Origin of the sequence: Paraburkholderia nemoris, from assembly GCF_905221015.1 — a bacterium.
GTDB lineage: Bacteria > Pseudomonadota > Gammaproteobacteria > Burkholderiales > Burkholderiaceae > Paraburkholderia > Paraburkholderia nemoris.
On sequence record NZ_CAJNBO010000041.1, the window covers coordinates 1 to 50,754 of the forward strand.

The following is a 50,754-nucleotide window of genomic DNA, read 5'->3' on the forward strand; positions in this document are numbered from 1 at the left end:
GACTCCACGCCGATGATAGTGCGGATTCCCGTGTGAAAGTAGGTAATCGTCAGGCTCCCCAGCAAGACCAGAAACCCCACCCCGAAAAGGTGGGGTTTCTGCGTTTACGGCACGAAAACAGGCCGCGGAAAACATCCCCGCCGTCAGACGCCTGTCCGGTGCGGATCCTGTGCTTCCGGTGGCGCTCCTTCCCGATCCGTAGCACGTTCGCGTAATCCGTTGGCCCTTGTCCATCTCCGCGGCATGCATGGCGTGGGCTCTCTGCTCTTCTCATCCCTCCCAGAGCACGTGAAATCGCCCCCTGTTTGCTTAGCGGTAGTGCCAAAAGTAGCTCTCCTGCAGGCGAAAAATCTGCAGCAAAAACAGCTTCACCTCTTTTTTATTCCCTTCCTGCGCGCGCTTCGTCGCATCGCCTTGCCTTAACATCCGCCACAGAATACTGTATAAATATACAGTGAAAACTCGTCACCCAATGCACGCCCGATGCCGGGCAGGGTGGAGTATTCCCTATTGAACGAGCGTGTCTATGGCAGTAGCGATTCATCTGGCGACGACAGCGTTGTCGTCGCAATTGCGGCGTCAGGTGTGGCAGGGCAATGAGCTTGCTGAGGCGGACTCGCGGGTGATTTCCAGCGGCTATGCTGCGTTGGATCAACTGCTGCCTGGGCAGGGCTGGTCGGCCGGCGGCCTGACAGAGTTATTGATTGAGCACGAAGGAGTCGGCGAACTGCGCCTGCTGGCCAGCGCGCTTCGGCATCTTACGGCAGCCGAACGGCACGTCATGCTTGTGGCGCCTCCTTACCAGCCCTGTGCTTCGGCATTGAGGGCTTGGGGTATCGATGTCGAGCGCGTCTTATGGGTGCGTTCGAGTGAAGACCAGTCTCTGTGGGCTGCTGCTCAGGCGTTGAAGCAGGATGGCATCGGCGCTGTGCTGGTATGGCTACCGAATGCGCGCGCCGATAAGGTTCGGCGTCTGCAGGTGGCGGCTCAAGAATCGGGATCGCTGGCATTTTTGATCCGGCCTGTCGAGGCAGCCACGCAATCTTCGCCGGCGCCATTACGAATGATCTGCGAGCCGCTCTTGCCGGCCAATGCGCAGACGATCAACCGTCGTGAATGGTTGCAGGAGATTGGTATTTCGATCGACATCTTCAAGCGTCGCGGCCCGCCGCTAGCGGAGCCTCTGCGTCTCATTTTGCCGTTACAAAACGTCTTGTTGCCGGAAAGCGGAGTCGGTAGCAATCAAGGACGAGAGATCAAACATGTTGTGGATCGCAGTCACATTGCCACTCTTGTCGCTGGAAGCGGTGAAGCCTCTCGAGCCGCTTCCGGATGGTTCGCCCGCGAAGCCGAACCGGTGTGAGTCCGGCGAGACAAGCCAACCTCCGGGTGCCGACAGCGTCACCGAGGCGCGCTGCTATGCGCTGGCCGATCACGCACACATCGTGATGCCGGATTTCGACGCATTGCGTGCCGGGGTGCACGTGGGTCAATCGCGCTCGTACGCATTGGCCTTGGCGCCCGGTCTCAAGATGCTTGCCGCAGACACAGCCCGCGAAACTCAGGCGTTCGAAGCGATGGCGCTCGCTTTGCTGGTGTACACCCCGAAGGTGTCGCTCGGGCACGCGCACACCTTGTTGCTGGAAGTCGGCTCCGGCTTGCGGTTGTTTGGCGGCTTGCGTGCGTTATTGTCGCGGGTGTCCGCGACGGTGGCCGAATTCGGCTATACGGCGCGCATCGCGTGTGCGCCGACAGCCTGGGGCGCGTGGTTGTTGGCTCAGGCGCACGCCGATCGGCAGGGGCATCGTTGGCATGTGATAAAGGAGACGTCGCTTGCCCGGGTCCTCGACCGCTTATCCGTGTCGTTGTTGCCGGTTTCGCAGGCGGATCGTGATGCGTTTACGCATGTCGGTTGCGCGACGCTGGCCGATTTGCGGCAATTGCCAAGGTCGGGTGTCGTGAGGCGTTTCGGCAGTGGCATTCTGGATCTGCTGGCGCAAGCATATGGTGCGCGTCCGGATCCGCGCGAATCGTTCCGCGCGCCGGCATCGTTTCATGCGCAGTTGGAGTTGCCGTCGCGGGTCGATAGTGCCGATGCATTACTGTTCGCCGCGCGTCGGCTGATTGTGCAACTGGCCGGATGGTTGAGCGCGCATCATGCAGCGCTCAGTGGTTATACGTTGTTGCTCGAACATGAATTGGCATCCCGTCATGCGCCGAAAACGTCGAGTCTGAAGGTCGCTTGGGCCATACCGTCGCGCGATGCCGAGCATCTGATATGGCTGTTGCGTGAGAAGTTGAATCAGACGGTTCTGGTGGCGCCCGTGATCGAGTTGAAGCTGGTCGCGGATCAGATCGGCGAGTATGCAGGGCGGTCGGACACTTTGTTTCCAATGCCCGAATCAGACGGCGATTCGATCGCACGTCTGCTCGAACGCTTGAGCGCGCGTTTGGGGCCGGAGAACGTGCTGCAGATGTCGGTGCAGGACGATCATCGGCCCGAGCGGGCAATGCGCGTCGAAGCCTACCAGGCGCAAGCGTTTTCGCGCAAGAAGCGTTCGTCTGCGAAGACCAAGACAAAAATTAAAGCGGATAAAACCTGGCTGACAGATGAGTTGCAGCACGCTGCATTGGAGAGCGTGCGTGCAGACGACGATGCGGCGAGACGAGCAGAACAGGCAGAACGCACGGCACACCCAGAGCACATATCCCCACAGCCTGAAAAAGCGAGCGACGCTAAAAGCAGCCGCCTATTCGTAACACAACCGGCCGATGCTCAGGCCTCACTCGATCTGCCCGACAGTGCATTGCCATCGCAGCCTCGCCCCGTCTGGATGCTCGACAAACCGCTGCGCCTGATGATGCGTGACCAGCGGCCGATCTACCGTCGGCCACTGAAAATGCTCACGCGTACCGAACGGATTGAAGCAGGGTGGTGGGACGGTAACCTCGTCGAGAGGGATTACTACGTTGCGGCAGACGATCGTGGCCATATGTTCTGGGTGTACCGGGAACGTCTTGGCGGCGAGTGGTATCTGCAGGGTTTATTCGGCTGAGCATCATGGAAAACTCTCAGCCCTCATTCTTGTTAGAGCAGACGCTTGCGGCCCAATTGCCGCCGTATGCGGAACTGCATTGCCTGACTAATTTCTCGTTTCTGCGCGGCGCTTCGCACCCGCATGAACTGGTCGAGCAGGCGATGTCGTGCGGCTATAGCGCGCTCGCGATCACCGATGAATGCTCACTGGCGGGTGTCGTACGCGCACACACTGCGGTGAGAGAAATCAGGCAGGAGCGGGACCGCCAGCAGAAGGAGCGCGAAGCCAAGGCGAAAGCCGCGCAGGCAGGAACGTCTTTAGAAGAAGCAGCAGAGCCGGCGGCCGCGAAGCCAGCGTGCTCAGAACAAGAAGCCACCCAACAAGAACCCGCAGAGCCAGAAGCCATTAACCAGGAGACGCAAAAACCAATCCCCCACCTCATCATCGGCAGCGAACTCAATCTGACCGACGATGCAGGCGAACCATTCTGCACATTGGTTGCACTCGCAACCAACCGCAATGGCTACGGCAACCTCTCCGAACTGATCACGCTGGCCCGTTCGCGTGCGGACAAAGGCAGCTATCGCCTCAATCCATCCGACTTCACCGACTCGCTACCGCATCTCGAGCATCTCGAAGCCTTGCCCGATTGCCTCCTGATCCTCGTGCCGCAGCGCACGGCGACGTTCTCGCACACATTGCGTTGTGCGCACTGGCTGGCCTCGTTCGCGCCGCAACGCTCATGGATCGCACTCGAACTTTGGCAAACCGGCAGCGACGATCTTCAGATCGACGCATTGCGAATGATTTCAAAAGCGAGTGATTTGCCTTTGGTAGCAGCAGGGGGTGTCCTGATGCATGTTCGATCGCGCAAGCCGTTACAGGACACCCTGACCGCGATCGGCCTCGTCACACCGCTATCGGCGTGCGGTCATGCGCTCGAGGCCAATGCCGAACGGCATATGCGCACTCGCGTGCGGCTCGGCAAACTGTATCCACACGACACGCTGGAAGAAACGCTGCGTATCGCTGCGCTGTGTCATTTCTCGCTCGACGAACTCAAATACGAGTATCCGGAAGAACTGGTGCCCGCTGGTGAATCGCCATCAAGCTATTTGCGCAAACTGGTCATGGCCGGTGCGATGGAGCGCTGGCCGGACGGCATGGATTTGAAGCGAATTGAGCAGATCGAAAAAGAGCTGCAACTGATCGCCGACTTGAAATACGAAAAATACTTCCTGACGGTGCAGGATATCGTGAGCTTCGCGCGCTCCAGAAACATACTGTGCCAAGGCCGTGGTTCGGCGGCCAATTCGATCGTGTGCTACTGCCTGCATGTGACGGAAATCGATCCGGTGCGTATGAACATGCTGATCGAACGGTTCATCTCGCGTGCGCGTAATGAGCCGCCTGATATTGACATCGATTTCGAGCATCAGCGCCGGGAAGAGGTGATTCAATATATTTATGGGAAGTACGGCCGTCATCGCGCTGCGCTCACTGCAACACTGATCACCTATCACGTCCGCAGTGCGCTGAAAGACGTCGGCAAGGCGTTGGGACTCGAAGCGTCGCTGATCGAGCGGATCAGTAAATCGCAGCAATGGTGGGACGGCACGGATGCGGTCGCCAAATATCTGGCCGAAGCGGGCTTCGCTGCCAACTCGCACATCACGCGGAATCTGATTCGCCTCACCAAAGAGTTGCGCAACTTTCCGCGTCATCTGTCGCAACACGTCGGCGGCTTTGTGATCGCGAAAGACAAGTTGTCGCGACTTGTGCCGATTGAGAACGCGACGATGAAAGACCGCAGCGTGATCGAGTGGGACAAGGACGATATCGATGCGCTCGGGCTGTTGAAAGTCGACGTGCTGGCGCTCGGCATGTTGTCGGCGATTCGTCGCGCGCTGGAATTCGTCGCTTTGCGGCGCGGCTTGCCGAAATTCAGGATGCAGGATATTCCGCGCGAGGATCGGGCCGTCTACGAAATGTGCGGTCATGCCGATACGATCGGCGTATTCCAGATCGAATCGCGTGCGCAGCAAAGTATGTTGCCGCGCTTGAAGCCAACCGAATACTACGATCTCGTGATCGAAGTCGCGATTGTGCGGCCCGGGCCGATCCAGGGCGGCATGGTGCATCCGTATCTGCGCCGCAAGCAGGGTCTGGAGGCTGTGGACTACGCTAAAGATGAGTTACGCCCCGTGCTCGAGCGCACGCTCGGCGTACCGATTTTCCAGGAGCAGGTGATGCACCTCGCGATGGTTGCGGCGAAATACACTGGTGAGCAGGCCGATCAGTTGCGACGAGCGATGGCCGCGTGGCGGCGCACTGGCAATCTGGCGAAGTATCAGCAGGATCTGACTGACCGCATGTCGGCGCGCGGCTACGAAAAAGAGTTCATCGAGCGCATCTGCAAACAGATCGAAGGCTTCGGCGAATATGGCTTTCCTGAAAGCCACGCGGCAAGTTTTGCCTTGCTCGTCTATCTCAGCGCGTGGTTGAAACGTTATGAACCGGCCGCTTTTCTGGCGGGGTTACTGAACAGCCAGCCGTTGGGGTTTTATTCGCCGTCGCAACTCGTGCAGGATGCCAGGCGTCACGGCGTCCAGGTATTACCGCCTGACGTGACCTTGAGCGATTGGGAATCGGCCTTCGAAAGGCGCAGTCATGAAGGACAGCGGATTTCATCGAGCGAGACCTGTTTGCGTCGTCAGCAGGGCGCATTGTCCGCACAGCAATTCCGTGATCTGTCGTTGCGGCGCTTCACATTGGCCCGGACGATCCGGCGTGCGGCAAAACAGCTGACCGCCCGCGTATTTCAGTCGTCGAAAACCTATGGTGCACGCGGTCCGGCAGTACGCATCGGCATGCATTTGATCAAAGGTCTTTCACAGGTAGCTGCCGAGCGCATCATGGCGGCTCGCAGCGACGCGCAGTTTACCGACGTCGACGATCTGGCGCGTCGCGCGGCATTGACGCGGCGCGATCTCGAAGCGCTGGCCGCGGCGAACGCGCTGGTCAGCATTGCGGGCCATCGGCGCGAAGCGTGGTGGCAGGTGACCGCGCAGCACACGGTACCCAAGCTGCTGCGCGATGCGCCGATCGCCGAAGCGCCGTTGACATTGCCACAGGCGACCGAAAGTCGCGAGATCGTCGACGACTACGCGAGCATCGGCCTCACGCTCAATCGTCATCCGCTCGCGCTATTGCGCGAGCGTCTTGCCAGGCAGCGTTTTCGCACGGCGGCAGAACTTGCCGCGTGCGGACACGGCACGCTGGCGCGCGCCTGCGGCATCGTCACCGTGCGGCAGCGGCCGGGCACGGCAAACGGCACCGTGTTCGTTTCCATCGAAGACGAAACCGGTTCGGTCAATGTGATCGTCTGGCCAGCGCTGGTGGAAAAGCAGCGCAAGGTGCTGCTGGGTTCATCGTTGCTGGCGGTGTATGGCGTCTTGCAGCGTGACGACGGCGTTTCCACCGGCGGTGACAGCGCCGGCAACGTGGCGGACGTTAGTAAAGCAGGCAACGCGAAACGGAAACAGAAGGGCGAGGTGATCCATCTCGTCGCGCATCGACTTGAAGATCACAGCGACTGGCTCGGCGAACTGGCTACGGCGAGCCGAGATTTTCATTGAGGCGGACCTGTTGTGGTTAAGCCTGAAGGCCCGACGCCAGGCTGGCGTGTCGCCGGCCGTAGAAACGCGAGCAGTACCTGCCGTGGTTAAGCTCGTTGCCGGGCGCTACGCCGCCGTCTCGCCTCGCCATGGAAAGGTGGTCAGCACTTGCCGGATCGCAACGTCGAACGGCGTGCGGCGGCCAATGCCGAGTGCCTCGAGCCGGTCCGACGAAAGGTGGCAGTTATGCGGACGCGGCGTCGCGTCGGTGGGCGTATGTTGTGGTGTCAATTGCGCATCGAGTTGCAGCGCTTCGGCCAGCCGCACGGCGATTTCATACTTGTTCATCGGCTCATCCCCCGACCATTGCACGATGCCGCGGATCGCATCACCACGCGCATGCCGTTCGAGCATCTGCCGGATCACGAACGCGACGTCCGGCGTAAACGTCGGATAGCGAATCGCCCACGCATCCATGACCGCAGCCTTACCCTCGCGTGAAGCCGACGCGGCAATCGCCGGCACGAGACTCGTCACCGCCGATTCTGCCCAATCGACGATTGGCCCATAGAGCAGCGGCAAACGCAGCACGCAGCCGAGATCGGTGGATTCCGTCAGCGCGCGCTCGCCTTCGAGTTTGCTGCGTCCATAGGCATTGAGCGGCGCGGGCGCGGCATCGTGCTGATAGGGCGGGTGGGTGCCGTCGAACACGTAATCTGTTGAGATCGAGAGCGTCCAGGTGCCGCGCCGCTTTGCCGCCGCGGCCAGGGTGCGCACCGCATCGACGTTCAATGCGCGGGCGAGCGCCGGATCGTGCTCGCACACATCAGGCCGACGCTCCGCCGCGGCAATCACGAGCGCGTCCGGTGCTTCGCGCTCGACAAATTGCTCGACCGCCCGCGCATCGCGAATATCCAGCGCGACCGTGTTCGGCCCCGGCCGGCTGAACGCCGTGGCGACAACTTGCCAATCAGCCTGCTGCGCCAGTTCGTCGACGAGAGCCCGGCCGAGCAGTCCGGAAGCACCAATGACGGCAACTTTGAACATGACGGTCGCTCGCTTAGCGGGCTGGGCCGCTGGTCACGCCGGTCACCGTGTAACCGGCCTCGTCGATTGCGGCTTTGAGCGTGTCGACCGGTTGTGCCGATTCGACCGCCACGCGGCCGGATGCCAGATCGACCTGGACCTGCGCGGCGCCGTCATGTTCACGGATCGCGTTCGTGACCGCAGCCACGCAATGCTGGCAGCTCATGCCTTCTACCTGGAATTCGATCGTCATCGGGATTGCCTCGAAAAAATGAATATTGCGATGCTTGAATTATGCCTGCCGATGCGCAATTGAGTGGCTGACCTTCCCACTATGGGAAGGTGTACGATCGACGCACACACTGGGGAAACAGTCATGAACATCGGTGAAGCGGCCCGCGCGTCGGGCGTCACGGCGAAGATGATTCGCTACTACGAAAGCGTGGGCTTGCTGGCGGCGAAGGCGCGCACGAGCGCCGGCTATCGCGTATACGGGCCGCAAGAGGTTCATTCGCTGCGTTTTATCCGGCAGGCGCGCCGTCTTGGTTTTCTGGTTGAAGACATCCGCCGCTTGCTGGCGCTGTGGCACGACCGGTCGCGCGCCAGTGCTGAAGTGAAGGCGATTGCGTTGGAGCACGTTGCGGAGCTCGATCGCCGTATCAACGAACTGACAGACATGCGCGACACATTGGCGCATCTGGCGGACCATTGCCACGGCGACGAGCGCCCGGATTGCCCGATTATCGAGCGGCTCGCCGATACCGATCTGGTGTCGGGGAAGGGTTGTCATCCGATTTGAACGCGCGGAGTGCAACCTGTCGAGGACGTTATCGCAACCAAGTCTCGAAAAACACCATAATGGTGCAATATAATATGGGGTAGCATCAGTCGATGCGAAAAGGTCGTCTTGAATTTAGATAAATCAACGACTTACGTGCACCACAGGCGTGCACCATTCCAAAACGGAATGCACGTCATGCGGGCATTTCACTGGCAAGGTTGCACCATAGGGCTATAATCCGGGTTAACCCTTTTACGGGAAGTCCCTGATGCCAAACTCACCGGGGATTCAATCTGATCCTTGGAGAACATCATGTTTGCATACGTACTTGAAAAGCTGAGCACCTGGTTTGAAACTGCAGAACGTAGCCGTCGTGAAGCCTATCTGGCATCGTCGTCGGATATCGTTCAGCTCGAACAACGCATCCGCTCGCTCGAAACCAACGGCTACTCGCTGTAAGTTTCAACTGCATCAAGTTTGACCCGGCAGCGCTCGTGCGCGGCCATTGCAGTAAAGCGTTGAGCCCCGTATAGACGGGGCTTTGTCACATCTGGACCACGAAAATCCACAGCAACTGGCGCTTCATAGCGATTCATGGCTAATAACGACTAGCCTGAAGGATGCCGCCGCGGTAAGGTAAAGCGTTTTCTGCGCAATCCGGCATTCTCAAACTCAACCGGTCCGCCCATGCGTCCTGTCCGCTTGCTCAAATCCGTCCTGGTCATGACCGCCGCAGCTTCGCTGACAACGGTTTTTGCCGTATCGGCGACGTTTGCTGCGTCGAGCACAACAGCCCGCAAGCCCGTGATACTCGACTCGCAGAGCGGTATCAGCGACGGCCAGAGCGGTACCGTGCTGCAGACCGCGCCGCTCTCGCGGCAGCCGATCGTAGGGGCGCAGCCAATCGCAACGCCCACGGAGCTGGCGCCCAATTCGTCGATACCGTTCGTTGTCGCGCCTTACATCCCGGTGCCTGTCGGCGGCAGCACGCCGTCGACAAAACCGCAACCGCAAACTCGTCCTGTACCTCGTTCGCAATAAGCTGCAATAAGCCGCAATAAGCGCCTCCGCAGCGATATCTCCTGGTAGTTCCGTTCCATCCATTCGTTGACGCTTTGAGCGGCGGGCCCTCTGTCGTGCTGCCGCATGTGCACGCGTGTCTTCAGCTAATGCACGAGACACTGCATACGCCATTCGGGTTTCGATGCATGGCGTGCGCGGCACCGTCCGACGACAATCGTTGCGCGCTCTCTCGCCAACGATGTGGACCATGCATCATGCGCAGCGCCATTGCATCGAATGAAAACAGAATAAGGAGACATCACATGCCTACTCACTGGATGCGGCGTGCCGCCAGCACCTGCGCCACGTTGCTCGCGCTGAGCGTACCCGCGGCTCTACCCGGTGCCGCGCTCGCCAAAGACACACCGGAAAAACCCACGTTGACGATGGCCGTTGGCGGTTTGCCGGGCCTTTACTATTTGCCGGTACTCGCCGCCCAGCAGTTGGGCTACTTCAAGGACGAAGGGCTCGACGTCACGCTCGAAGATTTCGCGGGCGGGTCGAAGGCGTTGGAAGCGGTCGTGGGGGGCAGCGCCGACGTGGGAGCCGGCGCATTCGAGCACACGCTGTTCATGCAGGCAAAGGGGCAACACTACCGCGCGTTCGTGCTGATGGGCCGCGCGCCGCAGATAGTTGTCGCGGTGCTGAAGTCGAAGGCGGACCAGATCAAGACATTGGCGGACTTCAAGGGGGCCAAAGTCGGCGTGAGCGCGCCGGGTTCGTCGACGGATCTGGTGCTTACCGTGGCTTTGCGCAAGGCAGGCGTGCAGCGCAATGAGATTTCGGCGATTGGCGTGGGCAGCGGTGCTACGGTACTGGCCGCGGTGAGCGGCGGTCAACTCGACGCGCTGTCCAATGTGGATCCGATGATGACCAAGTTGGCGCGTAGCGGCGCGATCAAAGTGCTGGTCGATACACGTACTGTGCAGGGCACGCAGGAGGTATTCGGCGGGACGATGCCGGCGGCGACGCTCTATGCATCGGAGACTTTCATCCAGAAGTATCCGAAGACGACACAGGCGCTCGCCAACGCGATTGTGCGCGCGGACCACTGGTTGCAGACCGCGAGCGACGCCGACTTGCTGAAGATGGTGCCGCCGGCCTATTTGCTCAACGATTCTGCGCTTTACGTGGAGGCATTCCACAACGTGCGCGACGCGTATTCGCCGGATGGCTTGATGCCCGCGGATGGTCCGGCGACTTCATTGCGTGCTTTGTCGTCGTTCGACAACCGCCTCGATCCGAAAAAGATCGATCTGAACGCGACCTATACCAACGATTTCGCCCGCAAGGCAGCCGCGCAACTCAAGTAAGCGATCCGGCGGCCGCCGATTTGCCCGGCCGCGCGCGTGTCATACCGCTGGGTAAGGCACCCACGTGCGGCCCGGAGCGTGTTCAATCCCCGCGATATTCGACCTTGAACTGCGCAGCCTTGTCTTCGCCGAGCGCTTCGACCAACCAGGGCATTTGGTCTTTCAGCGTTTTTGCCAGCGTATACGGCGGATTCAGGATGAACATGCCACTGCCGAACAACCCGAAGCCGTCTGTCGGCGGATTGCTGACGGTCAGGCTCACATGCAGCCAGTTACGCTCCTGCAGCTTCTTCAACTGATCTGGGAAGCGCTGCGATTCAAGGCGTCTTACCTGCGGATACCAGACCGCGTAGGTGCCGGTCGGAAAGCGCTTCAGGCTTTCTTCGACGCAGCGCAGCGTGCGCGTGTAGTCGCGCTTATCTTCGTACGACGGATCGAGCAGCACCAGCGCTCGGCGCGGCGCCGGCGGCAGCAACGCGAGAATGCCGTCGAAGCCGTCGCCCGCATAAAGCATTGCGCGCCGGCCTGCGTCGCGGAAGTTATGGCGCAGCACGTCGATTTCAGTGGTGTGCAGCTCGAACAGGCGCATGCGGTCCTGCTCGCGCATCTGCCGCCATGCGATATACGGCGAGCCCGGGTAGAAGCGCAACTGGCCGTCCGGATTCAGCGCGCTCACTTCGTCGACATACTCCGCGAAGACCGACGGCAGGTCGTTACGCTCCCACAGTTTGGCGATGCCGGTCTGGAACTCGCCGGTTTTCGTCGCGTAGCCTTCCTTCAGCGAATAGACGCCGGCGCCCGCGTGCGTGTCGATATACCAGTAGGCTTTGTCCTTCTGGCCGAGGTAGCGCAGTAGCTGCAACACGACGGCGTGTTTCAGAACGTCGGCGTGATTGCCTGCATGAAAGGCGTGGCGGTAGCTGAGCATGATGAGGAGAAACTGAAAGAGGGCGTGCCGGTCCACGGCGGATTCGGCGATGCGAGTGCAATGCGGCCGCACAACCGAAGTGCAGCGCGGTCGCGTATTGTACGCGACGCCGCGTTGCACCCCGCAGTGCGTTGCGCGTGACACAGCCCCGATGGTCCGTGGGCCATGCTCCGCGGACCGGTCCGCGATCCGATCGTGTCTGGACAGGTTCGGATCGGCCGATCAGTCGTAGGCGTCGCCGATGACCGTCTCGATCCGCTCTTTGATCTCCGGCGTGATCCGTTCCGCCACTTCGGCGGATTTCATGTTCTCACCGATCTGTTCGACGCGCGACGCGCCGGTGATCACGGTGCTCACATTCGGATTCTTCAGAATCCATGCAATCGCCAACTGGCCGATCGTGCAACCCAGCTCGTCGGCCACTTCGCCCAGCTTGCCGACCACGTTGTTTTTGCCGGCGTCGGTGACCTGCTTGCGCAGCCAGTCGTAGCCTTGCAGTTGCGCGCGGCTATCGGCAGGCACGCCGTCGCGGTACTTGCCGGTGAGCAGGCCAGAGGCGAGCGGGCTCCAGGTGGTCAGCCCAAGGCCGATATCCTCGTAAAGCCGTTTGTATTCCTGCTCGACGCGCTTGCGGTGGAACAGGTTGTACTGCGGCTGCTCCATGACCGGTTTGTGCAGATGATGCCGTTCAGCAATCTCGTAAGCGGCGCGGATTTCGTCGGCGCTCCATTCGGACGTGCCCCAGTACAGCGCTTTGCCGCGCGTGATCATGTCACTCATGGCCCAGACGGTTTCTTCGACCGGCGTGTTTGGGTCAGGACGATGACAGAACACGAGATCGACATAATCGAGTTGCAGGCGTTTGAGCGACGTGTCGATGGCGTTCAGCAAATATTTGCGGTTCAGCGTGTGGTACTGGTTCGGCGCTTCGTTGAGGCCCCAGAAAAATTTCGTCGAGACCACGTAGCTCACACGCGGCCATGCCAGTTCCTTGAGCGCCTGACCCATGATTTCTTCGGATTGGCCGGCGGCGTACACCTCGGCATTGTCGAAGAAGTTGACTCCCGCATCGCGCGCGGCGGCGAGCGACTCGCGCGCTGCACGATGATCCACCTGATTGCCGTAGGTGACCCATGAGCCGATGGACAGTTCGCTGACTTGCAGGCCCGAACGGCCCAGACGTCGATAATTCATGCATTCCTCCTTGGTAGTGATGCCGCCGGAATCCCGCTGAAACGTCCAGTTTAAAGAGATAAAGCGCGATGTGCAGTTTACGGATGCAGTTCACACGGTTCATGCACAATAGCAGCGTTGGCCGCAGTGCAGCATTCGGCCGAACGGTCTATGCCGTTTGGCTGACTTCACGCCGCCTGCGGTCCGTGGTCTCATTGCTCATCAACTGCATGGAGGTTCTGGATGTCGTCACTGAACACGAATCTGAATGGCAAGGTTGCGGTGGTTACGGGCGCCGCGAGCGGCATCGGCAAGCAGATTGCGCTCACGCTTTCCGCCGCGGGCGCAGCGGTCGCGATCGCCGACCTGAACCAGGACGGCGCGAACGCCGTCGCTGAAGAAATCAAAAAGGGCGGCGCCAAGGCAATCGGCGTGGCAATGGACGTCACGAACGAAGACGCCGTCAACCAGGGCATAGATAAAGTCGCGGCCGAGTTCGGCTCGATCGATATTCTGATTTCCAACGCCGGCATCCAGATCGTCAATCCGATCGAAAACTATTCGTTTTCCGACTGGAAGAAGATGCAGGCCATCCACGTGGACGGCGCCTTCCTCACCACCAAGGCCGCGCTCAAACACATGTACAAAGACGATCGCGGCGGCATCGTGATCTACATGGGCTCGGTCCATTCGCACGAAGCGTCGCCGCTGAAGTCCGCTTACGTGACGGCCAAGCATGCGCTGCTGGGGCTCTCACGCGTACTGGCCAAGGAAGGCGCGAAACACAACGTGCGCTCGCATGTGGTGTGTCCGGGTTTCGTGCGTACGCCGCTGGTCGACAAGCAGATTCCCGAGCAGGCCAAGGAGCTCGGCATCAGCGAAGAAGACGTGATCAAACGCGTGATGCTGGGCGGCACGGTCGACGGCATCTTCACCACGGTGGAAGACGTTGCGCAGACGGTGCTGTTCCTGTCCACGTTCCCGACTGCGGCGCTGACCGGCCAGTCCTTTATTGTGAGCCACGGCTGGTACATGCAATAAGGAGGCGCCCATGGCGCAACGCAATCTCAAGCGGGCACGCGTCGGCGCACCCGGCGGCGGGGAAGGCGAGGGCGCCGGTCCGGCGCCCTCCGCGCATCCCGGCAAGCATCTCCAATTGCCAAACTACGAAACCGTCGCGTTGATGCTGCAAGGCGGCGGCGCGCTGGGCGCCTATCAGGCCGGTGTCTTTCAGGGGCTTTACGAAGCCGGTATCGAGCCGAACTGGCTCGCCGGCATTTCGATCGGCGCGCTGAATACGGCCATCATTGCCGGCAATCCGCCGGAGAAACGCGTCGAACGGCTGCTGCAATTCTGGGAGACGATCTGCCAACCGGCGTTCGGGCCGCCGTTGCCGGCTTTTATCGAGCACGCGCTGTTCAATTCCAGTGAAGCCGTGCGCAAGGCTTTTACGGCGACCCAGGCGATGGGCGCGATCGTGGAAGGGCAAAAGGGTTTCTTCGTGCCGCGTTTCCCGCCGCCGTTGCCCACCGTCTCCGGGCCGCCGCAACTGGCGAGCTACTACGACACCACGCCGCTCAAGGCCACCCTGGAAGCGCTCTGCGATTTCGATCGCATCAATTCCGGTGAGATGCGTGTGTCGGTGGGGGCGGTGAATTGCGGTACCGGCAATTTCGCCTACTTCGATAACAAGCATACGAAACTGAGGCCTGAGCATTTCATGGCGTCAGGTGCGTTGCCGCCGGGTTTCGCGGCGGTCGAAATCGATGGCCAGTACTACTGGGATGGCGGCCTGATGTCGAACACACCGCTCTATGAGGTGATTCAGACCACACCACGTCGCGATACGCTTGCGTTCCAGGTTGATCTCTGGAGCGCGGTGGGGCCGGTGCCGGACAACATCACCGATGTTCAGGGGCGCATGAAGGACATCCAGTACTCAAGCCGCACACGCCTCGTGACCGATATGCTGCAACGTTCGCAGCGTTTCCGGCATGTGCTGCGCGAGGTGCTCGACCGAGTGCCGGCTGACCAGCGCGACGATCCGTGGTGCAAGCTGGCAGATGATCTGTCGTGTTCGAAACGCTACAACGTGATCCATCTCATCTATCGGCAGAAGGAATACGAAGGGCATTTCAAAGACTTCCAGTTCGGCCTTTCTACAATGCGTGAACATTGGAGCAGCGGCCTGGAAGATATCCGCCAGTCGCTCGCGCAACCGGACTGGCTCGACATGCCTGATAACGACGCAGGTTTTGTCACGCACGATATCCATCGGGATTCGCGCTGAAACGGCCGTAGGTGACAGAAGGAGTACCGGCAGCGGGGCTTATCGGCGGGTCACACTCACACGTCCGGTAACAACAGTCGGCCAATAAAAAACGGCGCCCGAAAGGGCGCCGTTTTTACATGCAGCTTAAGCAGCAACAGCCAGGCAAAGCGCGCGCGACTAACGCCCGCGCCCTGAAATACCTTACTTCAACACATGAGCGATCGCGCTAGCCACCACGTCGAGGTTGCGCGTATTCAGCGCAGCCACGCAGATGCGGCCCGTACCGACTGCATAGATGCCGAACTCTTCACGCAGACGATCCACTTGCGGAGCCGTCAGACCCGAGTAAGAGAACATGCCGCGTTGTGCGTTCACGAAGCTGAAATCGCGATCCACGCCGCTGGCCTTCAGACGTTCGACCAGACCGTTGCGCATTGCGCGGATACGGTCACGCATTTCGGCGAGTTCGCTTTCCCACGTGGCGCGCAGTTCAGCCGATGCGAGCACCGCAGCGACCACCGAGCCGCCGTGCGTGGGCGGGTTCGAGTAGTTTGTGCGGATCACGCGCTTCAGTTGCGACAGCACGCGAGCCGATTCTTCCTTGCTTGCCGTGATGATCGACAGGGCGCCGATACGCTCACCGTACAGCGAGAACGACTTCGAGAACGACGACGACACGAACACGTTCAGTTCCGATGCGGCGAACAGACGAACTGCTGCAGCGTCGGATTCGATGTTGTCGCCGAAACCCTGGTAAGCGATGTCGAGGAACGGCACCAGATCGCGCGCCTTGACGACTTCGACGATCTGCTTCCATTGGTCGACCGTCAGGTCGACGCCGGTCGGGTTGTGGCAGCACGCGTGCAGCACGACAACCGTGCCTGCGGCGTAGCTGTTCAGCGCGCTCAGCATGCCTTCGAAGTTCACGCCGTGCGTGTGCGCGTCGTAGTACGGATAGTTCACGACTTCGAAGCCGGCGCTTTCGAACAGCGCGCGGTGGTTTTCCCAGCTCGGATCGCTGATCGCGACCTTGGCGTTCGGGTTCACACGCTTCAGGAAATCGGCGCCGATTTTCAATGCACCCGTGCCGCCCAGTGCTTGCGCCGTCACGACGCGGCCTGCGGCGATCAGCGGCGAGTCGTTGCCGAGCAGCAGTTTCTGCACAGCAGCGTCGTAGGCAGCGATGCCTTCGATCGGCAGATAGCCACGCGGCAGCGCGGCTTCGACGCGAGCCTTTTCCGCGTCGCGCACGGCGCGCAGCAGCGGAATCTTGCCTTCTTCATTGAAGTACACACCAACGCCAAGGTTGACCTTGGTGGTGCGCGCATCGGCGTTGAAGGCTTCGTTCAGGCCCAGAATCGGGTCGCGGGGAGCAAGTTCGACGGCGGAGAACAGAGACATGATGGATGGGCAGCAGTTGTGAAAAGAGGGCGGCTTCAAGCCCGGGCGGCCCGGCCAACGGTGTCTGACGGACAACAACGGACAATTCAGACGGCGGGCGGGCATCGACAGGCGAGCGCAACTTGCCATTGTAGCGAATTCACGGGCGTTTTTCGGGCGACAAAGCCTGCTGGACTGAATTATTTGCTTGAAAAACAGGCACTCCGGCGTCATGTCGTCATAGCGGAATTGCCTGGGGCGAAGCCGGCGAAGGCCGAACAGCGGCCTCGAGCCGACGGGAAATCGTCTCTGCATCGGCCGCCTGGCGTGCATCCGTTCACGCCCGCAATCCCTACGCAGACCCGCTCAGCCCGGGTTCCCGCAACCCGTTAGAATAGTTCTTTGCCCAAGGCCCGGTGCCGCCCCCATGTCCGAACAACATCTGACCGAAGTCGACGAGACGCTTGATGAATCCAAATTCATCACGTTCGAAGGCTCGCCGTTCCAGCTTTACCAGCCGTATCCGCCCGCGGGCGACCAGCCGACGGCAATCGACACGCTCGTCGAAGGCATCGAGGACGGTTTGTCGTTCCAGACGCTGCTCGGCGTGACCGGCTCCGGCAAAACCTTCACGATGGCCAACACCATCGCGCGGCTCGGCCGGCCGGCGATCGTGTTCGCGCCGAACAAGACGCTTGCCGCGCAGCTCTATTCCGAGTTTCGCGAGTTCTTTCCGCGCAATGCGGTCGAGTATTTCGTCTCGTACTACGACTACTACCAGCCGGAAGCGTACGTTCCACAGCGTGACCTGTTCATCGAGAAAGATTCGTCAATCAATGAACACATCGAGCAGATGCGGCTGTCGGCCACCAAGAGCCTGATGGAGCGGCGCGACGTGATCATCGTCGGCACGGTGTCGGCGATTTACGGTATCGGCAACCCGTCCGAATATCACAAGATGATTCTGACGTTGCGTACCGGCGACAAGCTCGGCCAGCGCGACATCATCGCCCGCCTGATCGCGATGCAGTACAACCGCAATGAAGCCGATTTCCAGCGCGGTTCGTTCCGCGTGCGCGGCGACACGATCGATATTTTCCCGGCCGAGCACGCCGAAATGGCGGTGCGCATCGAGTTATTCGACGACGAAGTCGAGACGCTGCAGCTATTCGATCCGCTCACCGGCCGCGTGCGGCAGAAGATTTCGCGCTTTACCGTTTATCCGTCGTCGCACTATGTGACGCCTCGCGACACTGTGGTGCGCGCGGTCGAAACGATCAAGACCGAACTGCGCGACCGGCTCGAGTTCTTCTATAGCAACGGAAAGCTCGTCGAAGCGCAGCGGCTCGAGCAGCGCACTCGCTTCGATCTGGAAATGCTGCAGGAGTTGGGTTTCTGCAAGGGCATCGAGAACTACTCGCGGCACTTCTCGGGCGCCGCGCCCGGCGAGCCGCCGCCGACGCTGGTCGACTATCTGCCGTCCGATGCGCTGATGCTGCTCGACGAGTCGCACGTGCTGATCGGGCAGCTGAACGGCATGTACAACGGCGACCGGGCGCGTAAAGAGAATCTGGTCGACTACGGTTTTCGCTTGCCGTCCGCGCTCGATAATCGCCCGCTCAAGTTCAACGAGTTCGAGCGCAAGATGCGCCAGGTGGTGTTCGTATCGGCCACGCCGGCCGATTACGAAAAGAAAACGGCAGGACAGGTGGCCGAGCAACTGGTGCGTCCTACCGGCCTTGTCGATCCGGAAATCGAGGTGCGTCCGGCGCGTACCCAGGTCGACGACGTGCTGGCCGAGATCAACGAGCGTGTCAAAGTGGGCGACCGTGTGCTGGTCACGGTGCTGACCAAGCGGATGGCCGAGCAGCTGACCGAGTTTCTGGCCGACCACGGCGTCAAGGTGCGCTACCTGCACAGCGACATCGACACGGTGGAGCGGGTGGAAATCATCCGCGATCTGCGGCTGGGCACTTTCGACGTGCTGGTCGGGATCAACCTGCTGCGCGAGGGGCTGGATATTCCGGAAGTCTCGCTGGTCGCGATTCTCGACGCGGACAAGGAAGGCTTCCTGCGCGCTGAGCGCTCGCTGATCCAGACCATCGGCCGGGCGGCGCGTAACGTGAACGGTAAAGCGATTTTGTATGCGGACCGGGTGACCGACTCGATGCGCCGCGCCATCGACGAAACCGAGCGGCGGCGCGCCAAGCAGATCGCCTACAACCTGGAGCACGGCATTACGCCGCGCGGCGTGGTCAAGCGGATTCGCGACATCATCGACGGGGTGTACAACGTCGACGACGCCCGCGCCGAACTGAAGGAACAGCAGACTCGGGCGAAATTCGAGGACATGTCCGAGAAGCAGCTTGCCAAGGAGCTCAAGCGCCTCGAAAAGCAGATGATGGAGCACGCCAAGAATCTCGAGTTCGAAAAGGCCGCACAGACCCGCGACCAGTTGGCGCTGCTGCGGCAGCGCGTGTTTGGCGCGAACGTCGGCGACCACGTGCCCGGCGTCGGATAAATTCCCCCTGCCTGTCGAGCAAGGCGCGGCAATGTGCCGCGCCTTGACTTCCTTGTGCACTACACCCCGCCAACCCCTTCGCCCGCGCTTTCCTTAAAACCACCTTAAGTCCCTGCTGCCGTAAGGCTTTGCGCGCGTCCTCGTTTGTTCTCCCTGCCGATCAATGATAAACTCGACCAATATTGAGAATGGTTCGCATTAACGTTCGTAATGCGATTGCCTGCGGTCCGTCTCCCCTGTCAGTGGGCGTCGGAGCCGCGGCTTGAAACGCACGCGCACCGCACTGTTCCAATGAGTTCGATTCCAGTCTGATAAAAACAAGGAGTTTCAATGCGGATTTCTTCATTTGTGCGCGGTGGCGCAGCAGCGGTGGCCGCAGTAGCGGCGCTTTCCGCAACGGCGGCAGAATACCCGATCGGTAAGCACCAGATTCAGGGCGGCATGGAAATCGGCGCGGTCTATCTGCAGCCGATCACGATGGAACCCGAAGGCATGATGCGCAAGGCGTCGGATTCGGACGTCCACCTCGAAGCCGACATCCACGCGGTCAAGAACAATCCGACCGGTTTCGCCGAAGGCGACTGGATGCCGTATCTGCAAGTTCGCTATGAATTGACCAAAGCCGGTTCGAATCAGACCCAGAAGGGCGACATGATGGCGATGGTCGCCAACGACGGTCCGCATTACGGCGACAACGTCAAGCTGCAGGGCCCCGGCAAATACCATCTGAAGCTGGTGGTTGAAGCACCGATGCAAACCGGTCACATGGCGTTCGGCCGTCACGTCGACAAGGAAACCGGCGTGGGTCCGTGGTTCAAGCCGATCACGCTCGAATACGACTTCACGTACGCGGGCATCGGCAAGAAGGGCGGTTACTGATCACAGCGGATCAACGCGGATTACCGCGAATCATCACGGCTCGCCGCGCCAAACGCGGGGCGAGCCGCATGAATGAATGCAGCAGACGGCGCCAGGCATGAACCCCGGCGCCGCGTTTTCCGGAAAGGCTAATGAGAATTAACCGAAAGATCGCGATCCTCGCCATGACCGTTTTGACGGTGGGGGCCGCGCATGCAGCGGATCTGCCGACCTTCAACCTGGAAATGAACGACGGCAAGCTCAATCCGGCGCGTATCGAAGTGCCGGCAGGGCAGCGCATCAAGATCGCGATACGCAACACCGGCAAGGGCGCGGCCGAATTCGAAAGCGTGCAATTGCGGAAAGAAAAAGTGTTGGCGCCGGGCGGCGATTCGTTCGTCGTCATCGCACCGCTTTCGCCGGGTGAGTACAAGTTCTTCGACGATTTCCATCAGCAGGCGCAGGGTGTGATCGTCGCGAAGTAATAGTCGTGGCTTGGGGTGCGAGCGCATGCCTTGAACAACCGGGTTACGCGTTCGCCAAAGCAGTAGGTAGAGGGGAGAGCTTGGATGGGTCAGATTCTGTTCATCGTGTGGCGGGAAAGCGTCGAGGCCTTGCTGGTCGTCGGCATCCTGTACGCGTGGTTGAAAAATGGCGACGACGATGCGCGCCGCGGTTTGCCGTACCTGTGGGGCGGCGTCGCGGCCGGTGTGATCGCGGCGGTCGCGCTCGGCGCGGCGCTGGTCGGTTTCACCGAAGTGCTCTCCGGTGACGCGCAGGACTATTTCCAGACCGCCATGGTGCTGGTCGCGTGTGTGCTGATCGTGCAGATGGTGCTGTGGATGAAGCAGCACGGCCGGTCGCTCAAGCGCGACATGGAACAGTCGCTGCAAAAGAGCAAGCGCGATTCGAACTGGTGGGGTGTTGCATTGCTCGTCGCGTTGGCCATCGCGCGCGAAGGCAGTGAAACGGTGATTTTCCTGTACGGTCTCGGCTTTGGCCAATCCGGTCACGTGGATGGCAGCCAGATGCTTGCTGTGATCATCGGCCTCGGTCTCGCGTTCCTGACCTTCTATGTGTTGCAACTGGGCGGCAAGTACTTCTCGTGGCGGCTTTTCTTCCGCGTTACTGAAGTCATGCTGCTGTTCCTCGGCGCGGGCCTGTTCCAGACCGGTGTCGACAAGCTGATCGACAAGGAAATCCTGCCGACGATCATCGATCAGATGTGGAACTCGTCAGCCATCCTCGACGATTCGAGTACCTTCGGTTCGCTGGTCGCGACGCTCACCGGCTATCGCGCCCACCCTGCGCTGATGAATCTGGTCGCCTACGCCGTGTACTGGTTGGTTGTCTATCTGCTGGTGCGTCGTGCGAATCGCAAGCCGGCGCAGCAGGCGGCGGGGCGCGCGGCATGAGCACCGTCATGACCCGTCCGGGCCGCCTTGCCGCGGCCGGGCAGTGGATGCAGCGTCACGGTGGTTTGATCCGCGGCATTCAATGGGTTGTGGTGGCGGTGTACGCGTTCCTGATTCTCGTGCCGGCGGTGACACCGCTGCCGGACGACACCGCGCATTTGTGGAACAACCTGACGCTTGCCGCGCAGTTCGTGTTCTGGGGCATCTGGTGGCCGTTCGTGCTGCTGTCGATGGTGATGCTCGGCCGTGTCTGGTGCGGCGTGCTGTGTCCGGAAGGTGCGCTCGCCGAATTCGCCAGCAAATATGGCCGCGGCTGGGCGATTCCGCGCTGGATGCGCTGGGGCGGCTGGCCGTTCGTCGCGTTCGGCATCACCACGATCTACGGGCAGATGGTCAGCGTCTACCAGTATCCGAAAGCGGTGCTGCTGGTACTTGGCGGCTCGACCTTCGCGGCGATGATCATCGGCCTGCTGTACGGACGCGAGAAGCGCGTCTGGTGCAAGTATCTGTGCCCCGTGAACGGGGTTTTTTCGCTACTGGCGCGTCTCGCGCCGTTCCACTACAAAGTCGATGAAGACGCGTGGCGCCACTCGTACAAGAACGGCGAACATGGGCATCGCGTGATTCCGATCAACTGCGCGCCGCTGGTGCCGCTGCGCAATATGAAGGGCGCTTCGGACTGCCATATGTGCGGCCGTTGCAGTGGACATCGCGACGCGATCGCGCTGACGTGGCGCGCGCCGTCGTCGGAAGTCGTGCAGCTCGGCGACAAACAGGCGAACCCGTGGGACACCGCGTTGATCCTGTACGGCCTGCTCGGCATCGCAATCGGCGCATTCCACTGGACGGCTTCGCGCTGGTTCGTGGACCTGAAGATGTTCTTCGCCACATGGCTCGTCGATCACGACATCACCTGGCCGCTCGACACCAACGCGCCGTGGTTCCTGTTCACGCATTACCCCGAGCAGAACGACGTGTTCTCTTGGCTCGACGGCACGATGGTGATCGGCTACATCCTCGCCACGGCGCTGGTGTACGGCACGGTGCTGCTCGTGCTGCTGATGGGCGCGTCGCGCATGCTGGGACGCTTCAGCTTCGTGCGTCTGCATCATTTGACGCAAGGCCTGATTCCGATTGCCGGCGCCGGCGTGTTTCTCGGCTTGTCGGCGACCACGCTGTCGCTGCTGCGTGCAGAGCATCTCTCATTGTGGTGGGCGTCGGATATGCGTATCGCGATTCTGGCGATTGCCAACCTGTGGAGCGCGTGGCTCGCCTGGCTCGTCACACGTCGCTATAGCGAGCGCTTCGTTCAACGCGGTCTCGCGATGGTGTGGTTCGCCGCGGCGCTGGCGGTGGTCGATAGCGCATGGTGGCTCATGTTCTGGGGCTGGGCTTCGAAGTAAGTCTTGAAGAAAGCTTCAATGCGCTGCAGGGACCGGATCGGCGCCCTGTAAAACGAAAGCCGTGGAGATGACTGCATCCCACGGCTTTTTTCATTTTCTGCATGAGCGACACACGTCGTTTCGTGTATTCGCATTGGGTGAGAACCAAAAAAGCGGCCTGGCTGGCTGCGACGACTGGCTTGGTGTCTGCACGAAGGGGTCTAGTTCTCACGTGCAAGCCGTCGTGGCTGGCTAATGCCTAACACCTCTCGAGGAGGTGGTCCCCACAATACCCGGTACGTACTGCTATTCGGTGTTACCTGTTACTTCGTCAGGATCAGCTTGCCTAAGCGCGTTGCACGCAGCTGGTAGGTCTCGCCGTTATGCAGGATGCTGACGTGGCTATGTCCTTGCAGCAGCGCATCGCTGCGCACCACTCGATCCGACTTCTCGCTCGTACCGCTCGCTTGATCCACTGCGGGCTTCGCGGCGCTTGCCGTCGCCGTCGATGCTTTCGGACGGCTGGTCAGCGCGGCCGCCGGGCGGCGCAGGCTGAGAGTGGAAGAGCGGTTCAGATCGGTCATTCGTTTTTGCTGTTGGTCGATTCGATGGATTAATTCTAAATGATAACTATTCCCATTTACAAGAAAGAGAAATTCATCGGATTCGACTTTCGATAGTCGAACGGTGCGGGCAGAGCGCCCGCACACGCATCAATGCAACGAACCGGGTTCCTGCTTGGCCTGCACGTACTGGCGGATCAGCCGCACGGTGTCAATGTCGTTCTCGCGATACGCCGACTTCACGATTTCCTGCGTTTGCACGGCGTCCTGGTCGTCGGACACGGGCAGGGTGGTCGTGTATTCGAAGCGCAGGAACAACTGCAGTTCGTCAGGCTGCTCGATCGTCATGGTCAGCGAGCCGCCGACATAGTCCGCCGTCGGCAGAATGTCGTAACGCACGCTCTGACGATCCTGCAGCGTGACACGGTCGCGCACCGTGGCCTGGCCGTAGTGCAGCTCCCGTTCGAGCGTGTCGCCTTCTCGCGAAAGGATGGTGCAGCTGTCGAGTCCGATCACGAACAGTTGCGGCTGTTCGGCACGCAGCACGAGACCCTCCCACAACTGCTCGCGGGTCATCGAGTCGACAAACGGATTCAACGGATCGTTGATCTGGATAAGGTGTTCGAAATTCAAAACGGCGGCTTCCTATGAAAGCGTTGCATAACGTTCAGCCCGGTTGAGCCAATCACGCCATTGTCGCGCTCTGCGAGCTATCGCGCCAATGTGCCGGCAACGAGGCCCGAATGGCCCGCGCGACTTCAGACGACAGCAAGACCCGAGCGAATCGTGATCGAATGCGTGAGGATCTTGTGAACCGGGCACGCGTTGGCAATTTGCAAGAGCCGTTCCCGCTGCTCGTCGGACAGATCGCCTTCCAGCATGATCTTGCGGTCGATGGTCGAGCCCGCGTCGCCGGTTTCGAGCGACAGCGCCACGCGCACGTCGGCGAGCGGCCAGCCCTTGCGCTGAGCGTACATCTTCAGCGTGATCGACGTACAGGCACCGAGGCTCGACAGCAACAGCGAGACGGGCGTCGGGCCGCGATCGCCGCCACCAAGCGACTCGGGTTCGTCGGCGAGCCACGTGTGCTTGCCGTCGTCGAAAAGGACCTGGAAATTCGTCGAACCGATGTGGGCGGTGACGGTGGACTCTGCCATGCGCGCTCCTGAACAGGGACGGAAATCGCCGCGCGCCACGATCCGTCACGCCTGGACGGTGTGGTGCGCGGCATGAATTGCTATTGTGAACGAATTCACCGGCCTTCGCGCCCATGCGCGGCGGCAGCGCGGGCGGCATGGTGAGCGCCGCGCCACCGCAATCGTGAGCGGCGGCGCGTGCCGGCGTGGCAGATCAATGGGTGATCGCGCCCATGCGCCCGGCCTGGTAATCGGTCACGGCCTGACGGATTTCGTCTTCCGTGTTCATCACGAACGGACCGTAGCGCACCACCGGTTCTTTCAGCGGCACGCCACCCAGCAACAGCACTTCGAGCGGCTCGGCGCCGGCCGTCAGCGTGATCGAGTCGCCGTCGTCTCCAAACACCACCATCTTCTGCGCGTCGATTTCCTGGCGTGCTTCCCCTTCGCCGTAGAAGCCTTTGCCGGACAGGCTGTAAGCAAACACGCGATAGTCGGCCGGCACCGGTTGCTGGATCGTCGCGCCCGGTTGCAGCGAGAAATGCTGATACAGGATCGGGGTGCGCGTTTCGATCGCTGCCTTCACGCCGAGCGCTTCGCCCGCGATCACCTTGACGCGCACCTTGCCGTCCGCGGACGTTGCAACCGGAATGCTGGCCGACGGTATCTCCTGATAGCGCGGCGCGATCATCTTGTCGCGGCGTGGCAGATTCACCCACAGTTGCACGCCATGCACGCGCCCACCGTCGCGCACGAACGACGGGTCCGGCATTTCACTGTGCACGACGCCTGCGCCCGCAGTCATCCATTGCACGTCGCCGGCGCGCAGCGTGCCCGAATGGCCCGCTGAATCCTTGTGGCCGAACTGACCCTCGAGCGCGTATGTGACCGTTTCAAAGCCGCGATGCGGATGATCCGGCGCGCCTTTGGCCTCGCCCGGCGCGTAGTCGATCGGCCCCATTTCGTCGAGCAGCAGGAACGGATCGAAATCCATCAGCAAACGGGTCGGAAACGGTCGGTGGACGATAAAGCCGCCGCCTTCGGTCGTGCGAACGGCGGGAAACGTGCGTTCGATCGTGCGTGTCGCGCTCATCAAAAGTCACCTTAAAAAATGGGGAATAGCGTTATTTTTGAAACATAGAGCTATTATAGGGACCGTTTTCCTAGGCGCCAGCCACCCTCACGCAATGGATTGTTCTATTACTGGAACGATGAGATGAAGATCGATTCACACAATCTGAATGACCTGATGTATTTTTCGCAGGTCGTCGAACATGGCGGTTTTTCCGCCGCAGAACGCGTGCTGGGCATTTCCAAGTCGCGCCTGTCGCGCCGGCTCACCGAGCTGGAGGCGTCGCTAGGCGTACGTTTGTTGCAGCGTTCCACCCGCAAGCTGGCGCTCACGGAAGCCGGCCAGCTCTTCTACCAGCACTGTCAGGCGATGCTGAGCGAGGCTCAGGCGGCGGTCAATGTAGTGCAGCAACTTCGCTCTTCGCCGCGTGGCACGGTGCGCGTGAGCGTGCCGGTGACGATTTCGCAGACCATCCTGTCGCAGATCCTGCCGGAATTCATGCATCGCTACCCGGAAGTACGGGTGGTGATGCGCGTGACGAACCGGGTGGTCGATCTGTTCGAGGATTCGATCGATATCGCGTTGCGTGTGCGCTCCGCGCCGCCGGAAAACGCCAACATCGTCGTGCGGCCGTTGTGGCGCACGCAGCAGATGCTGGTCGGCGCGCCGAGCCTGTTGCAGCAGAATGCGCCGCCGCTATTGCCTGCCGACCTGGGCCGTTTCGAAACGCTCGACGTGCCGACCGGCGATGGACGCCACGTCTACGATCTGATCGCCCCCGACGGCACGCGCCACTCACACGAACACGAGCCGCGCCTCGTCACCGCCGATCTGATGACGATTCGTGAAGCCGTGCTGTCCGGTGTGGGCATCGCGGCATTGCCGGAGATGATGTACGGCAGCGCGCTGCGCGCGGGGCAATTGTCGCCGGTGATGCCGGGCTGGACCCTTCCGACGCCGCAGTTGTACGCGGTATTCGTGTCGCGGCAGGGAATGGTGCCGGCCGTGCGCGCGTTCGTGGATTATCTGGTCGAAATGCTCGATCCGGACGAAGGTAAGCACATTACGGGCGAGTGTCCCACGCGCGCCGAGCAAGACGCTGCGCAGCCCGTTTTTGCGGTTGCGTCATAGCACCTATTACGCATGGCAACATCGCTTTTAGCATTTAAGCGCCGCCTGTCATGAGTACTTTCAATGGCAGTTTGCTTGAATGCGCGCGCTCGCAGGCCTATAGTGAAATCCCTTCGCTAAGGAGTCTCTTATGCGAAAACTCATGGCCTCTATGATAGTGGGCCTGATAGGGCTGACCGCGCTGTCCGTGTCGATCACGGCTGTCGCATGCGGTGACTCGAGCTATCAGTCATCTTCTGATGGTAAATGATCCCGCCGCCCGAAGGCGCCGAGTGCGCACAAAAAAAGGCCTTCATCTGACGATGAAGGCCTTTTACTTTTAGCCCTTGTTTCAAGGGCTTTTGTGTTTTTTCGGCAGGCGCTGCGTAACAAGGGCAGCATTGCTGCGTACAGATCACTCGCGCTTATTTGCCTTTGGGCTGCGTGACGAAGCCGATCTTCGTGAGACCGCCGGCTTGCGCCGCCGACATCACTTCCGCCACTTTCTCGTACGCGACCTTGCGGTCCGCATCCAGATGCAGCTCCGGCTGCGGATTCGCCTGCGCAGCCTCTGCAATCTTCGCGCGCAGCGCCGCGTCGTCGACCTTCTTGTCGTCCCACAAGACGTTGCCGTCAGCATCGACGGAGACCGTGACTTGCGCGGGCTTGGTGTCTTCCTTCTGACTGCTCGCGTGCGGCAGATCAATTTTGACCGCGTGACGAATCACCGGAATCGTCACCATGAAGACGATCAGGAGAACCAACATCACGTCGACGAGCGGCGTCATGTTGATTTCGTTCATCAGGCCGTCGTCATCGTCGCCGGCGAAGGGGCTCATTGCCATCGGTGTGCCTCGTCGATCAGTTGGCGCGCGCGAGGCGCAAACCGTCGCCGCGCTTGGATGACGACAGACGGGCGCCCGTCACGAAGAATGCATGCAGACCGTGTGCGAAGCGGCTCAGCTTGGCGACGATCGCCTTGTTGGCGCGCGTCAGTGCGTTGTAGCCGAGCACGGCCGGGATCGCGACGAACAGGCCAAACGCGGTCATGATCAGTGCCTCACCCACCGGGCCCGCGACCTGATCGATCGACGACTGGCCGCTCGCGCCGATCGCCAGCAGTGCGTGATAGATGCCCCACACCGTGCCGAACAGGCCGACGAACGGCGCCGTGCTGCCGATCGAGGCGAGAATCGCCAGACCGCTTTGCATGCGCGCGACGCTTTCGTCCATCGTGTCCTTCAGGCAGCGCGTCACCCAATCCGACACGTCCATGCGATCGTGCAGATGCGGTTGCGTCTGATGATGATGATCAGCGGCTTCCTGGCCGGACAACGCGAGTGCCAGGAACGGATTGTCCTGCGGCGTCGACGATTCGGCGCCGAGCTTTTTCACGCCGTCAGCGAGATCGTCCGAATGCCAGAACTGCTGCTCGGCATTCTTCGTGAGACGCTTCAGGCGCATCACATTCCAGCCTTTGATGACGATCACGCTCCACGACATCACCGACATGATCAACAGCGCGAGCGCGATACCGCGCGTCACGAAATCCCCTTGCGCCCACACGTGCGCCAATCCGTAGTTTTGCATTGCAATTCCTTGTTTTTAAAATCTGCCTCAATCGTTCAGATTGAAGTTATAAGGCTGGGTGGCCGTGGCCCGAATGGCCTGACCGTTCTCGAGATAGGGCTTGCACGAGCTCGCATGCGCGGCGGCGATGGCGGCGTCGTCCAGACGGCTGAAGCCGCTGCTCTTTTTGAGCGAGATGCTTTCAACCTTCCCCGTCGGTCCGATGACGAACGTCACATAGGCCGTACCGGCTTCGCCGCGGCGCTTCGACAGCGCGGGGTAGTCCGGCGTGATCATGCTGCATTCGATGTGCGAGACGTTCTTCGGCGCCGTGATGTCCATGGTCGGACGGCCGATCGCCGGCGCGGCCTGAGCGGCAGGCGCCGTCGGTGCGGCTGGCGCGGGCGTCGGTTCGGGCGCGGCGACAGGCGTCGGCGACGGAGCCGCGGCGACCGGCAACGGCGTGGGTGTCGGCGTAGGAGTCGGTTTGGGCTGGACCTTCGGCTTGGTGTGAACCGTCGGTGTCGGCTTGGGTGGCGGCGGGGCGATCGATTGCACCGCGACGGGTGCGGCGACCGGCGCCGGCGCCAGCAGCTGCGCGGTCATCACCTTCGCTTCGATCACGGGTTGCAGCGGTTCATGACGCAGCGTCAGGATCACCGCAAGCAAAGCGATGTGAATTGCCGCGACCGCGGCAGTCGCGGTCAGTGCACGGGAATTCATTCGGGGGGACGAAGCCGACGTGGCGCCGGCTGAAATGGTATGCGAGGCCTGCATGTTAGCGTGGCGGCGTGCCGTCGATGCGGCACGTCAGACAAGACATCGTCATGTTCGAAAGATCAGCAGCGAAATGAACAAAGTAGTCACGAAACCAATCAGCAATTCCATCTCGAACTCCTTTTAACGGGTGAGCGGGTAGCTGGCTGGTACGGATACTGGCTTGCTGACGGCAGTGGGATAACGCGTGAAGCAGCGCGTGAAACCGCGCCTGGAAACTGAGCATGAAGCAGTGAGGCAGTGAACACCCAAGGCGCGCCGCGTGGGCCGCGCCCTCAAGCCGCGATTCAGGCGGCCTTGCGTTCGTAGAACGTCAGCGGGATAGCCTGCGAGTGATGATCGAAGCCGCAGCGGCTCGCGCACACGCCGCTTTCCATCATGACGCCGCGCACGGAATCCGCGCACTTGCCACAGCAGGACGCGACGCCGAGTTCGAACTGGAGTTCGTCGAACGAGTCGACGCCATCCGCGATCGAGGCACGGATCTTTCGGTCAGAAACAGACTTGCAGACACAGACAATCATGGCAGGGCGTCATAGCTAACGTTAATGCGAACTATTATCATTTTGATTGGCCCGTTTGGCAAGCGTCCTGCATGATTTTTTGTAACAAAACCAGACTCTTAGAAGGGTTTCGCCTAAGGAGCGGGAGTCCGGGCAAGCGGCGGAGAAGGCGCGAAAACGCCTAAAAAGTGCGCAAAAAGGCCGCGCAGCGGCGCAAAAACGCGGCGACGAGAGGTTTTATGCGGCTTGGGAATCCGACGCTGCCGTGCGGCGCGACGGGATCACGACCTGGTCGACTGCTGCATCGATTTGCAGCAGGGTCGCGGCGAGCTGTTGCTGATGGGTGCCGTCGCTGGTCGAATAAAAGCGGGGCAGAACAGCGCCGGCGCTTTCCGGGGCGGCGCGCAGTCCGTGCTGGTCGAGTACCCGCTCCAGCTGGCGCGCAATGGCCACGCTCGTGTCGATCAGCATCAGCCGGTCGCCGACGATGTCGCGGATCGCCGCATCGAGAAACGGGTAGTGAGTGCAGCCGAGCACCAGAGTGTCGGCGCCGGCATCGAGCATGGGCTGCAGGTAGCTGCGCAGCAGCGCGCGCAGTTCGGCGGAACCGACGTCGCAGCGTTCCACTGCCTGCACGAGCCCGTGGCCCGGCTGGCAAAGAAAACGGCAATCGGCGGCGTAGCGCTCCAATAGCCCCTGAAAGCGGGCGCTGCGCAAGGTCACTTGGGTGGCGAGCACGCCGGCGACGCGTGTTTTCGACTGCAGCGCGGCCGGTTTGATGCCGGGCTCGACTCCCACCAGCGGAATCGCCAGTTTTTCGCGGACCAGCGCGATCGATTGCGCGGTCGCCGTGTTGCATGCGACCACCAGCGCCTTCGCGCCCTGGCTGGCGAGCCATTGTCCGATTGCGAGGGTACGGTCGGCGATGAAGTCGTCGTCGCGTTCGCCGTAGGGGGCGTAGAGCGAGTCGGCGACATAGATGAGCGCTTCGCCGGGCAGTTGCGCCCGGACCGCTCGTAGCACCGACAAACCGCCCAGACCCGAGTCGAATATGCCGACCGGCGCTCGCGAACCGCCACCTGAGGCGGCAATCCTGGCGCTTGAGGACGGCGATTCTGCGGTCATAGGCGATGTGGACACGCGCGGCACAGCGGTCACGGCAAACTCACGAAAACGGGGAAGTGCGCAAGTATACCGCTCGCGCGGGCCGTTCCAACGTGGTCCGATCAGGACTCGATCGAACCCATTGCGGTTTGCTGGTAGTTCTGGATGCCGACCTTGTCGATCAGGTCCAGTTGCGTTTCAAGCCAGTCAATGTGTTCTTCGGTGTCGTCGAGAATCTTCACGAAGATTTCGCGCGAGATGAAATCACGAACGGATTCGCAATACGCGATGGCTTCTTTGCAGGTGCTTTGCGAAATCTGTTCGAGCTTCAGATCGCACTCGAGGATTTCTTTGGTTTCTTCGCCGATCAGCAGCTTGTGCAGGTCTTGCAGGTTCGGCAGGCCGTCGAGCATGAAAATGCGTTCGATCAACCAGTCGGCGTGCTTCATTTCGCCGATCGATTCGTCGTATTCATGCTTGCCGAGCTTCTCGAGTCCCCAGTGCTTGTACATCCGCGCGTGCAGGAAGTACTGATTGATGGCGGTGAGCTCGTTCTTGAGCTGGGAGTTCAGATACTCGATAACTTTCTTGTCGCCTTGCATGGGGTTTCCTTATTAGAGACTTGAATTTCCCAGAACAATAAACGCCGAAGGACAAAAAGCCAAGGCAAAAACACAGTTTTTTGCCTTGATTTGCAAGGTTTTGTGCGTGATGCGTACCGTTCTCATTTCATCATAAAAAAAGCCGGGGTTCGAGGCCCCGGCTTCCATTTTTTCAGCTGTTACCGCCGATCAAACGCTGATCAGACCGTCGCGACCGGAATCTTGCCGATCTTGGCTTGCCATTCCTTCGGGCCGGTCTGGTGCACCGAGGTGCCGTTCGAATCGACAGCAACTGTTACCGGCATATCCTGCACGTCGAACTCGTAGATCGCTTCCATGCCGAGGTCTTCGAACGCGAGAACCTTCGCGCTGCGAATTGCTTTCGACACGAGGTAAGCGGCGCCGCCCACAGCCATCAGATACGCGGCCTTGTGCTTCTTGATCGCCTCGATCGCAACCGGGCCACGCTCGGCTTTGCCGATCATCGAAATAAGACCGGTTTGCGACAACATCGTCTCGGTGAACTTGTCCATCCGCGTGGCGGTGGTCGGGCCTGCCGGGCCGACTGCTTCGTCACGCACCGGATCGACCGGACCGACGTAATAGATCACGCGATTCGTGAAGTCGACCGGCAGCTTTTCGCCCTTCGCGAGCATGTCGGCGATACGCTTATGTGCCGCGTCGCGGCCCGTCAACATCTTGCCCGACAGCAGCAGCGTTTGGCCCGGCTTCCACGAAGCCACTTCTTCCGGCGTCAGCGTGTTCAGATCGACGCGCTGGCTCTTTTCCGTGTCCGGTTCCCACTGGACTTTCGGCCATGCGTCGAGCGACGGCGCTTCGAGCTTCGCCACGCCCGAACCATCCAGCGTGAAGTGCGCGTGACGGGTCGCTGCGCAGTTCGGGATGATCGCGATCGGCTTGCTCGCAGCGTGCGTCGGTGCTGCCATGATCTTTACGTCGAGAACCGTGGCCAGACCGCCGAGACCTTGTGCACCGATACCGAGCGCGTTGACCTTCTCGTGCAGTTCGACGCGCAGTTCTTCGATCCAGTCCTGCGGGCCGCGTGCGATCACGTCCTGAATGTCGATCGGATCCATCAGCGATTCCTTCGCCATCACCATTGCTTTCTCAGCGGTGCCGCCGATGCCGATGCCGAGCATGCCCGGCGGGCACCAGCCTGCACCCATGGTCGGCACGGTCTTCAGAATCCAGTCGACGATCGAATCCGACGGGTTCAGCATCGCGAACTTCGACTTGTTTTCCGAGCCGCCGCCCTTCGCTGCAACCTGCACGTCGACCTTGTCGCCCGGCACGATCTCGTAGTGGATCACGGCCGGCGTGTTGTCTTTCGTGTTCTTGCGCGCGCCTTCCGGCGGGCTCACGATCGATGCGCGCAGCACGTTGTCCGGGTTCAGATAACCGCGGCGCACGCCTTCGTTGATCATCTCGGTGACGCCCATCGTCGCACCGTCCCAACGCACGTCCATGCCGACCTTCACGAACACCGTGACGATGCCGGTGTCCTGGCAGATCGGGCGTTTGCCTTCGGCGCACATGCGGCTGTTGGTGAGAATCTGCGCGATCGCATCCTTCGCGGCGGGGCTCTCTTCGAGCTCGTAAGCGCGGCCCAAGGCCTGGATGTAATCGAGCGGGTGGTAATAGCTGATGTACTGAAGCGAATCAGCAATGCTCTGAATCAGATCTTCCTGTTTGATGACGGTCATGATGGCTAGCTCAGTGGGGACAATGGCGCTTGTTATCAGACTCGCAGGGCAGTGCGGTCAGTCGTGCGCCTTCAGGGGAGTGGAATCGTGTGAACTCACGACGTGCAGCGCCGTGTGTTCCTGAAAATGTTTCGGATGCGTATGCGTGGTCAGGCGGTCAACCAGCGCCATCACCACCGCCGAGAGGAGGAACGCGACGTGGATGATGACCTGCCACATGATGGTGTGCGTCGAATTCTGGTCGGGGCTGATGAAGGTCTTCAACAGATGGATCGACGAGATGCTGATCAGCGCCATCGACAATTTGACCTTCAGCACGCCGGCGTTCACGTGGTCGAGCCATTCCGGTTCGTCCGGATGACCCTCGACGCCGAGGCGCGACACGAAGGTTTCATACCCGCCGATGATCACCATGATCAGCAGGTTCGAGATCATCACCACGTCGATCAGGCCGAGCACCACCAGCATGATGTTGGTTTCGTCGAGCGTCATGGACGCGCTGACCAGATGCCAGACTTCTTTCAGGAACAGGACGACGTACACGCCTTGCGCGATGATCAGGCCGAGGTAGAGCGGCACTTGCAGCCAGCGGCTCATGAAGATGAGGGCGGGGAGCGGGCGCAGCGGGCGGCGCTGACGGGCTGAGTCGGGGCGCGGAGCGGACATAGGCAAGAATCAGATGAAACGCAGGTGACGGAACACGGACCAAATGCGCTGACCCGAAGCGCAAACAAACGCGCGGATCATGCACGCAAACGAGGCGCAGACGGCGCGGTACGCAGCCAGGGAAGGCCGGAAAAGCTCGCGTCAGGCGCGCTATTGTACAGCGTTGGTTAAATTTGCTGCGGCGCGGAGGGCAGTGTGGCGCTGACCAGGCCGCCGGCGGCATCGCTTGACCTTCAGGCTCGCCGGTCCGATCCCTGCCGTCACGCATCACGCAGGCGAGGTCATGAGACGCAGGGAGTAGCGATTCAAGCTGGAATCCGGACGGCTAGTTCAGTTAGCATTGTAAGAGGGCGTGTGAGCCAGCGTAAAGGCGAAGTGCCGGTGGGGCGCTGATGCGGCGCACGTGATGCTTCCCGTGTACCCGATTTCGGCATGGATCGCGTGTATCTGCATGTCGATCAGCACGCATGCACGAACCGTAACGCGTAGCATGCCGTGCGTGACTAGTCTGAACCGCGTAAGGGTTTTCGCCCGTCACGCGATGCGCCGCGCGTAAGTGGCCGGTAAGTTGCAAAGTTTATGTTTGAGCATGAGAGCGGAACGCCAGCCATTCATTTATGTTGCGGTGCGGCATAGATGAAAGTGAAAGGCGAACGGGCCGCGGCGCAGTGATCGACGATTGCTGCGCGAGGGTTGGAGACAGTGCGCGGCCTATTGATCACGAATGATCACGAATGGCGGCGGCATCATGACATGGCGAGCCACAGGCGCGCCGGCACAGGTTTTACGTTTCATCTTCACCAAGGGGTTGTCGATGTCTGCGATTGAATCGGTTCTTCAGGAACGCCGTGTTTTCCCGCCCTCCGCTGAAGCAGCGGCGGGCGCGTCGATCTCCGGTATGGATGCGTACCGGGCGCTTGCCGCCGAAGCGGAACGCGATTACGAGGGTTTCTGGGGGCGCCTCGCTCGCGAGACGCTCAGCTGGAACAAGCCTTTCAGCAAAGTGCTCGACGAATCGAAGGCGCCTTTCTACACATGGTTCGAAGACGGCCAGTTGAACGCGTCGTATAACAGCATCGACCGTCATGTCGAAGCTGGCAACGGCGAGCGCGTCGCGATCATCTTCGAAGCCGACGACGGCACCGTCACCAACGTCACCTATAACGATCTGCTGCAACGTGTGTCGCGCTTTGCGAACGCGCTGAAAAAACGCGGCGTGAAGAAGGGCGATCGCGTCGTGATCTATATGCCGATGTCGATCGAAGGCATCGTCGCGATGCAGGCGTGCGCGCGCATCGGCGCAACGCATTCGGTGGTGTTCGGCGGCTTTTCGTCGAAGTCGCTCAATGAGCGGCTGGTCGACGTGGGCGCTGTCGCGCTCGTCACGTCCGACGAACAGATGCGCGGCGGCAAAGCATTGCCGCTGAAGAACATCGCCGACGAAGCCATCGCCATGGGCGGCTGCGACGCAGTGAAGAGCGTGATCGTCTACAAGCGGACCGGCGGCAAGATCGCATGGGACGAAAGCCGCGATCTGTGGATGCACGAAGTCACGCAGGCTGAATCGGATCAATGCGCGCCCGAGTGGGTCGGCGCCGAGCATCCGCTTTTCATCCTGTACACGTCGGGTTCGACCGGCAAGCCGAAGGGCGTGCAGCACAGCACCGGTGGCTATCTGCTGTGGGCCGCGCAGACCATGAAGTGGACGTTCGACTGGAAGCCCGCGGATGTGTTCTGGTGTACCGCCGACATCGGCTGGATCACCGGCCATAGCTACATCACATATGGTCCGTTGACGCTTGGCGGCACCCAGGTCGTGTTCGAAGGCGTGCCGACCTATCCGAACGCCGGCCGCTTCTGGGACATGATCGCCAAGCACAAGGTCACGTTGTTCTATACCGCGCCGACCGCGATCCGCTCGCTGATCAAGGCCGCCGAAGCGGACGAGAAAGTGCATCCGAAGAGCTACGACCTGTCGACGCTGCGCATCATCGGCACGGTCGGCGAGCCGATCAATCCGGAAGCGTGGGTGTGGTACCACGAGAACGTCGGCGGCGGCCGCTGCCCGATCGTCGATACGTGGTGGCAAACCGAAACCGGCGGCCACATGATCACGCCGCTGCCGGGCGCCACACCGTTGGTGCCGGGTTCGTGCACGCTGCCGCTGCCGGGCATCATGGCGGCCGTAGTTGATGAAACCGGCCAGGACGTGCCGAACGGACAGGGCGGCATTCTGGTGGTGAAGCGTCCGTGGCCGTCGATGCTGCGCAACGTATGGGGCGATCCGGACCGCTACAAGAAGAGCTACTTCCCTGAAGAACTCGGCGGCACGCTGTATCTCGCCGGCGATGGCGCGGTGCGCGACAAGGAAACCGGCTACTTCACGATCATGGGCCGCATCGACGATGTGCTCAATGTGTCCGGCCACCGCCTCGGCACGATGGAGATCGAGTCGGCGCTGGTGTCGAACCCGATTGTGGCGGAAGCGGCTGTGGTAGGCCGTCCTGATGCGACCACCGGTGAAGCCGTGTGCGCATTCGTGGTGCTCAAGCGCGCGCGTCCTGAAGGCGAAGAAGCAGTGAAGCTCGCCAACGAACTGCGCAACTGGGTCGCCAAGGAGATCGGTCCGATCGCCAAGCCGAAGGACATCCGCTTCGGTGAGAACCTGCCGAAGACGCGTTCGGGCAAGATCATGCGCCGCCTGTTGCGCTCGCTCGCGAAGGGCGAGGAAATCACCCAGGACGTCTCGACGCTGGAGAACCCGGCGATTCTCGATCAGCTCGGCGAGTCGCTCTGAGCTTAGGTTTGCCTGGGTTTGCGGCAAGGGTGTGTCGAACGATATGCCCTTGGCTGGACCCAGGTATCGACCACTTAGGCCAGGCAGTTAAAGCCACCGCGCGGACAATCCCGATTGCCTGCCCGGTGGCTTTTTGATACATAGGCGCATGGCCGCGCCGCACCACACCTCTCACGCTACGCTCAATCCCGCGCCCGAACCCCCTCCGGTCTCGGCAGCGATGGCGCGCGCGCATCAGAAATACTGGCGCTTCAATCTAGCGTTGATCGCGACGTTGATGACGTTGGGCTTCGTGGTGTCGTTCGTTTTGCCGCTGGTGGCGCCGGCGTTGGATCAGGTGCGCTTCATCGGTTTCAGGTTGCCGTTCTACTTCGGTGCGCAAGGGGCGATTCTGATCTACGTGGCGTTGATCGTCGTTTATATCCTGCTGATGCAGCGCGCCGACCGCCGTCTGCAACGCGCTTTCGATGCGGATGCCAGTGCTGGTGCCAACGCTAGCGCCGATTCCACCGCGCCCACCGCGCGCGGAAGCTGAGCCGATGAAGCTCACGAACCGGCTGATCCGCTCATACGCGCTCTATACGCTCGGTTTCCTGCTTTTCATCTATGTGATGTGGCGCATCGAGCGGACCACCGGTCCCGGCGTATGGATCGGCTATGTGTTCCTGTTCGTACCGATCGCGGTGTATGCAGTCATCGGGTTGCTGTCGCGCACGTCTGACCTCGTCGAATACTACGTAGCCGGACGGCGCGTGCCGTCCGTCTTCAACGGCATGGCGACTGCGGCCGACTGGTTGTCCGCCGCATCGTTCATCGGCCTCGCCGGGTCGATCTATGCGACCGGATATGACGGTCTCGCGTATCTGATGGGTTGGACCGGCGGCTATTGCCTCGTCGCGTTCCTGCTCGCGCCCTACGTGCGCAAGCTCGCGCGCTACACGATTCCCGACTTTCTCGGCACGCGCTTTTCGAGCAACGCGGTGCGCGGACTCGCTGCGTTAGCGGCGATCCTCTGTTCGTTCGTTTATCTGGTCGCACAGATTCAGGGCGTGGGCTTGATTGCGACGCGCTTTATCGGCGTGGATTTCGCGGTCGGCATTTTCTGCGGGCTCGCGGGCATTCTCGTGTGCTCGTTTCTGGGCGGCATGCGTGCGGTGACGTGGACCCAGGTCGCGCAATACGTCATCCTGATCGCGGCGATTCTGATTCCCGTGTCGATGATCGCGCATAAGGATGGTCTCGGCTGGGTGCCGCAGTTCAACTATGGGCGTTTGATGGAGCGCGTCGAAGGACTGGAGAAGCAGGTGCGCGACGCGCCGCTCGAGCAGACCGTACGCGACGATTACCGGCGGCGCGCCGAGCTGATGCAGATGCGGCTCGACACGTTGCCGCAATCGTTCGTCGACGAGAAACTGCGCCTCACGCAAGAAGTCGCGGACTTGCGGCGCCACAATGGTCCGCTGCGCGAGATCAAGGAGCGCGAGCGGGCGCTCGAACAATTTCCGCGCGATGCCGCCGCCGCACAGATCGTCTGGACTCAACGTCGCGATGAGATGCTGATGCGCGCGGCCGCGCCGGTGCCGATGCACGAACCGTTTCCCGTCACGAGTGAAGAAGACAGGCGCACACACGAACGCAATTTTCTATCGCTGCTGCTGTGTCTCTCGCTTGGTACGGCGAGCCTGCCGCATATCCTGACTCGCTATAACACGACGACCTCGGTGGCGTCCGCACGACGCTCGGTCGGCTGGACGCTGTTCTTCGTCGCGCTGTTCTATCTGACGGTGCCCGTGCTGGCGGTGCTGATCAAGTACGAGATGCTGACCAACCTGGTGGGTCATCACTTTTCAGATTTGCCGCAGTGGCTCACGCAATGGCGCAGGGTCGAGCCGAGTCTGATCAGTCTTGCTGACACGAACGGCGACGGTATCGTGCGCTGGAGCGAGATCCAGATGCAGCCGGATATGGTGGTGCTCGCCGCGCCCGAGATAGCGGGGTTGCCGTATGTGATGTCCGGGCTGATCGCGGCCGGTGCGTTGGCCGCGGCGCTCTCGACGGCGGACGGTTTGCTGCTGACCATCGCCAACGCGTTATCGCACGACGTCTACTACCACATGGTTGATCCAACGGCATCGAGTCAGCGGCGCGTGACGATCTCGAAGATTTTGTTGCTGGGGGTGGCGTTGTTCGCTTCGTATGTGGCGTCGCTGAATACGGGGAATATTCTGTTTCTGGTGGGCGCAGCGTTTTCGTTGGCGGCTTCGAGTCTGTTTCCGGTGCTGGTGCTGGGGGTGTTCTGGAAGCGCACGACCCGGCTTGGGGCAGTGGCAGGCATGGTGGCGGGGCTGGTGGTGTGCATTTACTACATCGTGTCGACGTATCCGTTCTTCACGCAGATGACGGGTTTTGCTGGCGCACGATGGTTCGGGATCGAGCCGATCAGTTCGGGCGTGTTCGGTGTGCCGGCGGGATTTCTGGTGGCGATCGGGGTGAGCCTCGTGGACCGGAAACCGGATGCTTATACGAGGGCGCTGGTGGACTACATCCGGCATCCCTAGGCCGGTTTGCGCATGGGTCTGGCGCAGGGCCCGAAGTTTGCTATAATTCGGCTCCCCGCCGGAGAGATGGATGAGCGGTTTAAGTCGCACGCCTGGAAAGCGTGTATAGGTTAATAACCTATCCGGGGTTCGAATCCCCGTCTCTCCGCCACGAATTGAACGAGAAGCCGTTGAATCTAAAGAGATTCAACGGCTTTTTGTTTTTTGCCCCTCAAATCGACCATCAAGTGACTTTTACTACTCGTTGAGTGCGCAGCAGAAAGCTTCTTACGATCGCACGCGGGTATCGTTCAGATCGGCCGGTATGAAAAAAACGTTGGCCCCGCTGAAGCGCGGCGTTTTTCCGTGTGGCTGTTCCTGCAGACGTTTTCTTCACCGCTGCATTTGTGTCCGACGTATACCGTCCTGGCGAATATAATTCGCCAGGTACTTGAGCGGATACTGAGAGTTTTAAACCGAAGGGCGGCTTGCCTTTCCCGACGAATTTGGCGATTTTGCGTCCGACGCCGTCGGCAACAACAATGCACGGAGGACAAATGTCGAAGCGCGTGTTGTTTGCGGTTTTGCTCCTGACGCTCGGCGTGATCGGGCAGTGTGCGGCCGCGCAGTCCATGATCGAACTCAGGATAGGCGGCAAGACCCAGTCGTTTAGCCAAGGGGCATTGCTGGCGCGTCCGGATGTTGCTGAGATTCACGTTCCGGCAGATGTCGCCTACGGTACGTCGATGACCTATCGCGCAGTGCCACTGGCCGACCTGCTCGGCAGCGCGACGTTGCCCACGGACAGCGTGCTCGAGGCGCGTGCGACCGACGGCTTCGCCGCGCAACTGCCGATGGACCTCGTGCGTAATCGTGATCCTGCGAGAGCCGTCGCATGGCTCGCGGTCGAGGACCCGGCGCAGCCGTGGCCGAAGCTGCCGGGCAAGCCGGTCAGCGCCGGACCGTTCTACCTGGTCTGGGTCGGCGAGGAAGCGGCATCCGTGCGCAGCGAACAGTGGCCTTATCAGATCGCGCAACTTGCTACGCAACCCTCGCCATCCGCGCGTTGGCCGGTGCTCGGCATCGATCCGAAGCTGCCGGCAACCGATCCGGTTCGCGCGGGCCAAAGCCTGTTCATCACGCAGTGCCTTGCCTGTCATCGGCTCAACCACGCGGGCAGTGCGGACACCGGCCCTGACCTTAACGTGCCGATGAATCCAGTCGAATATTTCCAGCCCGCAGCATTGCGCCGCTACATTCGTAATCCGGCATCGGTTCGAGACTGGCCCGGCCGGACCATGCCCGCTTTCCCGCAGGACCAACTTAGCGATCGCGAGATCGATCTGATCATCGCTTATCTCGCGTACATGGCGCAGCGGAAGGTTGGACGGTAACTCACAGTGGTCGCACCGAGACAGTAGCGCTCATATTGACGTTGCTGGACCGATGACGCTGGGCAATACAAACCTGATGGTCGATGCCTCATTGACCGGGATCGGAATTGTCTGGGTCCCGGAATAGCACGTCCGCGATCATCTGGCTTCGGAACGGCTGGTCCGTTTGCTTTCGGAGTGGTGCCCATCCGTGCCTGGCCTGTGTCTTTACTATCCGGCCAATCGACATCCGCCCACTTTCGCAGGCAGTGCGGGAATGGGCCAACAGAGACTCAGCCTGAATGGTGTTAAAGGCCGGTTTATGGCAGAGCCCAAAAAGGCGCCGCGTAGGAGTAAAAATGAAATAAACAAAATTGCTCTAAACTACCTGCCGCCCCAGCCAGCCTAGTCGAGAGCAAGAAACCAATGCCCATACCCCCAGCCGACCCCGCCGGCGACCCTAACTTCAGTTTGCCAAAACACCCCGCATTCCAGCGTTTCTGGTGTACCCGTATCCTTTCATCGCTATCGTTCCAGATGCTCGCCGTGGCCATGGGCTGGCACATCTACGCACTCACGCATAGCGCCTTCGCACTGGGCCTCGTCGGCCTCGCCCAATTTCTGCCGATGTTCGTGCTGACGCTCGTGGTCGGCCACGTTGCCGACCGTTACGACCGTCGCCGGATCGCGGCCATCTGTCAAAGCCTCGAAAGCGTCGCTGCATTGTTGTTCGCCTTCGGCACCTTCGGCGGCTGGATCAGCGCGCCGGTCATCTATGTGCTGGCCGCATGCGTGGGCGCGGCCCGCGCCTTCGAATCGCCTGCGGTTGCATCGCTGTTGCCGGGTGTCGTGCCACGCGGACAATTGCCCAAAGCGACGGCATGGGCCACCTCCGCGAATCAAACCGCCCAGATCGCGGGTCCGGCGTTGGGCGGCCTGTTGTACGGTGTCGGTCCGGGCGTGGTCTACCTCGCGTGCACGCTGTCATTCGCGGCTGCCGCTGCCACTGTGTGGGCCATTCCGTTGCAAGCCAAGCTGGCGAGCCGCGCGCCGGTGACGCTCGAGTCGGTGTTCTCGGGTATCGCTTTCATCCGCAAGGAGCCCGTGATACTCGGTGCACTATCGCTCGATCTGTTCGCAGTGCTGTTCGGCGGCGCGACAGCGCTGCTGCCGGTTTTTGCGCGCGACATCCTACATACCGGGCCGCTCGGTCTCGGCCTGTTGCGCTCAGGCACCGCCATCGGCGCGCTCGCGGGCACCATCTGGCTCGCGCATTTCCCGTTACGCAACCGGCCCGGCGCTGCGATGTTCGGCGGCGTGATTGCGTTCGGCGCGGCCACCGTGGTGTTCGGTTTGTCGCATCAATTCTTGCTGTCGCTCTTCGCGCTCATGGTGCTGGGCGCATCGGACACTATCAGCGTGGTGGTGCGTCTGTCACTCGTGCAACTGCGCACGCCGGACGAAATGCTCGGTCGCGTCAGTGCGGTCAATTCGCTTTTCATCGGGACGTCGAATCAACTGGGTGAGTTCGAATCCGGTGTTACCGCAGGGTGGTGGGGCGCGCAACCGGCCGTACTGGTGGGCGGCATCGCAACGATTGCCGTCGCCCTGCTGTGGATGCGATTTTTTCCGGAACTCAAGCACACACGCTCGCTGGAACGGGAAGAGACGTTGGCGCCGAGTCATTGATCGCAGCGTTGAAGGCGCGAAATCGCGCAGTTACGCGCAACATCGTGCGCATGATTTGACGTGCGCTTCGACCCGCTATGATGGTGGCAACCTCACTCGGCCACCTTCATCATGCGGATCGCCCCTTTACCCCCGCTTCAATGCCTGATCGCGTTCGAGTCGGCCGTACGCCATGCCAGCTTCACTAAAGCGGCCGTAGAACTGCATCTGACGCAAAGCGCGGTCAGCCGCCAGATTGCGCAACTCGAAGACTTCCTCGGCCGCTCGCTCTTCGTGCGCGAGCATCGCGCGCTACGGTTGACGATCGCCGGCGAACGCTACGCCAAGCATGTGCAGTGGCTGCTTGCCAATTGCTCGGAAGCCACACTCGATGTGATGAAGCGATACGGCGATCTCGAGTTGACGATCGCGTGTTCGTCGGGCGTGGCGGTGTTGTGGCTTACGCCGCGCCTGGGTGCGTTTCGCGCCGCCCATCCGAACGTGAAGATCCGGATGATCGTGCGCGACGGGCTCGCATCGCTGTCGCCCGCGGAATTCGACGTAGGTCTGTATTACATTCGCCAGCACGCCGAGCCGCATTTCACCGCGCGCCGCATTTTTGACGAAGACGTGTACCCGGTATGTTCACCCGGATATCTCGCCGGCCGCGTGCTGGAGCCCGCCGATCTCGCGCATGAAACATTGCTGATGCAGGAAGACGGCCAGCGGCAATGGATGTCGTGGCCCGAATGGTTCCGGCTTAACAATGTGCAGATGCCTGGCTCGCCACAGTCGGTCATCATTAATCACTATCCGCAACTCGTGCAGATGGCGATTCTCGGCCAGGGTGTCGCGCTCGGCTGGCGTCACATGATTGATGCGTGTCTGAACGAGGGGCTGCTGGTGCGCGCCACGCGAGCATCGGCGAGCCACGGTGGCGGCTATTACGTCGTGTCGCCAAACGACCGCGCGGAGAACCAGGCGGCGCGCCTCTTTACGCGCTGGCTTTTCGAGCAGGCCGAGGCGCAGGCAAGCGGGCAAACGGGCGGCCAAACACTCGCTGAGACGAGCAACGCACCCGCAACTTGACTGCGTTTCGCATGCGCTACGCGCATGCGTGCATGCGAATCTTTCGTTTCGAAAACAAATCAGGTCTCTCTACGATCGGCTTTATGCATGCAGAGGCGCCGTTCGATTCCGACACGCCGCCTTGCTGGCAAACGCTCGCCGAACCCGTAGCCACGCAGCAGCCGCATCAATAGCGGCACAAGCAGCCTGATAAGGAAAGAGACCATGCAAGGAACGCTTTCATCCAACGTCGCGATATCCGTGGATTCGCTCGCGCAGCAGCGGCGCCGCGCGATTGTCGCCACTGTGCTCGGCAACGGGCTCGAGTGGTTCGACTTCACCGTCTATAGTTTTTTCGCGGTGATCATCGCCAAGCTGTTCTTTCCGACCGGCAATGAACTGACTTCGCTGCTGCTTGCCGTTGCGACGTTCGGTGTGGGCTTTTTCATGCGACCGGTAGGCGGCATCGTGCTCGGCGTGTACGCGGATAAAGTCGGACGAAAAGCGGCGCTCTCGCTGACCATTCTGCTGATGGCGGCCGGCACCGCACTCATCGGCCTCGCGCCGACCTATGACCAGATCGGTATGTGGGCGCCGGTGCTGATCGTGGTCGCCCGCTTGCTGCAAGGTTTTTCGGCCGGCGGCGAAATGGGTACCGCTACCGCGTTTCTTACCGAATATGCGCCGGCGGGCAAGCGCGCATTCTATTCGAGCTGGATTCAGTCGAGCATCGGCTTTGCCGTGCTGCTGGGCGCCGGGGTTGGCACTTTCGTAACGTCGAGTCTGAGCGCAGATGCGCTGCATTCGTGGGGCTGGAGAATGCCGTTCCTGATCGGCATTCTGATCGGGCCGGTCGGTTATTTCATTCGCAGCCGCATGGACGAAACACCGGCGTTCAGCGCGGTTACGGAAGAGGCCAAAAGCGATTCGCCGCTCGCGGAAGTGTTCCGTCGCTTTCCGCGCGAGACGTTCGCGAGTTTCTCGATGGTGATTCTGTGGACGGTGTGCACGTACGTGCTGCTGTTCTATATGCCGACATATTCGGTGCGCACGCTGCATCTGCCGCAATCGATGGGCTTTCGTGCCGGCATGTTCGGTGGCCTGATGATCATGTGTTTCTCGCCGGTGGTCGGCAAGCTCGCTGACCGCTTCGGCCGCCGCCGCTTCCTCTCCGGCGCCGCGGCATTGATCCTGGTGCTCGCATGGCCGATGTTCGCTTACATCAACAGCGCGCCTGGGCTGGTTTCGCTGATGGTGTTTCAGGGCGTGTTCGGCTTGCTGATCGCCGCCTACACGGGCCCGATTCTCGCGGCCTTCTCCGAGCTGTTTCCGACCAAGGTGTTATCGACGGGTCTTTCCGTTGCGTACAACTTCGCGGTGACGATTTTCGGCGGCTTCGCACCGTTCTTCATCACGTGGCTGATCGCGTCGACAGGCAGCAATATGGCGCCCGCGATCTACGTGATGATCGCCGCGACCATCAGCCTCGTCGGCACGTTCTATGTACGCGATCCGCGCCGTAGCCACGCCTGAGAGGCAGCGCGTCCGGCGAACAATGGCCGGACGGATTCCTTCATCCAGTCAGGAAGATATCAATGAGCATTACGGTAATCAGCGGCGGCAACGTACTCGATCTGGTCCAGGGTGTGTTGCTCGAACATCATCACGTCGTGATCGAAAACGGTCATGTCGTCGAGGTCACCGATCGCCCTGTCGATCTGCCGAATGCGCGCGTAATCGATGCACGCGGCAAGACGGTGATGCCCGGCTTGATCGATTGTCACGTGCACGTGCTGGCTTCGCGCGCGAATCTCGGTGTGAATGCGACGCAGCCGAATATCCTCACCGCGATTCGCGCGCTGCCGATCCTGAAGGCGATGCTCGGCCGCGGCTTTACGACGGTGCGTGATGCGGGCGGCGCGGATTGGGGTTTGACGCAGGCGCTGGAGAGTGGATTGATTCCAGGGCCGCGTATTTTTCCGTCGGGCAAGGCGTTGTCGCAAACCGGCGGTCACGGCGATTTCCGTCCGCGAGGCGATGTACTCGAACCCTGTTCATGCGCCTTTCGCGCCGGGGCAATTGCGCGAGTGGTCGACGGTGTCGATGCGGTGCGGCTTGCCGTGCGTGAAGAGATTCAGAAGGGCGCTACGCAGATCAAGATCATGGCATCCGGTGGCGTCGCTTCGCCGACCGATCCGATCAGCAACACGCAATACTCCGAGGACGAAATCCGCGCGATCGTCGCTGAAGCGGAAGCAGCCAACACATACGTGATGGCGCATGCGTACACAGGCCGCGCGATTTCGCGTGCGATTCGCTGTGGCGTGCGCACGATCGAGCACGGCAATCTGGTCGACGAAGCCGCCGCAAAACTGATGCGCGAGCACGGCGCATTCGTCGTGCCAACGCTGGTCACCTACGATGCTTTGGCCAAACACGGCGCCGATTACGGCTTGCCCGCCGATTCGATTGCCAAGGTTGAGACCGTGCGGCAAGCCGGGCGCGACTCGCTGCAGATCTATGCAAATGCCGGTGTACCGATGGGCTTCGGTTCGGATCTGCTCGGCGAAATGCATACGTTCCAGAGCGACGAATTGCGCATTCGCGCGGAAGTGCTCGGTAATCTGGACGCACTGCGTTCGGCCACCACGATTGCGGCCGATATCGTCGACCGGCGCGGCAAGCTCGGCGTCATCAAAGCAGGGGCAATCGCCGACGTGCTGGTGGTCGACGGCAATCCGCTCAAGGATATCGGCGTGTTGACCGGGCAGGGCGAGCGCCTCGAGTATGTCTTGCAGCATGGCGAGGTGGTGAGCGAGCGGGGCACGGTCGCGTCGCGCTAATCGGCAGATGCGTGTGCAGCGATCGGCGCGGGCCTCGGAGAATCTCTAAGCCCCCGCCGCGCTCACACGCAACGCGGTCCATCGCACCGTCGCGAGAATCGATGCGGCAACGATCAACGCACCGCCGATCCATGCCGCCGTTGAAATCCGTTCACCTAACCAGATGCACGCGAACAGCGCGCCGAAGGCGGGTTCGCTGCCCATCAGCAACGACACGCGCGTGGGGCTGCTGCGTTTGATCGCGAAGTTCTGTGCAAAGAACGCGAACAACGTACACGCGATCACCAGATAGCCGATGTAACCCCAGAACACAGCATGCCCGGCAAGCGACGGCAGCGGTTGCCACTGTTGCGGCACAAACAGCACCGCCACCGCCGCGCTGCCAAATGCCACCACGCCTGACTGAACTGCTGTCACCGACAACGGCGGCAGTGCCGAGTCGCGCATCACACGTTTAGTCACGCACACGTTCAGCGCGCGCAGCAACGCGGCGAGCAGAATCAGCGCGTCGCCGGGATTGAAACTCAGCGCGCCATCCCCCGCCAACAGCCAGGCGCCGAACAGCGAAAGCGCAACAGCCGCCCATTCGATGCGAGTCGGCCTGCGCTTGAGCAGCCACCATTCGACGAGCGGCGTCAGCACCACACATAAGCTGATCAGAAACGCCGCATTGGCTGCGCGCGTCAGCAGAATACCGAAGGTTTCGCAGAGAAAAATACCGAGCAACAGGGCGCCCGCGATCAGCACGCCGCGCAGCGTGCGAGCATCGGCGGCGCGCAAATGACGCAAGGCGGGCGACAGGATCAAGAAGGTGATGCCGAAGCGGATCGCGAGCAAACCCAAAACTGGATAGAACACCAGGGCGCTTTTGACGACGCCGTAACTGGTGCCCCACACCACGGCGACCGCGAGCAGCATCAGATCGGATAGCAGAAGCAGGCGTTCTTGTTTCGACATGGCGGACCTCGTACAGATGAGCGCGTATTGTCGAACTTTGCTTCCAAGGCGATAATCGGGTCGCTGCGCATAGCATTTATGTTTCAAACGCACTAATCGGCTCAAACTCCACGAGCGCCCGACGATGAACCCAACCGATCTTTTTGCCTTGCTGCCGGATATGGCGGTTTTCGCGCGCGTCGTCGATGCCGGCAATTTTTCGGTCGCCGCACGTCAGCTCGGCAGTACACCGTCCACGGTCAGTCGTCAGATCAAACGGCTCGAGGACGCGTTGGCGACACGCCTGCTCGAACGGTCCACGCGCACGGTGCGGGTCACTGAATCCGGTGCACAGGTGGCGCGTTTCTGCCGCGATATGCTGAGCGCGGCATCGGGCGCGGTGGATGCCGCCGGGCAACTGGCGGCGCGGCCGCAAGGCAAAGTCCGCGTGAGCGCGCCCACCGCGTTCGCGAAGACCGTGATTCATCCGCTGATCCCCGGCTTTCTGCGCGCCTACGACGAAGTCGACCTGCAATTGCTGTTCACCGATCACGACGTAGATCCGCTTGCCGACGATGTCGATCTGGTGATCCGCCTGACCGAGCATCCTCCGCAAGGGCTCGCGGGACGCAGGCTGCGGACCGTGCGCTGGCTGCTGGTTGCATCGCCGGCTTATTTACGTGAGCACGGCACGCCGGCGCAACCGCGCGATCTCCTCAAGCACGATTGCATCTACCTCGGCGAAACCGCCGACGACAACCGCTGGCGCTTTCGCCGTGGCACGGAGACACAAACCGTCGACGTGAAAGGGCGTTACATCGCCAACCATGCGGGCGCGCGGCTCGAAGCCGCGCAGCAGGATTTCGGCATCGCGAATCTGCCTGAGTTTGCCGCCACCGATGCATTGCTCAGTGGCGAACTTGTGCAAGTGCTGCCGGATTGGAATCTCGAAGCGCGCGCTTACGTGGGGTCGGTGTGGCTGTTGTATCCACCGAACCGCTTCTTACCGCCGAAGGTGAGGGCGCTGATCGACTATCTTGTCGAGCATATTCACGAAGCGGCTTAAGCAATGGGCCGCCGCTTCGTGCAACTCGCTTGCATGCTGTGGCTGGCCAACGGAGATTTGGATTGCGCGAAAGACGAACGTAGAATCGCTCGCGTCACCATGATTGATAACGATCGCGACGACCGACGCGATCAGGAGGAGAACAAACATGACTTTGCGTGAGACCGGACCGATTGCGGCGACTGTCTATCGCGGCGAAGCGATCGAGAACACACATATCGCCCATGTCGCGGTGGTTCAGGCCGATGGCCGCCTGCTGTATTCATTCGGCGATCCGTCGCGTATCACGCTGGCGCGCTCCGCGGCAAAACCGGCGCAAGCTTTGGCGGTGGTCGAGACCGGCGCGCTCGAGCGTTTCGGTTTCGACGAAACGGATCTCGCGCTCATGTGCGCTTCGCACAGCAGCGAGCCGCGCCATATCGAACGCACGAGGCAGATGCTGGCCAAGGCGCAGGTCAGCGAAGCCGATCTGCGTTGCGGCGGGCATCCTCCGCTGTCCGACGCCGTGTACGTCGACTGGCTGAAGCGCGATTTCAAACCGGATGCGGTGTGCAGCAACTGTTCGGGTAAGCACGCCGGCATGCTGGCCGGGGCGCGCTCTATCGGCGCGGCAGTAAGGGGCTATGAACTGCCGGAGCACCCGCTACAGGTGCGCGTGAAGCATACCGTCGCCGAGGTATGCGACTTACCGGACGACGCCGTGCAATGGTCGATCGACGGTTGCAATCTGCCGACGCCTGCGTTCCCCCTCGACCGACTCGCCCGACTGTTCGCGAAGCTCGCAGCCGCGGAGGATGAGGTTTCGGCTTCTTCTGCGGCTTCTTCTGCGGCTTCTTCGTCCAGTACGTCCTCCATTTCGCCACGCACTGTTGCGCTCGCACGCATCTATCGTGCGATGGCCGCGCATCCGGAGTGGGTAGCAGGCGAGGGGCGTTTCTGTACGGCCTTGATGCGCGCGTTCGATGGCGCGCTGATCGGCAAGGTCGGTGCAGACGGCAGCTATGCCATCGGCGTGCGTGCGTCGCGGCAAACTGAGCAGCTCGGCGCCAACGGTGCACTCGGCATTGCGGTGAAGGTGGAGGACGGCAACATCGGCGTGCTGTATGCGACCGTTGCTGAACTGCTCGCGCGGCTTGATATCGGCAGCCCTGAGCAACGTGCGCAACTAGACGCGTTTCATAAGCCGCGCATGATCAACACCATGGGCATCGAAATCGGCCATCTGGCCTTTTCGCTTGCGCTTGAGGCGCATTCACACCGCGGGGCGTAAAGCGATGCGGGGCACTGCAGCGGGTTATGCGTCGTCTTTCTTGAAGCGATCTTGTATGGCGACCAGTTGATCATCGCTGGTGGCCACGATCCACAGACGGGCGCGCTCGGCCATCAGGCGATTGTGATCTTTTAGCACGCCCATCGACACGGCCGTTTTCCACGCGACGGGTGCGGCGCGACTGGTTCTTCCGGACGGTGTGCCGACCAGCAATGAATAGGGTCCGAGGGGCAGCGAGACGAACGGCATGGCGGGCTTCACGCGCACGCGCCAGTCGATGAAGGGTGAATCGCTGAAGAGAAGCGGCGTGGGCAGACCGTACAGCACGGTGAAGTCGTAGAGCGCCAGCTGTTCGCGCATGGGCGTGTAGACCCGGCGAATATCGTCGACGAGGGCCGCACGGATTTCGTCGTCGAACATTGCTTCTTGCGTGTAGTGGTCGACTGCTTGCAGCGCGTCGTGCTGATAGGCGCTGAAGATTGCCAGGTCGAGACAATCATGAACGGCGCGTTGGACTTCTGCGGCGGAACCGGCTTCTTCGGGTTTGCCGAGTTGCGCGGCGCGGAGGAAGCGGGCGAGGGCGGCGTCCTGGGTTGCGGGGCCGGTGGCCAGTGGGTCGTCGGTGACGTCTTTGTCGAGCGGGACGTAGAGGTATTTTTCTGCTGCGAAGCGGGATTTTTTGCCGTCATCGAAGCTGATTTCGCCGGTGACGCAGTTGAGGTAGCGAGTGCCGATGTGGCCGTGTTCCCACACGAAGTTTTTCAGGAAGGGGCGCAGGGGGTGGAGTGGGTCAGGGTGTTGCATTTTTTTGTTGCACTCCGTGCGGGTTTTGGGGTTTGGGTATGGTCACATAGAAATTGGGGTTTATGGTTTTTTTCCCTGCGGGGCGGTTGTTTGTCAGTGTTCTTTGGCCTTTCCTTGATCTGGTTTTGGTGCCTTTCCTTGCATTGTTAGTGGTCTATTAGCGTTCCCCCTGTGCGGGGGGCACCTACTTTTCTTTGCCGCCGCAAAGAAAAGTAGGCAAAAGAAAGCGGCTAGAAGCCCCTGCTAAGCGGGCACCGTGGTTTGCCTGGGGTAGTGGTGCGACTGGAATCCGTGTTCTCTCACATTCGGCGTTAGTGACAAAGGATTCATCAGCTCCCACTCCGCACTGCGTGCGTCGCGGACGGGTCTGCTTGGGAAACCACGAGGTTCGGTTTTGGTTTGTGGGGGCCGTCGGCTTCGCCTCGGCGAGGTGCTCCCGCATTAACCGCGGGAACCCCACTCAACAATATATTTCGGTGTGCCACGATTACAGTCACGGCTGCGCTGGTGGCAATGCAATGACGAGCCACGGCCCGGTGGCAAGACGTCGCGTCAAAACGTAGCGATCGGTTTTATGAACAGCTCTTCGGCGCGCGCAGCGCCGCCGGAAGTATGACGCCCTTGTCACAAGCGCGTGCAGCGGCACGAACACAGATTTCAGATGCACCACTACCCTGAGCGAGCTGCGGGACCCGCTTAGCAGGGGCTTCTAGCCGCTTTCTTTTGCCTACTTGTATATTCCCTCCTGTGGCGCCGACCCGATCAGTTGTCGCCACATGGACAGTCAGCTCGTCTGCCTA

General features: G+C 61.0%; 45 protein-coding genes, 1 tRNA gene and 1 pseudogene. 28 read left to right on the forward strand and 19 right to left on the reverse strand.

Annotated elements, in window-relative coordinates; translation table 11 throughout:
• The first annotated feature begins 526 nt into the window (after positions 1-526).
• Genes imuA through KHO33_RS37405 form a run of 3 tightly spaced genes read left to right on the forward strand, consistent with a single transcriptional unit; the run spans position 527 to position 6,676 of the window.
• Positions 527-1,363 (forward strand): translesion DNA synthesis-associated protein ImuA, encoded by an 837-nt coding sequence (gene imuA, locus KHO33_RS37395; protein ID WP_200567734.1) that lies wholly within the window; start codon positions 527-529, stop codon positions 1,361-1,363.
• Positions 1,263-3,056 carry a Y-family DNA polymerase gene (locus KHO33_RS37400; protein ID WP_200567735.1) on the forward strand — a complete coding sequence of 598 codons (1,794 nt, stop codon included), beginning with the start codon at positions 1,263-1,265 and terminating at the stop codon, positions 3,054-3,056. Before imuA ends, KHO33_RS37400 begins: the two co-directional genes overlap by 101 nt.
• Before the next feature lie 5 nt (positions 3,057-3,061).
• Entirely contained in the window at positions 3,062-6,676 is a 3,615-nt protein-coding gene (locus KHO33_RS37405; protein ID WP_200567736.1) for an error-prone DNA polymerase, read from the forward strand.
• 105 nt (positions 6,677-6,781) lie between these two features.
• Here the strand turns inward: KHO33_RS37405 and KHO33_RS37410 are convergent, their stop codons facing one another.
• Together KHO33_RS37410 and KHO33_RS37415 are read right to left on the reverse strand one after the other, a co-directional pair.
• On the reverse strand, positions 6,782-7,702 hold the full coding sequence (locus KHO33_RS37410; RefSeq protein WP_054042151.1) for a dTDP-4-dehydrorhamnose reductase family protein: 921 nt from the start codon (positions 7,700-7,702) through the stop codon (positions 6,782-6,784).
• A 13-nt stretch (positions 7,703-7,715) separates the two neighbouring features.
• Positions 7,716-7,934: a heavy-metal-associated domain-containing protein gene (locus KHO33_RS37415; protein WP_200567737.1), complete on the reverse strand. Its 219-nt coding sequence runs from the start codon at positions 7,932-7,934 to the stop codon at positions 7,716-7,718.
• Between the two features lie 123 nt (positions 7,935-8,057).
• Here KHO33_RS37415 and cueR point away from each other — a divergent pair, with 123 nt between their 5' ends.
• From cueR to KHO33_RS37435, 4 genes are all read left to right on the forward strand, one after another.
• Positions 8,058-8,480, forward strand: coding sequence for a Cu(I)-responsive transcriptional regulator (gene cueR / locus KHO33_RS37420; protein WP_054042147.1), 423 nt, complete (start codon positions 8,058-8,060; stop codon positions 8,478-8,480).
• 294 nt (positions 8,481-8,774) lie between these two features.
• Complete coding sequence (locus tag KHO33_RS37425; RefSeq protein WP_074284875.1) at positions 8,775-8,921, forward strand: DUF3563 family protein; 147 nt, start codon at positions 8,775-8,777, stop codon at positions 8,919-8,921.
• Between the two features lie 228 nt (positions 8,922-9,149).
• Positions 9,150-9,503, forward strand: a complete 354-nt coding sequence (locus KHO33_RS37430; protein WP_200567738.1) for a hypothetical protein — start codon at positions 9,150-9,152, stop codon at positions 9,501-9,503.
• 284 nt (positions 9,504-9,787) lie between these two features.
• Positions 9,788-10,837, forward strand: a complete 1,050-nt coding sequence (locus tag KHO33_RS37435) for an ABC transporter substrate-binding protein (protein ID WP_200567739.1) — start codon at positions 9,788-9,790, stop codon at positions 10,835-10,837.
• A gap of 82 nt (positions 10,838-10,919) precedes the next feature.
• Here the strand turns inward: KHO33_RS37435 and KHO33_RS37440 are convergent, their stop codons facing one another.
• Together KHO33_RS37440 and KHO33_RS37445 are read right to left on the reverse strand one after the other, a co-directional pair.
• Complete coding sequence (locus KHO33_RS37440; RefSeq protein WP_054042170.1) at positions 10,920-11,765, reverse strand: 23S rRNA (adenine(2030)-N(6))-methyltransferase RlmJ; 846 nt, start codon at positions 11,763-11,765, stop codon at positions 10,920-10,922.
• 222 nt (positions 11,766-11,987) lie between these two features.
• The gene (locus tag KHO33_RS37445) at positions 11,988-12,959 is read right to left on the reverse strand and encodes a potassium channel beta subunit family protein (RefSeq protein ID WP_054042168.1); all 972 of its coding nucleotides are present in this window, start codon (positions 12,957-12,959) and stop codon (positions 11,988-11,990) included.
• A gap of 222 nt (positions 12,960-13,181) precedes the next feature.
• On the opposite strand from KHO33_RS37445, the gene KHO33_RS37450 reads away from it, so the two are divergent.
• Together KHO33_RS37450 and KHO33_RS37455 are read left to right on the forward strand one after the other, a co-directional pair.
• A complete protein-coding gene (locus KHO33_RS37450; RefSeq protein ID WP_200567740.1) occupies positions 13,182-13,979 on the forward strand; it encodes a 3-hydroxybutyrate dehydrogenase in 798 nt (265 codons plus the stop codon).
• Positions 13,980-13,989: 10 nt separating this feature from the next.
• Positions 13,990-15,228 (forward strand): DUF3734 domain-containing protein, encoded by a 1,239-nt coding sequence (locus tag KHO33_RS37455; protein ID WP_200567741.1) that lies wholly within the window; start codon positions 13,990-13,992, stop codon positions 15,226-15,228.
• Positions 15,229-15,411: 183 nt separating this feature from the next.
• On the opposite strand, the gene KHO33_RS37460 is transcribed toward KHO33_RS37455, so the two are convergent.
• On the reverse strand, positions 15,412-16,611 hold the full coding sequence (locus KHO33_RS37460; RefSeq protein WP_200567742.1) for an amino acid aminotransferase: 1,200 nt from the start codon (positions 16,609-16,611) through the stop codon (positions 15,412-15,414).
• Between the two features lie 406 nt (positions 16,612-17,017).
• On the opposite strand from KHO33_RS37460, the gene uvrB reads away from it, so the two are divergent.
• From uvrB to KHO33_RS37485, 5 genes are all read left to right on the forward strand, one after another.
• Positions 17,018-19,111 carry an excinuclease ABC subunit UvrB gene (gene uvrB / locus KHO33_RS37465; RefSeq protein ID WP_054042143.1) on the forward strand — a complete coding sequence of 698 codons (2,094 nt, stop codon included), beginning with the start codon at positions 17,018-17,020 and terminating at the stop codon, positions 19,109-19,111.
• 330 nt (positions 19,112-19,441) lie between these two features.
• Positions 19,442-19,990, forward strand: coding sequence for an iron transporter (locus tag KHO33_RS37470; RefSeq protein WP_054042141.1), 549 nt, complete (start codon positions 19,442-19,444; stop codon positions 19,988-19,990).
• Between the two features lie 131 nt (positions 19,991-20,121).
• A complete protein-coding gene (locus KHO33_RS37475) occupies positions 20,122-20,454 on the forward strand; it encodes a cupredoxin domain-containing protein (RefSeq protein WP_054042139.1) in 333 nt (110 codons plus the stop codon).
• An 84-nt stretch (positions 20,455-20,538) separates the two neighbouring features.
• The gene (locus KHO33_RS37480; RefSeq protein WP_200567743.1) at positions 20,539-21,384 is read left to right on the forward strand and encodes an FTR1 family iron permease; all 846 of its coding nucleotides are present in this window, start codon (positions 20,539-20,541) and stop codon (positions 21,382-21,384) included.
• On the forward strand, positions 21,381-22,787 hold the full coding sequence (locus KHO33_RS37485) for a 4Fe-4S binding protein (RefSeq protein ID WP_200567744.1): 1,407 nt from the start codon (positions 21,381-21,383) through the stop codon (positions 22,785-22,787). Before KHO33_RS37480 ends, KHO33_RS37485 begins: the two co-directional genes overlap by 4 nt.
• 302 nt (positions 22,788-23,089) lie before the next feature.
• On the opposite strand, the gene hemP is transcribed toward KHO33_RS37485, so the two are convergent.
• The 4 genes from hemP to KHO33_RS37505 all read right to left on the reverse strand — a co-directional run bounded on the left by hemP (position 23,090) and on the right by KHO33_RS37505 (position 25,558).
• A complete protein-coding gene (gene hemP / locus KHO33_RS37490; RefSeq protein WP_200567745.1) occupies positions 23,090-23,350 on the reverse strand; it encodes a hemin uptake protein HemP in 261 nt (86 codons plus the stop codon).
• 129 nt (positions 23,351-23,479) lie between these two features.
• Positions 23,480-23,962 carry an SRPBCC family protein gene (locus tag KHO33_RS37495; protein ID WP_054042133.1) on the reverse strand — a complete coding sequence of 161 codons (483 nt, stop codon included), beginning with the start codon at positions 23,960-23,962 and terminating at the stop codon, positions 23,480-23,482.
• Between the two features lie 125 nt (positions 23,963-24,087).
• Positions 24,088-24,486 (reverse strand): OsmC family protein, encoded by a 399-nt coding sequence (locus tag KHO33_RS37500; protein WP_054042165.1) that lies wholly within the window; start codon positions 24,484-24,486, stop codon positions 24,088-24,090.
• 193 nt (positions 24,487-24,679) lie between these two features.
• On the reverse strand, positions 24,680-25,558 hold the full coding sequence (locus tag KHO33_RS37505; protein ID WP_200567746.1) for a pirin family protein: 879 nt from the start codon (positions 25,556-25,558) through the stop codon (positions 24,680-24,682).
• A 123-nt stretch (positions 25,559-25,681) separates the two neighbouring features.
• Here KHO33_RS37505 and KHO33_RS37510 point away from each other — a divergent pair, with 123 nt between their 5' ends.
• Entirely contained in the window at positions 25,682-26,668 is a 987-nt protein-coding gene (locus KHO33_RS37510) for a LysR family transcriptional regulator (protein WP_054042163.1), read from the forward strand.
• 404 nt (positions 26,669-27,072) lie between these two features.
• Here the strand turns inward: KHO33_RS37510 and KHO33_RS37515 are convergent, their stop codons facing one another.
• The 8 genes from KHO33_RS37515 to KHO33_RS37550 all read right to left on the reverse strand — a co-directional run bounded on the left by KHO33_RS37515 (position 27,073) and on the right by KHO33_RS37550 (position 33,592).
• Positions 27,073-27,492, reverse strand: a complete 420-nt coding sequence (locus KHO33_RS37515; protein WP_054042130.1) for an ExbD/TolR family protein — start codon at positions 27,490-27,492, stop codon at positions 27,073-27,075.
• A gap of 16 nt (positions 27,493-27,508) precedes the next feature.
• Complete coding sequence (locus KHO33_RS37520) at positions 27,509-28,237, reverse strand: MotA/TolQ/ExbB proton channel family protein (RefSeq protein WP_054042128.1); 729 nt, start codon at positions 28,235-28,237, stop codon at positions 27,509-27,511.
• Between the two features lie 27 nt (positions 28,238-28,264).
• Positions 28,265-28,993, reverse strand: coding sequence for an energy transducer TonB (locus tag KHO33_RS37525; protein WP_200567747.1), 729 nt, complete (start codon positions 28,991-28,993; stop codon positions 28,265-28,267).
• A gap of 287 nt (positions 28,994-29,280) precedes the next feature.
• Positions 29,281-29,517, reverse strand: a complete 237-nt coding sequence (locus KHO33_RS37530; protein WP_054042125.1) for a (2Fe-2S)-binding protein — start codon at positions 29,515-29,517, stop codon at positions 29,281-29,283.
• 216 nt (positions 29,518-29,733) lie between these two features.
• Entirely contained in the window at positions 29,734-30,621 is an 888-nt protein-coding gene (gene murI, locus KHO33_RS37535; RefSeq protein WP_200567748.1) for a glutamate racemase, read from the reverse strand.
• A gap of 101 nt (positions 30,622-30,722) precedes the next feature.
• Positions 30,723-31,202 (reverse strand): bacterioferritin, encoded by a 480-nt coding sequence (bfr, locus tag KHO33_RS37540; RefSeq protein WP_054042121.1) that lies wholly within the window; start codon positions 31,200-31,202, stop codon positions 30,723-30,725.
• Positions 31,203-31,402: 200 nt separating this feature from the next.
• A complete protein-coding gene (locus KHO33_RS37545; RefSeq protein ID WP_054042119.1) occupies positions 31,403-32,926 on the reverse strand; it encodes a fumarate hydratase in 1,524 nt (507 codons plus the stop codon).
• A gap of 57 nt (positions 32,927-32,983) precedes the next feature.
• Positions 32,984-33,592 carry a TIGR00645 family protein gene (locus KHO33_RS37550; protein WP_200567749.1) on the reverse strand — a complete coding sequence of 203 codons (609 nt, stop codon included), beginning with the start codon at positions 33,590-33,592 and terminating at the stop codon, positions 32,984-32,986.
• Between the two features lie 814 nt (positions 33,593-34,406).
• Between KHO33_RS37550 and acs the strand changes: the two genes are divergently transcribed.
• The 10 genes and pseudogenes from acs to KHO33_RS37595 all read left to right on the forward strand — a co-directional run bounded on the left by acs (position 34,407) and on the right by KHO33_RS37595 (position 45,878).
• Positions 34,407-36,389, forward strand: coding sequence for an acetate--CoA ligase (gene acs / locus KHO33_RS37555; protein WP_200567759.1), 1,983 nt, complete (start codon positions 34,407-34,409; stop codon positions 36,387-36,389).
• A 148-nt stretch (positions 36,390-36,537) separates the two neighbouring features.
• A complete protein-coding gene (locus KHO33_RS37560; protein WP_200567750.1) occupies positions 36,538-36,924 on the forward strand; it encodes a DUF4212 domain-containing protein in 387 nt (128 codons plus the stop codon).
• 4 nt (positions 36,925-36,928) lie between these two features.
• Complete coding sequence (locus KHO33_RS37565; protein WP_200567751.1) at positions 36,929-38,947, forward strand: sodium:solute symporter family protein; 2,019 nt, start codon at positions 36,929-36,931, stop codon at positions 38,945-38,947.
• A 60-nt stretch (positions 38,948-39,007) separates the two neighbouring features.
• Positions 39,008-39,098: transfer RNA gene (locus KHO33_RS37570), tRNA-Ser, on the forward strand.
• A gap of 385 nt (positions 39,099-39,483) precedes the next feature.
• Positions 39,484-40,320 (forward strand): c-type cytochrome, encoded by an 837-nt coding sequence (locus KHO33_RS37575; protein WP_200567752.1) that lies wholly within the window; start codon positions 39,484-39,486, stop codon positions 40,318-40,320.
• A gap of 13 nt (positions 40,321-40,333) precedes the next feature.
• Positions 40,334-40,601, forward strand: a pseudogene (locus KHO33_RS42410) (LysR substrate-binding domain-containing protein); the annotation flags it as partial.
• Between the two features lie 124 nt (positions 40,602-40,725).
• Entirely contained in the window at positions 40,726-41,988 is a 1,263-nt protein-coding gene (locus KHO33_RS37580; RefSeq protein WP_200567753.1) for an MFS transporter, read from the forward strand.
• A 111-nt stretch (positions 41,989-42,099) separates the two neighbouring features.
• The gene (locus KHO33_RS37585; RefSeq protein WP_054042113.1) at positions 42,100-43,056 is read left to right on the forward strand and encodes a LysR substrate-binding domain-containing protein; all 957 of its coding nucleotides are present in this window, start codon (positions 42,100-42,102) and stop codon (positions 43,054-43,056) included.
• A gap of 204 nt (positions 43,057-43,260) precedes the next feature.
• On the forward strand, positions 43,261-44,568 hold the full coding sequence (locus KHO33_RS37590; RefSeq protein WP_200567754.1) for an MFS transporter: 1,308 nt from the start codon (positions 43,261-43,263) through the stop codon (positions 44,566-44,568).
• A 62-nt stretch (positions 44,569-44,630) separates the two neighbouring features.
• Entirely contained in the window at positions 44,631-45,878 is a 1,248-nt protein-coding gene (locus tag KHO33_RS37595) for a metal-dependent hydrolase family protein (RefSeq protein WP_054042109.1), read from the forward strand.
• Positions 45,879-45,923: 45 nt separating this feature from the next.
• Here KHO33_RS37595 and KHO33_RS37600 read toward each other — a convergent pair whose 3' ends face one another.
• Positions 45,924-46,835, reverse strand: a complete 912-nt coding sequence (locus tag KHO33_RS37600; RefSeq protein ID WP_054042107.1) for a DMT family transporter — start codon at positions 46,833-46,835, stop codon at positions 45,924-45,926.
• Between the two features lie 124 nt (positions 46,836-46,959).
• On the opposite strand from KHO33_RS37600, the gene KHO33_RS37605 reads away from it, so the two are divergent.
• The 3 genes from KHO33_RS37605 to KHO33_RS37615 are packed head-to-tail and all read left to right on the forward strand — an operon-like array spanning position 46,960 to position 49,150.
• Positions 46,960-47,880, forward strand: coding sequence for a LysR family transcriptional regulator (locus KHO33_RS37605; RefSeq protein ID WP_200567755.1), 921 nt, complete (start codon positions 46,960-46,962; stop codon positions 47,878-47,880).
• Positions 47,881-47,883: 3 nt separating this feature from the next.
• Positions 47,884-48,042 (forward strand): hypothetical protein, encoded by a 159-nt coding sequence (locus KHO33_RS37610; RefSeq protein ID WP_200567756.1) that lies wholly within the window; start codon positions 47,884-47,886, stop codon positions 48,040-48,042.
• A complete protein-coding gene (locus KHO33_RS37615) occupies positions 48,029-49,150 on the forward strand; it encodes an asparaginase (protein WP_200567757.1) in 1,122 nt (373 codons plus the stop codon). Before KHO33_RS37610 ends, KHO33_RS37615 begins: the two co-directional genes overlap by 14 nt.
• A 24-nt stretch (positions 49,151-49,174) precedes the next feature.
• Here KHO33_RS37615 and KHO33_RS37620 read toward each other — a convergent pair whose 3' ends face one another.
• Complete coding sequence (locus KHO33_RS37620; protein ID WP_200567758.1) at positions 49,175-49,954, reverse strand: hypothetical protein; 780 nt, start codon at positions 49,952-49,954, stop codon at positions 49,175-49,177.
• Between the last annotated feature and the right edge of the window lie 800 nt (positions 49,955-50,754).

Excerpts from the sequence above, each read along its gene's own strand:
- imuA (WP_200567734.1), top strand. The coding sequence starts at position 527 with ATGGCAGTAGCGATTCATCTGGCGACGACAGCGTTGTCGTCGCAATTG.
- KHO33_RS37400 (WP_200567735.1), top strand. The coding sequence starts at position 1,263 with ATGTTGTGGATCGCAGTCACATTGCCACTCTTGTCGCTGGAAGCGGTG.
- KHO33_RS37405 (WP_200567736.1), top strand. The coding sequence starts at position 3,062 with ATGGAAAACTCTCAGCCCTCATTCTTGTTAGAGCAGACGCTTGCGGCC.
- KHO33_RS37410 (WP_054042151.1), bottom strand. The coding sequence starts at position 7,702 with ATGTTCAAAGTTGCCGTCATTGGTGCTTCCGGACTGCTCGGCCGGGCT.
- KHO33_RS37415 (WP_200567737.1), bottom strand. The coding sequence starts at position 7,934 with ATGACGATCGAATTCCAGGTAGAAGGCATGAGCTGCCAGCATTGCGTG.
- cueR (WP_054042147.1), top strand. The coding sequence starts at position 8,058 with ATGAACATCGGTGAAGCGGCCCGCGCGTCGGGCGTCACGGCGAAGATG.
- KHO33_RS37425 (WP_074284875.1), top strand. The coding sequence starts at position 8,775 with ATGTTTGCATACGTACTTGAAAAGCTGAGCACCTGGTTTGAAACTGCA.
- KHO33_RS37430 (WP_200567738.1), top strand. The coding sequence starts at position 9,150 with ATGCGTCCTGTCCGCTTGCTCAAATCCGTCCTGGTCATGACCGCCGCA.
- KHO33_RS37435 (WP_200567739.1), top strand. The coding sequence starts at position 9,788 with ATGCCTACTCACTGGATGCGGCGTGCCGCCAGCACCTGCGCCACGTTG.
- KHO33_RS37440 (WP_054042170.1), bottom strand. The coding sequence starts at position 11,765 with ATGCTCAGCTACCGCCACGCCTTTCATGCAGGCAATCACGCCGACGTT.
- KHO33_RS37445 (WP_054042168.1), bottom strand. The coding sequence starts at position 12,959 with ATGAATTATCGACGTCTGGGCCGTTCGGGCCTGCAAGTCAGCGAACTG.
- KHO33_RS37450 (WP_200567740.1), top strand. The coding sequence starts at position 13,182 with ATGTCGTCACTGAACACGAATCTGAATGGCAAGGTTGCGGTGGTTACG.
- KHO33_RS37455 (WP_200567741.1), top strand. The coding sequence starts at position 13,990 with ATGGCGCAACGCAATCTCAAGCGGGCACGCGTCGGCGCACCCGGCGGC.
- KHO33_RS37460 (WP_200567742.1), bottom strand. The coding sequence starts at position 16,611 with ATGTCTCTGTTCTCCGCCGTCGAACTTGCTCCCCGCGACCCGATTCTG.
- uvrB (WP_054042143.1), top strand. The coding sequence starts at position 17,018 with ATGTCCGAACAACATCTGACCGAAGTCGACGAGACGCTTGATGAATCC.
- KHO33_RS37470 (WP_054042141.1), top strand. The coding sequence starts at position 19,442 with ATGCGGATTTCTTCATTTGTGCGCGGTGGCGCAGCAGCGGTGGCCGCA.
- KHO33_RS37475 (WP_054042139.1), top strand. The coding sequence starts at position 20,122 with ATGAGAATTAACCGAAAGATCGCGATCCTCGCCATGACCGTTTTGACG.
- KHO33_RS37480 (WP_200567743.1), top strand. The coding sequence starts at position 20,539 with ATGGGTCAGATTCTGTTCATCGTGTGGCGGGAAAGCGTCGAGGCCTTG.
- KHO33_RS37485 (WP_200567744.1), top strand. The coding sequence starts at position 21,381 with ATGAGCACCGTCATGACCCGTCCGGGCCGCCTTGCCGCGGCCGGGCAG.
- hemP (WP_200567745.1), bottom strand. The coding sequence starts at position 23,350 with ATGACCGATCTGAACCGCTCTTCCACTCTCAGCCTGCGCCGCCCGGCG.
- KHO33_RS37500 (WP_054042165.1), bottom strand. The coding sequence starts at position 24,486 with ATGGCAGAGTCCACCGTCACCGCCCACATCGGTTCGACGAATTTCCAG.
- KHO33_RS37505 (WP_200567746.1), bottom strand. The coding sequence starts at position 25,558 with ATGAGCGCGACACGCACGATCGAACGCACGTTTCCCGCCGTTCGCACG.
- KHO33_RS37510 (WP_054042163.1), top strand. The coding sequence starts at position 25,682 with ATGAAGATCGATTCACACAATCTGAATGACCTGATGTATTTTTCGCAG.
- KHO33_RS37515 (WP_054042130.1), bottom strand. The coding sequence starts at position 27,492 with ATGGCAATGAGCCCCTTCGCCGGCGACGATGACGACGGCCTGATGAAC.
- KHO33_RS37520 (WP_054042128.1), bottom strand. The coding sequence starts at position 28,237 with ATGCAAAACTACGGATTGGCGCACGTGTGGGCGCAAGGGGATTTCGTG.
- KHO33_RS37525 (WP_200567747.1), bottom strand. The coding sequence starts at position 28,993 with ATGCAGGCCTCGCATACCATTTCAGCCGGCGCCACGTCGGCTTCGTCC.
- KHO33_RS37530 (WP_054042125.1), bottom strand. The coding sequence starts at position 29,517 with ATGATTGTCTGTGTCTGCAAGTCTGTTTCTGACCGAAAGATCCGTGCC.
- murI (WP_200567748.1), bottom strand. The coding sequence starts at position 30,621 with ATGACCGCAGAATCGCCGTCCTCAAGCGCCAGGATTGCCGCCTCAGGT.
- bfr (WP_054042121.1), bottom strand. The coding sequence starts at position 31,202 with ATGCAAGGCGACAAGAAAGTTATCGAGTATCTGAACTCCCAGCTCAAG.
- KHO33_RS37545 (WP_054042119.1), bottom strand. The coding sequence starts at position 32,926 with ATGACCGTCATCAAACAGGAAGATCTGATTCAGAGCATTGCTGATTCG.
- KHO33_RS37550 (WP_200567749.1), bottom strand. The coding sequence starts at position 33,592 with ATGTCCGCTCCGCGCCCCGACTCAGCCCGTCAGCGCCGCCCGCTGCGC.
- acs (WP_200567759.1), top strand. The coding sequence starts at position 34,407 with ATGTCTGCGATTGAATCGGTTCTTCAGGAACGCCGTGTTTTCCCGCCC.
- KHO33_RS37560 (WP_200567750.1), top strand. The coding sequence starts at position 36,538 with ATGGCCGCGCCGCACCACACCTCTCACGCTACGCTCAATCCCGCGCCC.
- KHO33_RS37565 (WP_200567751.1), top strand. The coding sequence starts at position 36,929 with ATGAAGCTCACGAACCGGCTGATCCGCTCATACGCGCTCTATACGCTC.
- KHO33_RS37575 (WP_200567752.1), top strand. The coding sequence starts at position 39,484 with ATGTCGAAGCGCGTGTTGTTTGCGGTTTTGCTCCTGACGCTCGGCGTG.
- KHO33_RS37580 (WP_200567753.1), top strand. The coding sequence starts at position 40,726 with ATGCCCATACCCCCAGCCGACCCCGCCGGCGACCCTAACTTCAGTTTG.
- KHO33_RS37585 (WP_054042113.1), top strand. The coding sequence starts at position 42,100 with ATGCGGATCGCCCCTTTACCCCCGCTTCAATGCCTGATCGCGTTCGAG.
- KHO33_RS37590 (WP_200567754.1), top strand. The coding sequence starts at position 43,261 with ATGCAAGGAACGCTTTCATCCAACGTCGCGATATCCGTGGATTCGCTC.
- KHO33_RS37595 (WP_054042109.1), top strand. The coding sequence starts at position 44,631 with ATGAGCATTACGGTAATCAGCGGCGGCAACGTACTCGATCTGGTCCAG.
- KHO33_RS37600 (WP_054042107.1), bottom strand. The coding sequence starts at position 46,835 with ATGTCGAAACAAGAACGCCTGCTTCTGCTATCCGATCTGATGCTGCTC.
- KHO33_RS37605 (WP_200567755.1), top strand. The coding sequence starts at position 46,960 with ATGAACCCAACCGATCTTTTTGCCTTGCTGCCGGATATGGCGGTTTTC.
- KHO33_RS37610 (WP_200567756.1), top strand. The coding sequence starts at position 47,884 with ATGGGCCGCCGCTTCGTGCAACTCGCTTGCATGCTGTGGCTGGCCAAC.
- KHO33_RS37615 (WP_200567757.1), top strand. The coding sequence starts at position 48,029 with ATGACTTTGCGTGAGACCGGACCGATTGCGGCGACTGTCTATCGCGGC.
- KHO33_RS37620 (WP_200567758.1), bottom strand. The coding sequence starts at position 49,954 with ATGCAACACCCTGACCCACTCCACCCCCTGCGCCCCTTCCTGAAAAAC.